The organism is Gilliamella sp. X-46, assembly GCF_057063525.1.
In genome coordinates this window covers 1-57,671 of sequence record NZ_JBXSQH010000002.1, presented here as the reverse complement: position 1 = coordinate 57,671, position 57,671 = coordinate 1, and the positions used below count along the sequence as shown (strand labels likewise).

Annotated in this window: 53 protein-coding genes, 5 tRNA genes and 1 pseudogene (1 of these 59 running past the window's edge); 33 read left to right on the top strand and 26 right to left on the bottom strand. The window is 35.7% G+C overall.

Going from position 1 to position 57,671, the window contains the following annotated elements:
• From sohB to ACYIAJ_RS02920, 3 genes are all read left to right on the top strand, one after another.
• A protein-coding gene (gene sohB, locus ACYIAJ_RS02930; RefSeq protein WP_483559530.1) for a protease SohB crosses the window boundary here: on the top strand, positions 1–26 show its 3' portion. Its footprint begins 1,084 nt before the window's first position; the window shows 26 of its 1,110 coding nt (coding positions 1,085–1,110); the start codon falls outside the window, past its left edge; it ends in the stop codon at positions 24–26.
• Positions 27–311: 285 nt separating this feature from the next.
• The gene (aspT, locus tag ACYIAJ_RS02925; protein WP_483559528.1) at positions 312–2,012 is read left to right on the top strand and encodes an aspartate-alanine antiporter; all 1,701 of its coding nucleotides are present in this window, start codon (positions 312–314) and stop codon (positions 2,010–2,012) included.
• A 29-nt stretch (positions 2,013–2,041) separates the two neighbouring features.
• Positions 2,042–3,637, top strand: coding sequence for a bifunctional aspartate transaminase/aspartate 4-decarboxylase (locus ACYIAJ_RS02920; RefSeq protein ID WP_483559526.1), 1,596 nt, complete (start codon positions 2,042–2,044; stop codon positions 3,635–3,637).
• Between the two features lie 279 nt (positions 3,638–3,916).
• On the opposite strand, the gene ACYIAJ_RS02915 is transcribed toward ACYIAJ_RS02920, so the two are convergent.
• On the bottom strand, positions 3,917–4,489 hold the full coding sequence (locus tag ACYIAJ_RS02915; RefSeq protein ID WP_483559524.1) for a hypothetical protein: 573 nt from the start codon (positions 4,487–4,489) through the stop codon (positions 3,917–3,919).
• A gap of 503 nt (positions 4,490–4,992) precedes the next feature.
• Between ACYIAJ_RS02915 and ACYIAJ_RS02910 the strand changes: the two genes are divergently transcribed.
• From ACYIAJ_RS02910 to ACYIAJ_RS02885, 6 genes are all read left to right on the top strand, one after another.
• The gene (locus ACYIAJ_RS02910; protein WP_483564315.1) at positions 4,993–6,204 is read left to right on the top strand and encodes a tyrosine-type recombinase/integrase; all 1,212 of its coding nucleotides are present in this window, start codon (positions 4,993–4,995) and stop codon (positions 6,202–6,204) included.
• Positions 6,205–6,563: 359 nt separating this feature from the next.
• Entirely contained in the window at positions 6,564–7,100 is a 537-nt protein-coding gene (locus tag ACYIAJ_RS02905; RefSeq protein WP_483564314.1) for a YagK/YfjJ domain-containing protein, read from the top strand.
• A 496-nt stretch (positions 7,101–7,596) separates the two neighbouring features.
• Positions 7,597–12,069, top strand: coding sequence for an AVAST type 2 anti-phage system protein Avs2 (gene avs2 / locus ACYIAJ_RS02900; protein WP_483564313.1), 4,473 nt, complete (start codon positions 7,597–7,599; stop codon positions 12,067–12,069).
• 368 nt (positions 12,070–12,437) lie between these two features.
• Positions 12,438–15,221, top strand: coding sequence for a hypothetical protein (locus ACYIAJ_RS02895; RefSeq protein ID WP_483564312.1), 2,784 nt, complete (start codon positions 12,438–12,440; stop codon positions 15,219–15,221).
• 164 nt (positions 15,222–15,385) lie between these two features.
• Positions 15,386–15,688, top strand: a complete 303-nt coding sequence (locus tag ACYIAJ_RS02890) for a hypothetical protein (RefSeq protein ID WP_483564311.1) — start codon at positions 15,386–15,388, stop codon at positions 15,686–15,688.
• A gap of 214 nt (positions 15,689–15,902) precedes the next feature.
• On the top strand, positions 15,903–16,160 hold the full coding sequence (locus tag ACYIAJ_RS02885; protein ID WP_483564310.1) for a transposase: 258 nt from the start codon (positions 15,903–15,905) through the stop codon (positions 16,158–16,160).
• A gap of 380 nt (positions 16,161–16,540) precedes the next feature.
• Here ACYIAJ_RS02885 and ACYIAJ_RS02880 read toward each other — a convergent pair.
• Both ACYIAJ_RS02880 and ACYIAJ_RS02875 read right to left on the bottom strand, forming a co-directional pair.
• Positions 16,541–17,531: pseudogene (locus tag ACYIAJ_RS02880) on the bottom strand (integrase core domain-containing protein).
• Between the two features lie 263 nt (positions 17,532–17,794).
• A tRNA-Ser gene (locus ACYIAJ_RS02875) sits at positions 17,795–17,882 on the bottom strand.
• A 193-nt stretch (positions 17,883–18,075) separates the two neighbouring features.
• Here ACYIAJ_RS02875 and ACYIAJ_RS02870 point away from each other — a divergent pair.
• Genes ACYIAJ_RS02870 through ACYIAJ_RS02845 form a run of 6 tightly spaced genes read left to right on the top strand, consistent with a single transcriptional unit; the run spans position 18,076 to position 21,587 of the window.
• On the top strand, positions 18,076–18,393 hold the full coding sequence (locus ACYIAJ_RS02870) for a TusE/DsrC/DsvC family sulfur relay protein (protein WP_483559522.1): 318 nt from the start codon (positions 18,076–18,078) through the stop codon (positions 18,391–18,393).
• A 21-nt stretch (positions 18,394–18,414) separates the two neighbouring features.
• Positions 18,415–18,711 (top strand): cell division protein FtsB, encoded by a 297-nt coding sequence (ftsB, locus tag ACYIAJ_RS02865; RefSeq protein WP_483564309.1) that lies wholly within the window; start codon positions 18,415–18,417, stop codon positions 18,709–18,711.
• Positions 18,711–19,421 (top strand): 2-C-methyl-D-erythritol 4-phosphate cytidylyltransferase, encoded by a 711-nt coding sequence (gene ispD, locus ACYIAJ_RS02860; protein ID WP_483559518.1) that lies wholly within the window; start codon positions 18,711–18,713, stop codon positions 19,419–19,421. Before ftsB ends, ispD begins: the two co-directional genes overlap by 1 nt.
• A gap of 4 nt (positions 19,422–19,425) precedes the next feature.
• Positions 19,426–19,911, top strand: a complete 486-nt coding sequence (ispF, locus tag ACYIAJ_RS02855; RefSeq protein WP_483559516.1) for a 2-C-methyl-D-erythritol 2,4-cyclodiphosphate synthase — start codon at positions 19,426–19,428, stop codon at positions 19,909–19,911.
• Between the two features lie 21 nt (positions 19,912–19,932).
• Positions 19,933–20,955: a tRNA pseudouridine(13) synthase TruD gene (truD, locus tag ACYIAJ_RS02850; protein WP_483559515.1), complete on the top strand. Its 1,023-nt coding sequence runs from the start codon at positions 19,933–19,935 to the stop codon at positions 20,953–20,955.
• Positions 20,956–20,960: 5 nt separating this feature from the next.
• Positions 20,961–21,587: a protein-L-isoaspartate(D-aspartate) O-methyltransferase gene (locus tag ACYIAJ_RS02845; RefSeq protein ID WP_160401827.1), complete on the top strand. Its 627-nt coding sequence runs from the start codon at positions 20,961–20,963 to the stop codon at positions 21,585–21,587.
• A gap of 91 nt (positions 21,588–21,678) precedes the next feature.
• Here ACYIAJ_RS02845 and pnuC read toward each other — a convergent pair whose 3' ends face one another.
• Entirely contained in the window at positions 21,679–22,368 is a 690-nt protein-coding gene (gene pnuC / locus ACYIAJ_RS02840) for a nicotinamide riboside transporter PnuC (RefSeq protein ID WP_483559513.1), read from the bottom strand.
• A 2-nt stretch (positions 22,369–22,370) separates the two neighbouring features.
• Positions 22,371–23,606, bottom strand: a complete 1,236-nt coding sequence (gene nadR / locus ACYIAJ_RS02835) for a multifunctional transcriptional regulator/nicotinamide-nucleotide adenylyltransferase/ribosylnicotinamide kinase NadR (protein ID WP_483559511.1) — start codon at positions 23,604–23,606, stop codon at positions 22,371–22,373.
• A 327-nt stretch (positions 23,607–23,933) separates the two neighbouring features.
• On the opposite strand from nadR, the gene ACYIAJ_RS02830 reads away from it, so the two are divergent.
• Complete coding sequence (locus tag ACYIAJ_RS02830; protein ID WP_483559509.1) at positions 23,934–24,113, top strand: hypothetical protein; 180 nt, start codon at positions 23,934–23,936, stop codon at positions 24,111–24,113.
• A 24-nt stretch (positions 24,114–24,137) separates the two neighbouring features.
• Positions 24,138–25,988, top strand: coding sequence for an exodeoxyribonuclease V subunit alpha (gene recD / locus ACYIAJ_RS02825; RefSeq protein ID WP_483559507.1), 1,851 nt, complete (start codon positions 24,138–24,140; stop codon positions 25,986–25,988).
• A 102-nt stretch (positions 25,989–26,090) separates the two neighbouring features.
• Here recD and ACYIAJ_RS02820 read toward each other — a convergent pair whose 3' ends face one another.
• From ACYIAJ_RS02820 to trxB, 13 genes are all read right to left on the bottom strand, one after another.
• Positions 26,091–26,816 (bottom strand): amino acid ABC transporter ATP-binding protein, encoded by a 726-nt coding sequence (locus ACYIAJ_RS02820; RefSeq protein WP_160401819.1) that lies wholly within the window; start codon positions 26,814–26,816, stop codon positions 26,091–26,093.
• The gene (locus ACYIAJ_RS02815; protein WP_483559505.1) at positions 26,813–27,547 is read right to left on the bottom strand and encodes an ABC transporter permease subunit; all 735 of its coding nucleotides are present in this window, start codon (positions 27,545–27,547) and stop codon (positions 26,813–26,815) included. The genes ACYIAJ_RS02820 and ACYIAJ_RS02815 overlap by 4 nt, the downstream gene beginning before the upstream one ends.
• A gap of 1 nt (position 27,548) precedes the next feature.
• The gene (locus ACYIAJ_RS02810) at positions 27,549–28,283 is read right to left on the bottom strand and encodes an amino acid ABC transporter permease (protein WP_160401817.1); all 735 of its coding nucleotides are present in this window, start codon (positions 28,281–28,283) and stop codon (positions 27,549–27,551) included.
• Between the two features lie 152 nt (positions 28,284–28,435).
• Entirely contained in the window at positions 28,436–29,344 is a 909-nt protein-coding gene (locus ACYIAJ_RS02805) for a glutamate/aspartate ABC transporter substrate-binding protein (protein ID WP_160401816.1), read from the bottom strand.
• Positions 29,345–29,569: 225 nt separating this feature from the next.
• Positions 29,570–31,111 carry an apolipoprotein N-acyltransferase gene (lnt, locus tag ACYIAJ_RS02800; RefSeq protein ID WP_483564308.1) on the bottom strand — a complete coding sequence of 514 codons (1,542 nt, stop codon included), beginning with the start codon at positions 31,109–31,111 and terminating at the stop codon, positions 29,570–29,572.
• On the bottom strand, positions 31,104–31,976 hold the full coding sequence (gene corC / locus ACYIAJ_RS02795) for a CNNM family magnesium/cobalt transport protein CorC (protein WP_091346132.1): 873 nt from the start codon (positions 31,974–31,976) through the stop codon (positions 31,104–31,106). Before corC ends, lnt begins: the two co-directional genes overlap by 8 nt.
• A gap of 117 nt (positions 31,977–32,093) precedes the next feature.
• Positions 32,094–32,561 carry an rRNA maturation RNase YbeY gene (gene ybeY / locus ACYIAJ_RS02790; protein ID WP_483564307.1) on the bottom strand — a complete coding sequence of 156 codons (468 nt, stop codon included), beginning with the start codon at positions 32,559–32,561 and terminating at the stop codon, positions 32,094–32,096.
• A 23-nt stretch (positions 32,562–32,584) separates the two neighbouring features.
• Positions 32,585–33,055: a 23S rRNA (pseudouridine(1915)-N(3))-methyltransferase RlmH gene (rlmH, locus tag ACYIAJ_RS02785; protein WP_091346129.1), complete on the bottom strand. Its 471-nt coding sequence runs from the start codon at positions 33,053–33,055 to the stop codon at positions 32,585–32,587.
• Between the two features lie 4 nt (positions 33,056–33,059).
• On the bottom strand, positions 33,060–33,377 hold the full coding sequence (gene rsfS, locus ACYIAJ_RS02780; RefSeq protein WP_483564404.1) for a ribosome silencing factor: 318 nt from the start codon (positions 33,375–33,377) through the stop codon (positions 33,060–33,062).
• A gap of 87 nt (positions 33,378–33,464) precedes the next feature.
• On the bottom strand, positions 33,465–33,863 hold the full coding sequence (locus ACYIAJ_RS02775; protein WP_483564306.1) for a hypothetical protein: 399 nt from the start codon (positions 33,861–33,863) through the stop codon (positions 33,465–33,467).
• Between the two features lie 255 nt (positions 33,864–34,118).
• Entirely contained in the window at positions 34,119–35,753 is a 1,635-nt protein-coding gene (cydC, locus tag ACYIAJ_RS02770; RefSeq protein ID WP_483564305.1) for a heme ABC transporter ATP-binding protein/permease CydC, read from the bottom strand.
• Complete coding sequence (gene cydD, locus ACYIAJ_RS02765; protein WP_483564304.1) at positions 35,747–37,462, bottom strand: heme ABC transporter permease/ATP-binding protein CydD; 1,716 nt, start codon at positions 37,460–37,462, stop codon at positions 35,747–35,749. The genes cydC and cydD overlap by 7 nt, the downstream gene beginning before the upstream one ends.
• Before the next feature lie 15 nt (positions 37,463–37,477).
• Positions 37,478–38,431, bottom strand: coding sequence for a thioredoxin-disulfide reductase (trxB, locus tag ACYIAJ_RS02760; RefSeq protein ID WP_091346121.1), 954 nt, complete (start codon positions 38,429–38,431; stop codon positions 37,478–37,480).
• 342 nt (positions 38,432–38,773) lie between these two features.
• Here trxB and ACYIAJ_RS02755 point away from each other — a divergent pair, with 342 nt between their 5' ends.
• A complete protein-coding gene (locus ACYIAJ_RS02755; RefSeq protein WP_483559493.1) occupies positions 38,774–38,959 on the top strand; it encodes a hypothetical protein in 186 nt (61 codons plus the stop codon).
• Positions 38,960–39,037: 78 nt separating this feature from the next.
• Here the strand turns inward: ACYIAJ_RS02755 and ACYIAJ_RS02750 are convergent, their stop codons facing one another.
• Together ACYIAJ_RS02750 and ACYIAJ_RS02745 are read right to left on the bottom strand one after the other, a co-directional pair.
• Positions 39,038–39,700: an NAD(P)H-dependent oxidoreductase gene (locus ACYIAJ_RS02750; protein ID WP_483559491.1), complete on the bottom strand. Its 663-nt coding sequence runs from the start codon at positions 39,698–39,700 to the stop codon at positions 39,038–39,040.
• A gap of 8 nt (positions 39,701–39,708) precedes the next feature.
• Entirely contained in the window at positions 39,709–40,959 is a 1,251-nt protein-coding gene (locus tag ACYIAJ_RS02745; protein WP_483559489.1) for an AmpG family muropeptide MFS transporter, read from the bottom strand.
• Between the two features lie 222 nt (positions 40,960–41,181).
• On the opposite strand from ACYIAJ_RS02745, the gene ACYIAJ_RS02740 reads away from it, so the two are divergent.
• On the top strand, positions 41,182–42,171 hold the full coding sequence (locus tag ACYIAJ_RS02740; RefSeq protein WP_483564403.1) for a 2-hydroxyacid dehydrogenase: 990 nt from the start codon (positions 41,182–41,184) through the stop codon (positions 42,169–42,171).
• A 57-nt stretch (positions 42,172–42,228) separates the two neighbouring features.
• Complete coding sequence (gene mltB / locus ACYIAJ_RS02735) at positions 42,229–43,302, top strand: lytic murein transglycosylase B (RefSeq protein WP_483564303.1); 1,074 nt, start codon at positions 42,229–42,231, stop codon at positions 43,300–43,302.
• Positions 43,303–43,401: 99 nt separating this feature from the next.
• Here mltB and ACYIAJ_RS02730 read toward each other — a convergent pair whose 3' ends face one another.
• Complete coding sequence (locus tag ACYIAJ_RS02730) at positions 43,402–44,283, bottom strand: sulfite exporter TauE/SafE family protein (protein WP_483564302.1); 882 nt, start codon at positions 44,281–44,283, stop codon at positions 43,402–43,404.
• Positions 44,284–44,438: 155 nt separating this feature from the next.
• On the opposite strand from ACYIAJ_RS02730, the gene ACYIAJ_RS02725 reads away from it, so the two are divergent.
• The gene (locus ACYIAJ_RS02725; RefSeq protein WP_483559485.1) at positions 44,439–45,056 is read left to right on the top strand and encodes a LysE/ArgO family amino acid transporter; all 618 of its coding nucleotides are present in this window, start codon (positions 44,439–44,441) and stop codon (positions 45,054–45,056) included.
• 158 nt (positions 45,057–45,214) lie between these two features.
• Here ACYIAJ_RS02725 and ACYIAJ_RS02720 read toward each other — a convergent pair whose 3' ends face one another.
• From ACYIAJ_RS02720 to ACYIAJ_RS02705, 4 genes are all read right to left on the bottom strand, one after another.
• Positions 45,215–45,820 carry a tetratricopeptide repeat protein gene (locus ACYIAJ_RS02720; protein WP_091346111.1) on the bottom strand — a complete coding sequence of 202 codons (606 nt, stop codon included), beginning with the start codon at positions 45,818–45,820 and terminating at the stop codon, positions 45,215–45,217.
• Between the two features lie 338 nt (positions 45,821–46,158).
• Positions 46,159–46,234 (bottom strand) — tRNA-Lys (locus ACYIAJ_RS02715).
• Between the two features lie 9 nt (positions 46,235–46,243).
• Positions 46,244–46,319: transfer RNA gene (locus tag ACYIAJ_RS02710), tRNA-Val, on the bottom strand.
• 35 nt (positions 46,320–46,354) lie between these two features.
• Positions 46,355–46,430: transfer RNA gene (locus ACYIAJ_RS02705), tRNA-Val, on the bottom strand.
• 202 nt (positions 46,431–46,632) lie between these two features.
• Here ACYIAJ_RS02705 and ACYIAJ_RS02700 point away from each other — a divergent pair.
• The 6 genes from ACYIAJ_RS02700 to tusA all read left to right on the top strand — a co-directional run bounded on the left by ACYIAJ_RS02700 (position 46,633) and on the right by tusA (position 50,916).
• Complete coding sequence (locus ACYIAJ_RS02700) at positions 46,633–47,583, top strand: PilN domain-containing protein (RefSeq protein ID WP_483559484.1); 951 nt, start codon at positions 46,633–46,635, stop codon at positions 47,581–47,583.
• Positions 47,573–48,046, top strand: a complete 474-nt coding sequence (locus ACYIAJ_RS02695) for a hypothetical protein (RefSeq protein ID WP_483559483.1) — start codon at positions 47,573–47,575, stop codon at positions 48,044–48,046. Before ACYIAJ_RS02700 ends, ACYIAJ_RS02695 begins: the two co-directional genes overlap by 11 nt.
• Positions 48,043–48,414 (top strand): hypothetical protein, encoded by a 372-nt coding sequence (locus tag ACYIAJ_RS02690; protein ID WP_483559481.1) that lies wholly within the window; start codon positions 48,043–48,045, stop codon positions 48,412–48,414. Before ACYIAJ_RS02695 ends, ACYIAJ_RS02690 begins: the two co-directional genes overlap by 4 nt.
• Positions 48,407–49,735, top strand: coding sequence for a secretin N-terminal domain-containing protein (locus ACYIAJ_RS02685; protein WP_483559479.1), 1,329 nt, complete (start codon positions 48,407–48,409; stop codon positions 49,733–49,735). Before ACYIAJ_RS02690 ends, ACYIAJ_RS02685 begins: the two co-directional genes overlap by 8 nt.
• Positions 49,736–49,855: 120 nt before the next feature.
• Positions 49,856–50,662 carry a Cof-type HAD-IIB family hydrolase gene (locus ACYIAJ_RS02680; protein ID WP_160401902.1) on the top strand — a complete coding sequence of 269 codons (807 nt, stop codon included), beginning with the start codon at positions 49,856–49,858 and terminating at the stop codon, positions 50,660–50,662.
• A 17-nt stretch (positions 50,663–50,679) separates the two neighbouring features.
• Entirely contained in the window at positions 50,680–50,916 is a 237-nt protein-coding gene (tusA, locus tag ACYIAJ_RS02675; protein WP_160401800.1) for a sulfurtransferase TusA, read from the top strand.
• A gap of 46 nt (positions 50,917–50,962) precedes the next feature.
• On the opposite strand, the gene ACYIAJ_RS02670 is transcribed toward tusA, so the two are convergent.
• A complete protein-coding gene (locus ACYIAJ_RS02670) occupies positions 50,963–51,367 on the bottom strand; it encodes a protein YgfX (protein WP_160401799.1) in 405 nt (134 codons plus the stop codon).
• Between the two features lie 256 nt (positions 51,368–51,623).
• Between ACYIAJ_RS02670 and ACYIAJ_RS02665 the strand changes: the two genes are divergently transcribed.
• The 6 genes from ACYIAJ_RS02665 to ACYIAJ_RS02640 all read left to right on the top strand — a co-directional run.
• A complete protein-coding gene (locus tag ACYIAJ_RS02665; RefSeq protein WP_483564402.1) occupies positions 51,624–54,146 on the top strand; it encodes a PBP1A family penicillin-binding protein in 2,523 nt (840 codons plus the stop codon).
• A 13-nt stretch (positions 54,147–54,159) separates the two neighbouring features.
• Positions 54,160–54,723: a 16S rRNA (guanine(966)-N(2))-methyltransferase RsmD gene (gene rsmD / locus ACYIAJ_RS02660; RefSeq protein WP_483564301.1), complete on the top strand. Its 564-nt coding sequence runs from the start codon at positions 54,160–54,162 to the stop codon at positions 54,721–54,723.
• On the top strand, positions 54,723–54,980 hold the full coding sequence (locus tag ACYIAJ_RS02655) for a DUF1145 domain-containing protein (RefSeq protein WP_091346096.1): 258 nt from the start codon (positions 54,723–54,725) through the stop codon (positions 54,978–54,980). Before rsmD ends, ACYIAJ_RS02655 begins: the two co-directional genes overlap by 1 nt.
• Positions 54,981–55,052: 72 nt before the next feature.
• Positions 55,053–55,128: transfer RNA gene (locus ACYIAJ_RS02650), tRNA-Gly, on the top strand.
• 386 nt (positions 55,129–55,514) lie between these two features.
• The gene (locus ACYIAJ_RS02645) at positions 55,515–57,203 is read left to right on the top strand and encodes a hypothetical protein (RefSeq protein WP_483564300.1); all 1,689 of its coding nucleotides are present in this window, start codon (positions 55,515–55,517) and stop codon (positions 57,201–57,203) included.
• Between the two features lie 284 nt (positions 57,204–57,487).
• The coding region (locus ACYIAJ_RS02640) for a transposase (protein ID WP_483564299.1) at positions 57,488–57,671 on the top strand (184 nt) is incomplete at its 3' end.

Genomic DNA, 57,671 nt, shown 5'->3' with positions numbered 1-57,671 from the left:
TTTTTAGACACGGAAATGGGCTGTGAACAGCCCTTTTATAATTTTTACTTTGCGCACCATTTTATCTTGATATTGTTGCGATTGGCGAATTTCAAAAATTTATTTATAAATTAATTTTTTGTGTATTTCCGTTAACGTTAATAATCATTATATATCACCTTCTAACGATGTCATTAATTGTTAAAACTGAATATCTATTAATCTAATTGCGATTTAATATAAAACTATATTCATACAAATTGGTGGATATGGCTCCATTCTATTACATATCTTTTTCTATTCAAACATCATTACGCTTGAGGACAATTACTATGTTTCAATGGCTTTCAAACTGGATTTTAGATGGGCTTAAACACTCTCCCGAAATTTTATTATTTTTATCGTTAAGTTTAGGTTATTTGATTGGTGGCATACGGATGGGGAAATTCCAACTTGGTGGAGTTGCCGGTTCGTTACTCGTTGCCGTTGCGTTAAGTGTTTTTGGTGTGACTATTGACGCTGGCGTTAAAGCAGTTCTTTTTGCTCTATTTATTTATGCTGTAGGTTATGAAAGTGGTCCTCAGTTTTTCCGCTCTCTGGGTGTTAAAACATTACGCGAAATCTTTTTAGCATTATTTATTGCGGTAGCAAGTTTTGTGACTGTTATCGTATTAGCCAAAATATTTAATTTGGATAAAGGGCTTGCCGCAGGATTGGCTGCGGGTGGATTGACACAATCAGCTATTATGGGTACAGCTTCTGATGCTTTAAGTCAACTTGGTTTAAGCGCAGAAGAGTTAAGCAAAATGCAAGCAAATGTCACCATTGGTTATGCGGTGACTTATATATTTGGTTCTCTAGGTGCCATTATTGTGTGTGTCAACATTTTGCCCAAAATCATGGGTAAAGATATTGCCGATGATGCAATTAAAGCGCAGGCTGAACAGCTTCATGGTTCACTTTTGTTGGGTGCTGATCAAAATTTAGCTTTATCAGATATTAGTGGTCGTTTATACCGTATTACAAATAAGATCAATCAAACGGTTGCACATGTTGAACAAACGGTTAATGGCATCAGTATTGAGCGTATCAAGCGTGGTAATAACATTATTGAAGCAACGCCTGAAACAGTATTAAAGTCAAAAGATATCATTCTGGTTGTTGGTCACCGTGATGCAATGATTCAGGCGCATGATCTACTTGGTACCGAAGTTAATTCAGCATCAGGTATGGATGTTGTGATGAACAAGCTAGATGTTGAAATGCGAAACAACAAGTATGTGGGACAAAATCTTACGCAAGTGCTCGCTTCAGACGAAGTCATGAAACTAAAACATGGTATCTATCTTGTAGCTATTCATCGCGACGGTCAACCTTTGCCTCTTAATAATGATATTTATTTAAAACTGGGCGATGTAATTACCATTTATGGTGCTGATGGTGATCTTCGTCGAGTTGTTGATAAAATCGGTGCCCCAATTACTAAAAGTGAAAAAACTGACTGGATATTTCATGGGTTAGGACTTGTTGTTGGGCTTATTATTGGTTTAATTGTGATTCGTGTTAGCGATATTCCTATTACATTAGGCGCAGGTGGTGGTGCACTTTTATCTGGTTTATTATTTGGTTGGTATCGCTCTCTTCATCAAACTATCGGTAATATTCCAACTGGTGCCGTGCAACTTTTAAAAGACTTTGGCTTAGCTGGTTTTGTAGCGGTTGTGGGGCTCAGTTCTGGTCTTCAAGCAATTAATACTATTAAAGAACAAGGTTTATCTCTATTTCTAATTGGTGTGGTTGTGACCTTATTACCCATGTTGCTTGCTATCTATTTTGGCAAATATGTGCTTGGTTATAAAAATGTAGCGGTATTTGCGGGTGCTTTAGCTGGATCACGTAGTGCTAATCCTGCTTTTGGTGAGGTGCTCAATAAAGCTGGTAATTCAACACCAACTAACTCTTTTGCTATTACTTATGCTTTAGCTAATGTTTTCCTAACTTTATTAGGCCCATTAGTTGTTGCTTTTGTTTAATTGATATATCAAATTAAGGATACAAATGTATGAAAAACAATACACAATACAGCCAATACGCTAATTTAAGTCCTTTTGAGTTAAAAGATAACTTAATTAAACTGGCACAAAGTCATACTGATCGCGTAATGTTAAATGCAGGAAGAGGTAATCCCAACTTTCTTGCCACTTGGCCTCGACAAGCTTTTTTTCAACTAGGTGTGTTTGCAACTCAAGAATCCGAAATGTCATTTTCATATTTAAATGAAGGTGTTGGTGGCATGCCAATCAAAGCTGGATTAACAGGACGCTTTGAGCATTTTATTTGTCAAAACTATAACACTCCGGGAGTTGCCTTTTTAGGTAAGGCTTTTTCTTATATTCGTGACCAACTTGGGTTGGACGAGAATGCCTTTTTACAAGAGATGGTAGAAGGTATTTTGGGATGCAATTACCCAGTACCTGACAGAATGTTACATTTTAGTGAAGATGTGGTTAAAGCCTATATTTTACAACAAATGGGCGCTCAATATCTGGATCGTGATAATATCGATTTATTTGCCGTTGAAGGTGGCACAGCCGCCATGGCTTATATTTTTAATTCAATGAAAGAAAATGGCTTAATCCAAAAAGGCGATAAAATTGCCATTGGTGCGCCAATATTCACGCCTTATCTTGAAATTCCCGAACTCAATGACTATCAACTAGTTGAAGTGTTAATCAATTCTGATCCTAATGCAAATTGGCAGTATCCTGAGTCAGAATTGCGTAAATTAGAAGACCCAGCAATTAAAGCCTTTTTCGTTGTTAATCCATCTAACCCGCCATCAGTTAAAATTGATGATAAAAGTCTAAAAATTATTGCAGATATCGTTCAAAAACGTCCTGAATTGATTATTTTGACCGATGATGTTTATGGTACATTTGCCGATGACTTCCAATCTTTATTTGCGATATGCCCAAAAAATACCATTTTAGTTTATTCATTTTCGAAATATTTTGGTGCGACTGGTTGGCGTTTAGGTGTTATTGCCACTGCACGCGATAATGTCATCGACAAAACGATTAAAGCGTTACCAAGTAAAACCAAACAGATCTTAAATAAACGCTATAGCTCAATTGTTACTGATCCAGAAAATCTAAAATTTATTGATCGATTAGTGGCTGATAGTCGTGCGGTTGCACTAAACCATACAGCGGGTCTTTCAACACCACAACAAGTACAAATGGTTTTATTTGCATTATGCGAAATGATGGATAGCGATCAAAGTTATAAAACCGCTTTAAAATCACTAATCCGACGCCGTGCAGCATCACTTTATCAACATTTAGGTCTTAAACATCAAACAGATGAAAATAGTGTAGATTACTATACGCTAGTGGATCTTGAACATATTTGCCGAGAATTATATGACGATAAATTTGCTAAATGGATCCTCAAAAATAAAAATCCATCTGAAATGTTATTCAGAATTGCTGATGAAGCTGGTGTTGTATTATTACCAGGCAAAGGATTTGCTGTACAGCATCCTTCTGCTCGCGCCTCGTTAGCAAACTTAAATGAATATCAATATGCTGCAATTGGCTTATCAATGCGCAAATTGGCCGAGGAATATTATGCGGAATATAAAGCAAAAAATAAATAGCTAGATAGCTATACTAATAAACCCACACAAAAACCCTAGTTAATCTAGGGTTTTTATTTACTCAATAAAACGTTACGTCACTATCTATTATAAAAATAAATGCCATATAAAAATCAGTCAGAAAAGGTATTGATTTTATTTGAGTTTTTATTTCTTCTTTTGTAAAAGAATAAAGCCGTTTACCGAATAAAATTACAGTTTCAGAGGGCAACTCGATCAACGACTTTAGAGTTATACATTGTATCCATTTACTAGCAATAACAAATTGGTTTGTTGTTTTTATGGATTAACTTTAGGACCATAATTCCAACCTAACATATGTGGTGTGTATTGTTCAACATGACTATTTTCATCATATGGGGCATCCATATCATCTTCATCATCGCTATAAACACCAACAAAGTCTTTTAAATCACCTAGTTCCGGAATTGGAACTAATTGGTCAGTTGAAACTATGTCATCATTCTTAACATAAGTAATACGCCAAACTAAGTCTTTAGCTGCTTCACTTCCATATAAATCATCAGCCAATACTTCTAACGGTTTTAATAGGGTAGTGATATCACCACATAAATCAGTTTCAGCAACACAATAATTAACAGAAAGTAATCGATATACTTTTTTGCCAACAATATATCTTGTAACAGCTTGTTTAGTTTCTTTATATTCATCAATAATAATGACAAAACGGCCATCATCAATATCTGCTGAGTAAGTTAAATATTCAATACCATCGTTTAGAACTTCATGCTGTTTTTTAAATATAGGGGTTTCTTCTGTATTTGGGGCAGCAAATGTGGTTGCTGTAAAAAGTAAAGATAATGCAGTTACTAATTTTAATAGATTATTCATTGTTGTTTATTCCTATATTTTTTTAGAGCATGCTACTATAAATTAAACAGAATATAAATTTAAGATTAATTATCAAAATAAGCTAGAATTTCTAGCTATCCCATAAAAACAACATATTAGCTGATTATTTAAAAATAAATTCAACCAAAAGTTGGTCAGGAAAGGTATTGATTTTATTGAAATTTTTTGACTTGCTGTTTTAAAATGCAGATAGAAAATTATTTAAGCTGATTTGAATGAGAATAGTATATTAGATGATGTGCTGATAAAAAGTGATTAGTTGGTTTATCAGTTTCTAAATAATGCTTGGAGAAGATGGCGGAATCGCAGTCCGCTTTTTTTATGTCTAAAGAATGTTTATTTAGTCTTATTATAAAAAATTAAAATTTTAAAAATCATATTGATAATATGAAAATATGTATGATTTTGTTTAAGAGTGTATTATTAAAAATAACGATTAATGGTATACTAAATGGCATACTATAATTAAATGGAGTTGGTTTATGGCTAAATTATCGGACGCGAAAGCTCGCAATATTAAACCTGAAGATAAGCCGTTACTTCATGGTGCAGTAACTGGTTTGTCATTACATCCATCACCAAAAAAAGGTAATGGGAAATGGGTCTTACGCTACACGAGCCCGATAACGAACAAACGTCGGAATGCAGGTTTAGGAACTTATCCTGAAATCAGTATTATTCAGGCAGGTCAACTTGGTATAAATTTTCGGGCAGAATTAGCAAAAGGAATTGATCCACTTGAAAACAAGAAAAAAGAGAAAAAGTTACTGAAACGTCCCACTTTTTCTGAATGCGCTCATAAATTGCATGAAGAATTGTTACCAAGCTGGAAAAATCAAAAACATGGTCAACAATGGATTAATACTTTACAAACTTATGCATTTCCCTTGATTGGAAATAAAATGCTCGATCAAATTGAACCTAAAGATGTGGCAGATGTTTTACGAGAAATATGGCTTAAAAAATATGAAACTGCTATGAGGCTTAAGCAGCGTATTCATGCTGTGCTATCATGGGGATGGGCTAGAGGATATTGTACACATAATCCTGTTGATGTTGTTCATCATCTTTTACCACCGCAACCAAGTAAAACCGTTAGGACTACTCACCATCCAGCTATGAATTGGCGCGAAATTCCAAAGTTCATCAATGACCATATTAGAACAAGCCCCTCTGTACAAATAGCACCTAAAATTATTGAGTTTTTAATTCTAACGGCTTGCCGTTCTGGTGAAGTTCGCGGAATGAAGTGGAGCGAAATTGATTTCAATAATGCAATTTGGACTATTCCTGCTGAACGAATGAAAGCCAAAATCTTACATCGAGTACCATTATCAGAAAGAGCCTTAGAAATACTTGAATTACAACGAGGATGTAATAAAGAATTTGTTTTTCCATCTGATGTCTCTAAAGGTATGGTTAGTGATGCGTGCATGACTGTATTTCTGAAAAGAAGGGAAGTTCAAAGTAGCACCGATGGAAAGCTGGCTACTATACACGGCTTCCGCTCAAGCTTTAGGGATTGGTGTAGCGAAAATGGCTATCCACAAGATTTAGCTGAACGTTCATTGGCTCACTCTATCAGGAATAAAGTTGAAGCGGCTTATCATCGGACTGATTTGTTAGAGCAACGCAGAACACTAATGGAAGATTGGGCTAACTTTTGTTGTGGTTCAAATAATATCGAACAATAATTATTTTTTAATGTTTATGTGCATATTATATGAATACAAACGACATAACTTTGACTATTTAATAACATCTAATAACTTTTATCTAACCTTTTTTGTATTAGCTTTCTATTGAAAAAATACGTTTTAATAGATTTAGGTTATTAATGTTATTAAATAATTAACATCAATAATAATAACTAAATTAATTAATAATTATATATTAATCAATAAAATAAATTCATTTAAAACTTTAATATTAACAAACAATTTGCAATAAACTAATACAAGGATTATTCAAGAATAAACTGTTAAAGCAGTTTATTAATCCAATCTTTTTCATATTCAAAATCATAAACTATCTATCAAATCAGGAGAATATTATGACTTCCGAAAATAGCTATGCCTATAATTTAAGAAACCAACGAAGTATTTATGGCTTTATTGATAAACTGTTTGAGCAACACGCAAAACTATTACCCGTTAGAGTCGATCTTGGTTATAAAAGCAATGAAACTGTAACTAACATAGTCGAATATCCATTAAATTATCATTTTCCTCATGATTATTTAACTAAAGAGGATATCTTGAATAATTGGGAAATATTACTTAATAAACTTAGATGGAATCATAGAAGTCTATTAAAAGAACTGGTTGGTTATATATGGAAAGTTGAATACGGTGAAGATAAAGGAATTCATTACCATCTAATGCTTTTCTTTAATGGAAATAGGGTTCAAAAAGACTACTATTACGCGGATGAATTAGGAAAACTGTGGCTTGATATTACTGGTGGATTTGGGACTTATTTCAACTGTAGTTGTAGTGCTGATAAAGATAACCGTTATGGTGATAGAAACTGCTTGCAAGTTACTCATAGGAATGATGATAGGAATAATTTATATAATGCAGCCAGTTAATTGACTAAACAGGACTGTAATGAAGACATTGCTAGAATGTTAAGTTCCGGTAGGGTGTTTGGGAGGAGTAGTGTTTAATTATATTAGTTCAGATCTTCAGCTCAGAACTATATTTTATAGGATAGTCAACTTTGTGCCAATGATAGACATTATATTTAACGCATGGGGAAGACATGATTCTTTAGTAGTATTTCATCATACAATACCACTTAAAATATGATCTTCAATTTTCTTATCCATGTACTTATAATAGATTAAAATTAATGTGTTAATAAAGAGGACTACTTAGTTATGATAATAACAATAACTTGGGCGCCCTCTAATTTTTGCAGGTATGTATACTTTTAAAAATTAAAGTGAGACAGTTTGGCTATTGTTACTATGTTAGGTTTGAAGAGAAGCTTAAAAATTTTATGAGTACATTTATAGTGAGATATAATGCTTATTAGCAGGCATGAATATTCGATGAAAATTAAAGTGTAAGGAGAGACTAAACATGGTTCTTGTATCAATTACGGTGGTTTATGTAGCAACAAAGCTTGTTGACCAGTTTATCTCTCAAGAAGCTTATGGTTGGATTAAGAAAGCATTATTCCCGAAAAAAAACTATGTTAATCGGCTCTCTCAGCTAATTGAAGAAACAACAATTGATTTTGAAATGAGATTCCCAATAGAAAATAATAAGGTTCCATTCTATCAATCTCAACCATTGTTTGAAATATTGAATGAGCACATTTTATTTAAAGAATTGCCAAATAGAGCAGAGTTATTAAAAAAGTTTGGTGAATACCCTAACGTCACACCCCCAACCCAAGAGCAACTTGAAACCTTTTATGGAATGTTGTTGCCAAAAATAAATAGCTGCAAAACGTTAAAAAAACTACATATTGACGAAACTTATAAAGAAAAGATATTTGATATCAGCAGTGAAATCATTCAAATTAGACTGTTGTTGAAATCTCTTGATGAGAAAATAACCTTTCAGTTGAGCGATGATTGGTTAAATAGGAAGAACAAAGAAGCTATCGCTGATTTAGGCGGGCGTTACACACCTAAACTAAACGTAAAACTTGAAATTTCCAAGGTATTTGAAGGCCTTGGAAGGACAAAAACTTTTACTGATATGTTTTACAAATATATCGATAATTTTCTGATCAAAGGAAACAATCTCCGAAATTGTGATGAAATATCGGAAGAATTATCTTTGATCGCTAAATCCTTAACTAATATCTCAACATTATACTTAGAAATTGATTTTTCTAGTTTGAGCCAAGTTCCAGTTGCTAAATTGTGTGAATATATTTCCAATTGTCAAAATGCTATTTCCAAGTCAGAATCTGTGCTATGGAAACTCAGTGAAAAATCAAAAACGGATGGTAAGGTAACAAGCTTTAGTGAAAAGTATTCATCTATTTTGAGAGACTTAAGGGAATTTGATTATGAGTGCAATACTTTATGTGCATTCCTCAAGTCTATAACAGTCAAGTTATCAAACAATCCATTTCTGCTTCTTGAGGGTAAAGCTGGAATTGGTAAGTCTCACTTACTTGCTGATGTAATTGAATCAAGAGTCGCAACAGGACATCCATCCCTTTTTTTGTTGGGGCAGCAACTTACAACTGATGAATCTCCTTGGGTACAGATTTTTAAAAGGTTACAACTAAACACAACATCAACAGAGTTTCTTGAAAAGCTAAATTTATATGGGCAAATAAAGAGAAAAAGATTTTTGATATTTATTGATGCAATCAATGAGGGAAATGGTAACAAGTTTTGGAAAGATTATATCAATAGCTTTATTGATGAAATAAAATGTTTTGAGTGGCTTGGCTTAATAATGTCAGTCAGAACAACGTATAAAGATATTACCATCTCAAATGAACAGGTGTCTCGTAATAATTTTGAAACTCATGAGCACTTAGGTTTTAAGAATGTAGAGATGGAAGCTGTTAACTTATTTTATGACCATTACAATATAGAAAGGCCATCATCGCCTAATTTAAACCCTGAGTTCAAAAATCCCCTATTTCTTAAATTATTTTGTGAAGGAATTAAAAAAAGTGGTCTAACTAAAGTTCCTGTAGGGTTTCATGGGATCTCTAAAATCCTAAGTTTTTTTATTGAAGGTGTAAATAAATCATTATCTTCTCCCCAAAAATATGGTTTTGATCCTAGTTTTCCATTAGTTAATGATGCTCTTAATGAGCTAATCAAGGTTAAGCTCTATAGTAGTGATAATCATATTTCTCTTAAAAAGGCTCACGCAATTGTCCAATCTGTCGTTCAAGATTATGTAATTGATAAAAATTTTCTTAGTGCATTGATAGATGAGGGCGTGCTGACTAAAGGCATCGTTCGCAATGGGGACAACACTATTGAGGAAGTTGTTTATATATCTTTTGAAAGATTTGACGATCATTTAACAGTTAAGTACTTATTAGACAGTGTTGAAAATATTGAAAATGCGTTTAAAACAGGAGGCTGTATTAGAAGTTATTTCAATGATGAATGTGACTTTTATTGTAATCAAGGCATCGTTGAGGCTCTATCAATTCAATTACCTGAAAGGTATGGCAAAGAGCTTTACGAATTATTACCTGACTTTAGAGAAAATGATAATTTAGTGGATGCTTTTATCGACAGTTTGGTTTGGAGAGATGTCTCTACAATTAATATAGAAAAAATTAAGCCTTTCATAAATGAGCAAATACTCGGATACAACAATACCTTTAATAATTTTTTGGAGATGCTAATCTCTATTTCAGGGTTAGAAGATCATCCTTTTAATGCTAATTTTTTACATGGTTGGTTATTAAAGCAGCCTTTACCTATTCGAGATGCTTCCTGGACGATAAATTTGAAGTATAAACATAATGAAAACTCTACATTCAGACAACTTATTGACTGGGCATGGAGTGAAACGGATAAAAGCTATATATCTGATGATTCAACAGAGTTAGTTGCAACTACTCTATGCTGGTTTTTAACTTCAAGTAATAGGAAGTTGAGGGATTGTTCAACTAAAGCTTTGGTCAATTTATTAGAGGAAAGAATTCCTATACTGATTAGGATAATAAATAAATTTGAGGAGGTAAACGATCCGTATGTTTGGGAAAGAGTGTTTGCAGTGGCTTTAGGTTGTACATTGAGAACAAAGAACTATGATCAGCTAAGCCAATTAGCGGAGACGGTTTATGCTAAGGTATTTCAGAATGAGGAGGTATATCCAAATATTCTATTAAGAGACTATGCCAGAGAAATTATCGAATACGTCTCATTCCTTGAATTGATGCCGGAAGGTATTGAACTATCCAAAACTAAACCTCCATATAAAACTAAATGGCCTGAAAATATACCAACTAAAGAAGAGCTAAGATTGCTATATGACAAGGAGAATTATTGGTCTCTTTGGAGCTCAATAATGGGTGGTGGCGATTTTTCTAGATATACTATTGGAACAAATTTTGATCACTCAGATTGGTCAGGTTGTAAATTTGGTGAAACTCCAATTAATCGTCAACAGATTTTTGAAGAATTTCTAAGTAAATTAACTGATGAACAAAAAGAGTTGTATGCCTCTACAGACCCTATTATTTACGATGATAACGCTGAAGAAATGTCGTTTGATGAAACTACTATTAAATTTAATAGCGCAATAGGTCGAAAGACTGAGAAAGAAATTTTGGCTAACAAGGTTTTGTTTAAGAAATCATTGTCAGCAGGCTTATTAACTACGTTTGAAAGTGATATAGAACCATATCTAGATCACAATAATAACTTACTCGAAACTGACAAATACTTTGACCTAAGAATTGCTGAACGCTTAATATTCAAACGTGTAATTGAGCTTGGTTGGGATCCAAAATTGCATGGTGACTTTGATGAACAAATAGGAACTGGACGAGGGCGTAGAGAGTCATACCAAGAGCGGATCGGAAAAAAATATCAATGGATTTCCTACTATGAATACATGGCAATGTTGTCTGATAACTTTATTCGTTTTGAAGGGTATGGAGAAGAACGTAAAGAAAGTCCTTATCAAGGGCCGTGGGAGCCATATGTAAGAAATATAGATCCAACTATATTACTCAAAAATACGGGTACAAAAGAGCTAAGTCATCAAGAAATGTGGTGGAATAATAAAGAAGTATTTGATTGGGGTTGTACTTATGAAGAATGGATTAGCAATTCTTCTACCTTAAGTAATCCATATGGTTTGATTGAAGTGAATGATAACAATGGTACTGAATGGTTAGTATTAGAAAGTTATCCATCGTGGAAAGAACCTAAAATTATCGGTAATAAAGATTGGGAGTATCCTCGAAAGGAAATCTGGGGGCAGATTAGAGGGTATTTAGTTAAATCGGAAGAATTTGACACTTTTAAAGCTTGGGCAGAAAGTCAGCATTTTACGGGCAGATGGATGCCAGAAGGAATCAATGGATATGGATTATTTAGTAGAGAGTTCTATTGGTCTGAAGCATTCCAGTTTTTCAAATCAGATTATTATGGCGGTCCAGATTGGATTTCAGTAATAGATCGAAACTCTAAAGATAAAATTGCTGATGTTAGTGTCACCTCGATCAATTACTCATGGGAAGAAGAGTTCGATAACTCAAAAACAGACACTTTGCGATATATTAAGCCTAGTTTTTTAATTTTTGATAAGATGGGACTAAAAAATAGCAAAGTAGAAGGTAGCTATGAGGATAAAGATGGAAATATAGTTTGTTTCGCTACTGAGGCTGTGAATAACTCTAGAGCCCATTTGCTGATTAAGAAAGAACCATTCTTAAGAATGCTAAATGAGAATAATTTAAATATAGTGTGGACACTTTTAGGAGAAAAAGGTGTTATTGGTGGCTCCTTAATTTCGAAAAACCATTTTGGTCGTATAGAATTCAGTGGAGCATTTTATTTGGATAACGGCAAGTTGAATGGATCTAGTAAAATATATTCAACTTTATAGTGTTTTCTACATGAATCGGTAGCGTAAATGAAAATCTGTCTGCGTTATTCATTCAGGACACTCTTCATATCTGATTGTCGTCATTGAATAAGGAGCGGACTTTTCAACCATTAATTAAATACAGAGCACCATTTTTAGCATCACTGACTTTCATTTCTAATCAAATATACTCTAAATGGCTAAGGTATCAATTCTACACTATAGCTAAAGGATCTTTTTAAAGGGAGTGTACAATTGTATAGTGATGTTATAGTTAGTTTGCTTGAAAAAATACTTCTCTGACGTTTTATTCTAAAACGTTGAGTGAGAGATAACTAAAATTGGTAAATACAAAGGTTTGTGCTGGTAGAAAATAGAACAAAACAACAATGAACGTAAAACATACCAAATTTTCATCAAAAGAATTTTTAAGACGCCGTCGTCCCGAAAAATTTTCTGATTCAACGATCCGAGAAACAGGCTCTTTAGATAGAGTTGTACTTGAACACTTCCTCGCTACGTTAAATACAAGAAATCAAGAATTACAATTCGAAGATTTTGCGAAAAAAATATGTGAGAAAATCATTTGCCCTAACCTTCTTGAGCAGACAGGTCCTGTTGCTGGGGGGGATGGTAAAACTGATACGCAAACATTCCCTGTTTCAGAACAGAGTAAACTTCTTTGGTTCGAAGGCGTGAATGAAACATCAAATAAAGAGCGTTGGGCCTTTGCAGTCAGCACACGTAAGGACTGGAAGAAAAAATGCAATGAAGATGTACTTAAAATAAAAGAAACAGAACGTGGTTATTCAAAGATATTCTGTGTTACGAATCAATCTGCAAAATCTAATATCCGCTCAGAGGTTGAAGATACACTAAAAACACAAACAGGGATTGATGTTCGTGTACTAGATATCAATTGGTTACTCGATCAGATCTACAAAAATCATTTTGAACAATTGGCTATTGAAACATTATCAATCCCAACACAGTATAGACGAGAGGTTATTTTCGGGGAAAATGATTATAAGAAACAAAAGAGATATGACGAAATAGCTGAGTACATCAGAGATAACGTAAACCCAGCTGAAGTTTCATATGAACAAGTGGATATTTTTCTAGAAATTGCAGAACTGAGCGCTGAGCTTGAAAAATCATTAAGTGACACACAAGGTTTATTCGACAGAGCTACAAAGATGGCAAGAAAATTTGGGACAAACCAACAATTGCTAGATGCGTATTATCAGTACGCATGGAAGTCTCATTTTTGGATGGAGAATTTTAATTTATTTGAAGAAAACCTTCAATTAGCTTTTAACTGTGTTGCATCATCAACTAACGCTTCAAAATGGGAAAAAATTTTAAACTTAGTCACTGTTCATAGAAGTTATATTAAACTTAACAATGCAACCCCCACAATTGATATTGAGAGTATCGAGCGTAATATGCTTTCCCAATTAGATGAAATAGCGAAGGATGAATCACGGCCAAGTAATTCTCTTACAGCTCAAACTAACAAAACGCTTTATAAGATAACAACCATTTCAAATGTGAAAGATGCCGCTCCTATGTTTGAAGAGTTACATAATATCATTAAAAACAGTGAAAATTTAATAGGCTACCCTTTTGAAAAAAACTTTCACCTTTTAAATGAGTTGGATGATATCTTTTTCGATGTTGATGCATATGAGAAATTATTAGACTATATGACAGAACAATCTACTCTGAGAGATGGTGATATAAAAGGAGCGCTATTAAATTTACGAAGGGGTATGAAGAGAATCCAAAATGGTCACTACTACCAAGCAATAAAGCATCTAGGAAAATCTCTTATTCCACTATATAAAGAAGAATCACGTGATAAATTAATCCTAGCATTAAAAGCCATAGCTTATGCTTACGAATCCATTGGATTACTATGGAGTTCACGATCTTGCTTGCTACTATCAGCGTCTTTAATTACTGATAATTATTGGAAATATGATGAGATATCATTAAAGCAGGTTGAGATTTATTATCAATTATGCCTTGTAGAAATTAAGCTAGGAAAGCTTGCGCATGCCATTTTATGGTATGAGTTATTTTTGATCGTCAATCAAAATATCTATAATAGCTATTTTGGTGAAAAAGAAAATCAGCAAATTGATCTTTATATAAGCAAACTTATTTTAAACGCTGATCTGAAGGAAATAAAACATCAAAGTAATATACCAGACGAACTCAATAGATTAGGTCTATTTGTATCATCTGGATGCCTTAAATACTCGTTAGGTCATATTGAAGATTTTGAACATGAATATGAAACTATAGCTGATCAAGACCATGATGATTTTTTACAGAAGGTTCGCGACTTTGATACTGGATTCAACAGTGAATACATCATTGGATATCAACAAAAACGGGGGCTATATAAATCTTTCATTCTTGGATGCACAATAGAAATTAGCTTTCCAAATCGTTCTCCATTTACAGAGTTCTCCGCTAATGTCTTAGCGCTTTTAGAAGGTGCATTTGCAACTTGTGCTGTTGATAACATGTATCTTAAAGAAGCATTTTTAATTATTGAAATAATTGCAGATGATGACGATAACTTATCCTTATCACACGAAATAAATAGTGATGACGGAAAACTAAATCTTACAATAAACTGCTCTGGTTTTGATATAAGCCTCTTTAGTATCGATGACCAAAAAAAAGTAACAAAAGAATTTGAGAAGATGGTATTTGATCTTCTCCCCGAGCTGTTTGTTATCAAAAATACAAAGCACATCGAAAAAATGATCTTTGAAGATGCCTCATTAGACAGAGCAATTAGCTTTGGTTCTTGTTTTAAAGCCATCGAAAATATTCTTGGGAATGATATTGACCAACAAATTAAAAAAATTTATTCCACTAATGACGAAAAGAAAAGCTATCCTCTTCTAAGAAATAAATCATGGGATAATGACTTTCCTAAAGTATTAAAGACTGATGTTGTTAGTTCCCCAATCGCTGGTAAAGGAAAAATACCGGAAGAAATACTTATTACCGAGGATATAACACATAAAGATTATGCCATACAAAGTCTAATAAAACCTCGTCTATGGGATAAAACACGTTGGCAAGGGTGGGCTTTGTTCAATTCAAATCATGTTACCCAGGATTATATCTATTATTTAAAGATACTCGTGTAGGTGAAGATATATTTAAAGACCTTATATCGTCTGTAGGCTTATCAGATAGTAAATCTAGATTACGTGTTTGTATCGTCAAAGGAATCTCAGTTAAAAATCCAGCTCATTATAGAGTACTAATATCTGAGAATATGAATAGCATCCCAATGACTAAAAGAGTAACAATGATCAGTCGTATTAACACAATGACTCCCGATAACAATGTCAATCTAGATAGATTTCTTGCTGCTTATCATTCTTACGGAAAATTCTATCTCGGGTGTGATGCAATGTTAAACGGTATTACTAATGATACCCCACGAAAAGATAGTTTAGGGATAGAAATGAGTAGGTTAGATATTCGGTGGGCGTGGGAAATTGGCTTAAATGATGTTGATAGTATTGGTGTCAACTTAGAAGATGATGATCCCTATATTCCTGATGATGTAGCAGATGTCCCATTATTGGCGTTGATAAACACCAAATAGTACTGTGATCTGATAAATACCGCTTTTTTAAGGGGCAAGTTTAAAATTAGTGACATGATTTTAGATTATTATGTGTGATCTATAGAGATCGTTTCAATCTAGTGATCTCTAAATCGCATTTATAATTAGCATCTTGAATCTGTAACTATCCCCTAAAATAGTACAGCAAAAAAAGTAAAAAATTCTCTATGATAAAAGTAACGGGGATTTAATTATGAAAAAAATGACTGAACACCAAATCGTCGCTATTTTAAAAGAAGCTGAAGCAGGTATTCCCATTAAAGGACTGTGCCGTAAATATGGCATGGGTAATTCAACTTTCTATAAATGGCGAGATAAATACGGTGGTATGGAAACTTCGGATATCAAACGCTTCAAGGAGCTGGAAGCTGAAAACCGTAAGCTTAAACAGATGTTTGCCGAACTGAACTTAAAATCCCAGCTTCAGGAAGAAATCATAAAAAAGCTTTAGTGCCCACAAAGGCACGTAAAACGTGGGCACAGCAACTACAATAAAATCATTCAGTTACTATTGCTATGAGTTATGCCATTGTTGGCTTAAGCCGTTGTGCTTACTATTATCAACCTAAGTTATTGGATGATTCAGTGATTATTTAGGTGTTGAATGCTATCACAGACCAGCATTTACGCTGGGGCTTTCCCCAATGTTTTAATCGCAATTGCTTTACAACTTTGTTGTTGTTTTGATAAATATGAACCGTATATTAGTAAACATGAAAATATATTCATTTATTTATTTGGTCAAATCTGTTTCGCTTTTGATTATATAGAACAAAAACTGATAATTTTAATGTAAATACCCCAAACTTAGTACAAGATTCAAGTAGAAAATCATGCTGCTTGTTTTAGTGTTTTATACTCAATCGGCGTCATATTATTTAGTGCTTCATGAGGTCTTTCGGTGTTATAACTGATTAGCCATTCTTCGGTTATTCTCCTTGCTTGTGCTAAGTTGTTAAAAAGATATAAATCGAGGACTTCAGTACGATAGGTACGATTAAATCGTTCAATATAGCCATTTTGATAAGGACTACCGGGCTGGATATAATCAATGGCTATATCATGTGATTTAGCCCAGTTTATCTAAGTAACGGGTAATTCTTTCTGCTGGTAAGCTTAATGCAATATCAATACCTAACACCTCACGATTAAAGTCATTGATGACATTGAATGTCCTAAATCGCCATTGATTACGGCTACTATCGCTCATAAAATCCATTGACCAACATTCACCTTGTTTATTAGGAACCAATAGCTTTTCTGGTGTTCGTGGGGGGGTTAGCCCTAATATTAAGTTTCAACTCACAATACACCCGATACACCCGTTTATGGTTCCATTTATAGCAGAGCTTTCTGATACTATTAAAACATTTAGGAAAGCCCCAGCGTAAATGCCGGTCTGTGATAGCATTCAACACCTAAATAATCACTGAATCATCCAATAACTTAGGTTGATAATAGTAAGCACAACGGCTTAAGCCAACAATGGCATAACTCATAGCAATAGTAACTGAATGATTTTGTTGTAGTTGCTGTGCCCACGTTTTACGTGCCTTTGTGGGCACTAAAGCTTTTTTATGATTTCTTCCTGAAGCTGGGATTTTAAGCTCAGTTCGGTAAACATCTGCTTAAGCTTGCGGTTTTCAGCTTCCAGCTCCTTGAAGCGTTTGATATCCAAAGTTTCCATACCACCGTATTTATCTCGCCATTTATAGAAAGTTGAATTACCCATGCCATATTTACGGCACAGTCCTTTAATGGGAATACCTGCTTCAGCTTCTTTTAAAATAGCGACGATTTGATGTTCAGTCATTTTTTTCATAATTAAATCCCCTTTACTTTTATCATAGAGAATTTTCTACTTTTTTGCTGTACTATTTAGGGGGTGGTTACAGTATTTGATGAAAAATACAAAATAGTTCGAATATTTTTCGGTGAACGTTCTAAGTGTGGGTTGGTATGGATTAGTTTGGACGAGTATGGAATTAATAAAAAATAGAAAGCAAAAAAATCTACTAAAATCTTTAATAGTAAAGGTTAAAATGGATTTCTTTGGACAACTGTGGAATCTGCCACAAAAATAAATGGCGGAAGCGCAGAGATTCGAACTCTGGGAGGGTCGCCCCTCGCCGGTTTTCAAGACCGGTGCTTTCAACCGCTCAGCCACACTTCCGCAATGGCTGTGAATATTAAAGGAGACTTGCTTATTTGTAAATAGCTATTTTAAGATTTTTTATCGTTTGCTTTAAATTTCACCAAAATTTGTGGAATTTAGGTTATTGAGGGTGAATTCGCCATCAAAATTAGTGTTGGATCTTGATTAATTGAGTATAATACAACAAAAATTAAATCACGTACTTTAAAAAATGTTAGAACAGATAGAAACCGATGATAAAGGTTATTTAAGACATTGGCAGGACTGGACTGTTGAGTTGGTTCCTGAGTTGGCCGTCAAAGAGGGTATTGATTTGACGGATGCACATTGGGAAGTGATTTTATTTGTTCGCGATTTTTACTTAGAATATAAAACCTCGCCAGCTATACGTGCGTTAGTCAAAGCGATGGAAAAGAAATTTGGTGTAGAAAAAGGCAATAGTCGTTATTTGTATAAGTTATTTCCCGATGGTCCTGCTAAACAAGCGACTAAACTTGCAGGTTTACCAAAACCCGTTAAATGTATATAGATAAAGGATAATATTCAATTCATGATAAGATGGAAGCTCCCTTTATTACTATTGGTCGTGCTTGGTTATTTGCAGTATTCTTTATGGTATGGCAAAAATAATGTGTACGATTATCAAGATAATGTCGAAATGTTAATCAGTTTGCGTGCTGACAATGAAAAGTTAAAGGCTCGTAATGAACAAATGTTTGCTGAAATTAACGATTTACAACGTGGTTCTGAAGCTATTGAAGAGCGTGCGCGTAGTCATTTGGGTATGGTTAAACCTAATGAATATTTTTATCGTATTATAATTGATTCAGACTTGAAAAAACGATAATGCATAATGTGAACCCCAATAATATCATCGCTATTGTGCCAGCAGCCGGAATTGGTAGTCGTATGAATAGCCAAGTTCCTAAACAGTATTTAAAAATCGATTCAAAGACGATTTTAGAACATACGTTAAATAAATTGTTAAGTCATGAGCAAATAAACAAAGTTATTGTTGTTATTAGTCCTGAAGATGACATATTTAATACCCTTTCGATCGCTTTACACGATAAGATTAACGTCACTTTAGGTGGCAAAACGCGAGCCGATTCGGTGTTAGCAGGGTTGCAATTGTTAAATGATGATCAATGGGCTTTAGTTCATGATGCAGCAAGACCTTGCGTTGATCATGATGATATTACTCGGTTAATCACAACGGTAATAAATAAAAAACAAGGTGGCCTATTAGCTACCCGTGTTAGTGATACAATAAAACGAGCGTATCAAGATAATGATACCGTTGTTGATTATTCTGAAGATCGTACTTATTTATGGGGGGCAGCAACGCCTCAACTGTTTAATGCAGGCGAATTAAAATCATGTTTGCAACAAGCGTTAGATCATCGTGTTGCCATCACGGATGAGGCTTCCGCCATTGAGTATTGTGGTGGGCATCCTTTATTGATCGAGTGCCGTCGAGATAACATAAAAATAACGCGCCCTGAAGATTTAGCATTGGCAACTTTTTATTTAACTAAGAAAACTCCAAATAGGTAAAAGTATGAGAATAGGTCATGGATTTGATGTGCATAAATTTGGTGGCGAAGGTCCTATTATCCTTGCTGGTGTAAAAATTCCTTATCAATATGGCCTTATTGCTCATTCTGATGGTGATGTTGTATTGCATGCAATAATTGATGCCTTGATTGGTGCATTAGCATTAGGGGATATTGGTAAGCTATTTCCTGACACGGATCCGAAATATAAAGGCATTGATAGTCGAATATTATTGAAAGAGGTATATACCCTTGTTCAAGCGAAAGGCTATGAATTAGTGAATTTGGATACCACTATCATTGCACAAGAACCAAAAATGCGACCGCATGTTGATCAAATGCGAGTGAATATTGCTGAAGATTTAAATGTTCATTTTGATCAAATTAGTGTCAAAGCGACAACGACTGAGCAGTTGGGCTTTACTGGGCGTAAAGAAGGTATTGCTTGTCAAGCGGTCGTGTTATTAAGCAAAAAGTTTAAAATAGATTAAATTTAAAAATAGGCAATACAGGTGTTAGCACAACTTAATTATTTATATGGAAAACCAACCACTACAGGGCAATATAAACAACAATACGAAGATTTTGTAGTCAAAGAAGATCTTGGTTTTGAACTGACTGGCGACGGTGAACATGTTTTAGTTTTTTTGCAAAAACGTGATTGTAATACAATTTTTGTAGCTGAGCAGTTGGCTAAGTATGTGGGTATTTCAGCAAAGCTAGTAAGTTATGCCGGACTGAAAGATCGCCAAGCTGTTACTGAGCAGTGGTTTAGTTTACATATGCCAGGTCAGCAAACGCCTGACTTTTCAGCATTTGATTTGGCTGGGTGTAACATATTAACAGTCACTCGGCATAATAAAAAATTAAAAGTTGGTGCTTTAAAGGGTAACTATTTTAAAATTATTTTAAAAGATTTAAGTGATCAATCTGAGATTGAATCTAAATTAACGTTAATCAAACAACATGGTGTGCCTAATTATTTTGGTGAGCAGCGTTTTGGTCGTGATGAGAATAATATTACTCAAGCCATAAAATGGGCCAGTGGTGAAATTTCGGTTAAAGATCGCAAAAAGCGTAGCTTTTATCTTTCAGCCGCACGAAGTGCGATTTTCAATGATATTGTCAGCCAACGAATTGCACAAAATTTGCATCAAACAGTGTTGGATGGTGATATATTACAATTAGCACAACGTGGTAGCTGGTTTGTTGCTCAACCTGATGAATTAACGGTATTACAGCAGCGTCTAGAAAATGCTGAGCTTAATATTACAGCTCCGCTGTTAGGAGATTCACCGCTTGGTACATCATATAAAGCGTTAGAATTTGAGCAAAAGTGTTTAGAAAATTGGTCTGAATTTAATGATCTATTTAAAAAAGAACGAGTTGAGACGGTAAGAAGATCATTATTGTTGCGAGCTGAGCAGCTTAATTGGCAATGGTTGGATAGTAGTACGCTTGAGCTTAATTTCTATTTGTCATCAGGTTGTTATGCGACAAGTGTGATTCGTGAATTAATAATAGGAAATGAATAGTCCAAATGCAAAGTTTAAAAATGCAGTCCTTAATTAAATTCCTGCGTCAACACGGAATAAAAGACGATCGTGTTTTAGATGCCATTGCTTCTATTCCCCGGGAGCATTTTGTTGATGAAGCACTTTCGCATCAAGCTTATGATAATCGACCGCTACCAATTGGTAGTGGCCAAACCATTTCTCAACCTTATATTGTTGCAAAGATGACCGAATTGTTGAAATTATCGCCTAATTCCAAAGTCCTCGAAATTGGCACAGGATCGGGGTATCAAACAGCTGTTTTGGCTAAGTTAGTTGATCATGTTTGTTCTGTAGAACGAATTAAAAGCCTACAGTGGAATACTAAACGCCGTTTAAAGCAGTTAGATATTCACAACATTTCAACACGTCATGGGGATGGTTGGTTAGGCTGGCCGGAGCGCGGACCATTTGATGGCATCATCGTGACTGCAGCAGCATCAGAAGTGCCGCTATGCTTGTTAGAACAATTGGCAGATAAAGGTCGATTAGTGATTCCTGTTGGCGAAAACAAACAAATTCTACAGTTAATTGAGCGTGATGGAGATAACTTCGTAACCAAAAATATGGGCGAGGTGATATTTGTGCCTTTGGTTAAAGGCGATATAGAATAGTTCGTACTTATCTAAAATAAAAAATAGAAAATAAAATACTTATTTTCTATTTTTTATACTGAAACATAATTTTTTGACAAATCTAGTATATCTATTCTTTCTGTTCAGAACGTTTCCATTCACAAATTCCATAAATGGCATTAAATAGGTAAATTAAGTACTGTGTTGCGATAATAATGTTGTCGGTATAAATATTTAACCCAATTACTAATACATTTAATATTACCCATAAATACCAGTTAAAAGAGTATCTCATCATTAATAATAACTGAGCAACTAAACCTAATCCAAAGATGAAACAATTAGTAATGAGTTGGTAGCTTGTATTGAATGAACCAATTTTATCGGTTAGATAAATATTGAGAAAGGCTGCAACAATCAGGAAGATGAGTGTATATAAAAATGCAGTTTCATTGAGTGAACGAACCTTAACATTTTTATCATTATCAAGGTTCTGTTTCCATGTAAATAAGCCATAGATATGCGAACAAAAGTAGTACAAAGGCGGTAATCCAGCACCAATATTGCCAACAAGGATATTCGCGCAACATTCTGCAACTGCGGCAAACATACCCAATACATTACCCATGTTTTTACGTTTAGCTAATAGAATGACGCATAATAGACCACAAAAAGCACCTATGTAGGAAGTTGTATAGCGTAAATTGAATTTAGTAAATGGATCAGTGTGTAAAAATGCCAATGTGACACATAATATACAAAAAAACGGATAGAATTTATTGCGTCCAATTAAAATAGTAATGTCGCTTAATTTATTCATAATTAATACTCTTTATCGTCAATAAGTTGGTTAACTAGTTCAATACAGCGCAAATAGCGCTCTTCGTAATCGGGTGAGTCAATTTGAATATAGTTGATATTATTTTTTTCTAAAATTGCGATTAGCAATTTTTGAAAATCTTTACGTTGTTTGGGACTGCCTAAATGGCGTAAACCATCGGCAACCCAAGGGGTATTGTTACCAAGCAAAATGACTAGATCGAAACGGTAGTTATTAATCATCGCTTGTAAAAAAGGGTGCTCTCTACCTTCATATTTTTTACAAAAAGCTTGTGTCGTGACAAAATCAGTATCAATAAAAGAGACTTTATTGGCATGTTTTATTGCAAAATCGATATATTGTGCATGACCTAAGGCAATTTTATCATAATCGGCATATTGCAAAGCTCGTTCATCTCCTCCAAGGTGTGAAAATACATAATCCCGACCATATTCCCAAGCACTGGTAGTATTAAATACATTAGCAAGCTTGTTAACTAAGGTTGATTTGCCACTTGATTCGCCGCCTAAAATAGCTACTGTTCGGACAAAAAACGGTCTGACTTCTGTTGGAATATATTGCCAATTTTTGAGTGGCGCTTGACGGATTTGTGTGCCACTGACTTGCATAAATTGTCGTTTTGGATCGATGAGCACGGTATTTAAATCAAATAGATCTTTATACATTGCAACATCTTGTGGTTCACTTGAGTAAACGCAATCAGGTTTTATTCCCTTTTCTTGAAACAGTTTTTTAACGCGTTCGCTCCACTCATGCCAACCATTTGGATAAGTTGGGATTCCATCTTCTTCTAATAATTCAATGTGGATATTTTTTTGATATTTAAATGTTTGCAGTAGCCAGCGAATCCTATCATTGATAGTGGGTTGACGAGACATGGCACTTTGTTCAAAGAGTGCCATGTCGCGGATTGTGTCGGAACACAGTACGACATATAGTTCATCAACTTGGCTAATTGCACGCTGAATAAGATAAATATGTCCTGTATGTAAAGGATAAAACTTTCCAAAGATAACACCGATTTTTTTGTCTTTGATGGGAGCTTCAATTTGTAAATATTGATGAAGAGATTGTAACTTTTGCGCGCTTGGGTTTTTGATTTTGTCATTGATAAGTTGACTTAGGTAACCTTTAGTCATTTTGCAAGCATCGGCTACGGTTTGTAATGACAAATTTTTTCGTTTGATTGTCTTCTTTAAATAACTGAAGCTATTCATGAAGCCCCCCTTATTTTTTGTTTTTTATTTTTAACAAAATATATATTATTTTACATTATTGTTCAATATATTAAACAAAAATATTTTGCTTTTAATCTAGTTATAATTTAATTTTATTCAAATGGTTAATGGAAAATCCTTAGTTTGAAAGGAACGGTATGAAAATTCAAAAGATAGTTTTTAATTGTGTTTGCAGATAATAATGTAATACTTAATAAGGTCATGATATTACCTCGTTATTTAGTAATAATATTTCACCAAAATATGCTTATACAATTGACGTAAAATGCCAAATAACTGCTTATTGTTGTTTATGATTAGTTACTAATGATTTTAAATAAACCTGTTTCACTTGATGATGCTAAATATGATGGCGCAAAATATAATAAAGAAACGGGTGAATTAACATGGCAATTTAAGCTCAATCTTAGTGAAAATAAAAATCTTACTTTAAGTTTCAAATTGGCTTATCTAAAAGACAAAGTTGACGATATAATTGGCTTATAAATAAATCAATAATAGAAATAGAGTATGTTAAACGAGTGGTTAAACCAATTTAAACAAGATAGCCAAGTTAGTTTGCTTGATATCCACTTAGCAGCGTTTTTAACCAATAGAGCGATGTTAAATAATGATATTATTGTTAAACGTTTTAGTTTTTTGGTTTTATCACTAAGTAGAGAGGTCAGAGCAGGGCATGTTTGTCTTGATCTGATACTCTTAAATTCCACAACGATTGAACCATCGCTCTGGTTAGCTTTAGGCTCGCCAAGTGAGCAAGATTGGAAGATCACGCTTGAACAAGCACGCCATAGTCAGGTTGTGAGTGATGGAACAAACTTCTCTCCCCTTGTCTTTATTGACAATAAACTCTATTTTCAAAGAATGTGGCTGGACGAAAAGAATGTAGCTCAATATTTCAATCATACCACCTTTAATGATCAACCAAGTTATTATCCTGATTTAAACGCTATATTAAATCAGCTTTTTACTCATCAAGAATCTCAGATTGATTGGCAAAAAGTCGCTGTTGCTGCGGCATTAACGCGCAAAGTCGCAATTATTTCAGGTGGACCGGGTACGGGTAAAACAACTACCGTTGCTAAGATCTTAGCAGGAATTTTGTTAACGAATCCTAATGCTCGAATTATGACGGCAGCCCCGACAGGAAAAGCTGCATCAAGGTTAACCGAATCACTAAGCCGAACAATAGAACAACTCGCTTTTATATCACTAAACCTAAAAGCAGAAGCGATCACCTTACACCGTTTACTAGGTGCAAAAGCAGACAACAGTTCATTTACGCATAACAAAAATAATCCATTACATATTGATGTGTTAGTTATTGATGAAGCATCAATGGTTGATCTAAATATGATGGCAAGAGTAATAGAAGCGTTACCAACATCTGCCCGTTTAATCTTATTAGGTGATAAAGATCAGCTTTCATCTGTTGAAGCTGGGGCAGTATTTGGTGATCTTTGTACTTTTATTACTCATGGTTATAGTCAACCGCGCGCAAAAGAGCTAAGCCAATTAACGGGTTATGTTGTGCCTGCTTGCGAACAAACAGCTACAATTACTGACAGTATTTGCTTATTACAAAAGAGTTACCGTTTTAACGAGTCATCGGGTATCGGCTTGTTGGCTAATGCAGTGAAAGAAGGGAGATCTAGTGCGGTTAAACAGTTATTAACAGATGAGTCACTAAACGATATCCAATATCATCTACTATCATCTCAACAAGCTTATTATGGTGTATTACAAGACAGCATTCACCATTATAAACATTACTTACATGTTATTAAGCAACAAGGTACTAGCAACATTGCCGCAGTCTTAGCTAAATTTGCTGAATATCGCTTGCTTTGTGCTGTTAGAGAAGGGCATTTTGGTATAGAAGGTTTAAACAAACAAATTGAATTATTATTAGCGAAAAACCAATTGATTCATGTAAGAAACAAAGAAACGTGGTATGTAGGGCGGCCTATTATGATTTTGCGTAATAGCACTTCATTAGGGCTTTATAATGGTGATATTGGCATTACATTAATGGCCGAACACGATAGTTCAAAATTACGTGTATATTTCCCTTTTGCTGATGGTTCGATTAAAGGATTTTCACCGTTTCGATTACCTGAGCATGAAACGGCTTACGCCATGACTATCCATAAATCACAAGGTTCAGAGTTTGATCATGTGAATATTATCCTGCCAACTGATTATTCTCCGTTACTAAATCGTTCATTGCTTTATACTGCCATTACTCGTGCTAAAAAAACGGTTTCCATTTATGCCACTGAACCAATTTTATTACAAGCTATTAAATCACAAACTCAGAGGCATAGTGGTTTAGTCAGTTTATTGCAAAATAATGGCTAAGTTCATTCCGTTAAGCGTATTAAAACTGATTATTTTATAAGATGGTGTGATAAGTCGAGGAACAAATAATAAAACAGGGCGATGAGCCCTGCAATAATGAAATTAATGGATAATCTTCGCTAAGAAGTCTTTAGCGCGATCGGATTGTGGATTTGTGAAGAATTGCTCTTTTGACGTATCTTCAATAATTTCTCCTGCATCCATAAAGATAACACGATTTGCCACTTTTCGCGCAAAACCCATTTCATGGGTAACAACCATCATTGTCATACCTTCATAAGCTAGCTCAACCATTACGTCTAATACTTCATTCACCATTTCAGGATCAAGTGCTGAGGTTGGTTCGTCAAACAACATTACAATCGGATCCATACATAATGCGCGCGCAATAGCAACACGTTGTTGTTGACCGCCAGAAAGCTGTGCCGGGTATTTATTTGCATGAGCAAGTAACCCAACACGCTCTAAAAGGCTAAGCGCTTTTTCGCGAGCTTCATCATCTGTTCGGCCTAACACTTTAATTTGTGCAAGGGTGAGATTTTTTAAAATAGTTAAATGTGGGAATAATTCAAAATGTTGAAATACCATACCCACTTTAGAGCGTAACTTTGCTAAGTTAGTCGCTTTACTTGTAACTTCAGTTCCATCAATAATAATTTTGCCTTTTTGTACAGGCTCTAAACAATTTACTGTTTTTATCAAAGTTGATTTACCTGAACCTGAAGGACCACAAACCACCACAACTTCGCCTTTACCGACTCGAGTTGTACAGTTTTTTAATACTTGAAATTGTCCATACCATTTTGATACATTTTCTAAGGAGATCATCGATTTATCCCTTTCTTAAAATAATTAACTAAACGTGAAGCAGTAAAACAAATTACAAAATAACTTGCTGCTGCAAAAATAATCATTGAATATTCATCAGTACCACCTCGTGCTTTACCAATTTGCGTTACGCTTGCGCCAAATAGATCAATCAAGCCCATAACATATACTAAAGAGGTATCCTGAAATAAAATAATACCTTGTGTCAATAACAATGGCACCATAGATCTAAAAGCTTGCGGTAAAATAATTAAACGCATTGCTTGGCTTTTGGTCATACCCAATGCATAAGCTGCATGATATTGACCTTTAGCAACAGCATTAATACCCGCACGAATAATTTCAGAATAATATGCGGCTTCGAAAAGAGCAAAAGCTATTATCGCCGATGCAATGTTCACGTTAGCATTACGAGGCAAATTAAAGATATGTATAATGACCTGAGGTAGTGCTAAATAGAACCATAATAATACTAATAATAGTGGAATAGAGCGAAATAAATTAACATAGTTTTTAGCAAAAAAGTTAAGTAATTTATTATTTGATAAACGCATTAAAGCTAGTGCTGTACCCCATACAATACCAAAAACAACAGCTGTGAAAGTGATTTGCACTGTTAACCATAAACCATCAATTAGTACAGGATAAATATTTTCATCTGATACCAATGGAGGTATATTTACAATCCAATTATATAATTGTGTATTTGTAATCCAATCAATTAAATACATATTACCCTCCATGACTCATGTTAGGTAAGCGAGTGTATTTTTCAACAATTCGCATCACAGTAATTACCACATAGTTAATCAACATAAAGGCAATAGTAACACCCAACAAAATTTCAACAATGCTATTGGTAGACTCATTGATACGATCAATTTGACCAATCAAATCAATTAACCCAATTGTTGAAGCAACTGATGAGTTTTTAATAATGTTGGTCATTTCTGATGTTAATGGTGGAATAATACGTCGATAAGCGTTTGGTAATAAAACATACATATAAGCTTGTCGATTAGTTAAACCAAGAGCAATAGCGGCATAGCGCTGACTCTTGGGTAACGTTTGAATGCCAGTTCTAACTTGTTCAGCAATACGAGCTGAAGTAAACAACCCTAGCGCTATTGCGGCAGTGATAAATGCACTTACATTAGGTGATAAGTCAGATATAAACCAAATTTTTAAACGACCACTTAATATTACTGGCAGTATCATATACCACAAGAACATTTGCACTAGTAATGGAATATTACGAAATAGTTGAATATAACCTGCTGCAAAATTATTTAAAAACTTATTGTCTAAAGTTCTACATATTCCCACAAGAGATCCTAGCACAAAAGCGATGATCCACGCAGTAACTGCTAATGAAACAGTCACAAGAACTCCATCTAATAGCCAATTTAAGTAAATACCATCACCGTAAGGGGTGGGTTGAAAAAATAACATCCAATTAAAACTCATTATGGAGTCTAAAAAACTCCACGATAAAGCTGTAATAGGTTCAAAAGATAATGTCCAATTAAAACTCATAATATATTTAATTCGCTAAATTAGATTATGTACTAAATGCGAAAGCATTTAGTACATTGGATTAGAAAGAATAAGAGAAAGTATTAATCTAATGCTTTATCATTAGGATTGGCAAATAGCTCAACCATTTTTGGTGAAATTTCAAGACTCATATTTGCGCCTTTTGGCGGAACAGGTTGAGTAAACCATTTGTTATAGGATTCTAAAGCCTTTCCTGATTTTTGCGCATCAGCAATTGTCTTGTCCATCAATTGTTTAAATTGAGTATCGTCTTTTCTCAACATACAACCATAAGCTTCATAAGAAAGCGGTTCACCAACAATTTTCCATTCAGCAGGATTAATTGCACGAGAACGTTCGCCTGCAAGTAGCGCGTCATCCATTAAAAATGCTGCAGCTCGACCTGTTTCTAACGCTTTAAATGCATCACCATGATCTTTTGGTGTAATAATACGAATACCTAAGTTATTTTTATTATTGATTTGATTTAAACGGATTTCAGAAGTTGTACCTGCTGTCGTTACTACATTTTTACCTTTTAGATCTTCGATACTATTGATATTGCTATCCGCTTTAACTAGGAAGCGCGTACCAACAATAAAAATACTGTCTGAAAAAGCAACTGTTTTTTGGCGTTCAAGATTATTAGTTGTTGAACCACATTCGAAATCATAGGTATAGTTGTTAAGTAGTTGAATACGAGTCTTAGAAGTAACTGGTAAATATTTTACCTTAAGATCAGGTAAGTTTAATTCTTTTTTAACCGCATCAACGATTAAATTAGTATAATCTTGTGAATAACCAATAACTTCTTGTTTTTCACCATAATAGGAAAATGGAATCGAAGATTCTCGATGACCAACAACAATAACACCTGTATCTTTAATTTTGGCTAATGTACCGCTTAGTTCTTCTGCTACAGCCGAACCAGCCATTAACCCTAACATTGCAAATGATAGTACTAATTTGGTTAATTTTGTCTTTTTGTTCATACTCATCTCCTACTGTGTAATCTGTATCATATTAAATATATTTAATATTTTTACAAAGGGCATATATTATAACTTATTTTTTTGTATAAAAGTACTTTTACTGTTTATTTATCTATATCGGAGCTATATGAAATCAGCAATCAGCGTGTTTTTGCTAATAATTGATTCCATTAAAAGTTCTTAAGCCCAATTATATTTAAGCAATAATTATGCCAGTATCATAAATTATGAACGTCTTTTTATCAAAAGTGAGATAAACATCAATGCCATAATGATAAAATAAGGAACATTTCCCCATCTTGCATAAGGCGTTAGCCCAGTTGTGGGGGAAACAGACGCCGATAAAACACCTGTTTCAAATTGAGGCAATTGTTTAATAATATTTCCATGCTGATCAATAATTGCGGTAATGCCTGTATTGGTACTACGAATTAACGGCCGACCAAACTCAAGCGCTCTCGCTTGCGCCATCTGTAAATGTTGCTTAGGACCAATGCTATTACCAAACCATGCATCATTTGACACCGTCAATAAAAAATCGCTATCAGGAGTAAATTTTTGTCGCATTAAATCTGACAAAATAATTTCATAACAAATAGCAGGCGTAAATTTAAAGCCTTTTATTTCGAGTTGTGGTTGTTTTGCTTCGCCAGATTTCATTGATGACATAGGAACGTTAAGTAATTCCGCAATTGGTTCAAGTACTGATTCTAGTGGCGTAAATTCACCAAAAGGTACTAAATGGTGTTTTTGATAACGATTCGTTGTAGGGTATTGATAGGGTTCCTTTTCGCCCAATACCAATAGTGTATTATAGATATCACCATTGGATTGATAACCGTTTTCACCAAAACGATAATCAATAATACCGACAGCGATTTCAGCATTATGGGATCTGGCTTCGTTGTCAAGATATTGTAAAAATGATTGCTGATTAATTTCGTAATCGGTGATGCTAGCTTCTGACCATATAATGATTTTATTTTCTTCTAGGCTATCTTGAGTGAGTTTAGCATAGGTTTGTAACGTATTATTCAGTTGCTCTCTTGTCCAACGAACTGACTGCGAAATATTGCCTTGAATTAAAGCAAAATTAGCTGAACGCGTATTATCTACCGTTGTCCAATCGATATGGTTGAATGAAATTGGTGCAAAAAAGATCGCAAGCAGTGCAAAAAATGCACCAAAAGTGTGCCTTTTGGGCACTTTTGTGCTAGTGGCCTTTATACCATAAATCAATAAACCACATAACAGCACTAAAAGCAGATTAACACCATCGATCCCAATTACAGGAAAATAAGCATGTAAAGGGCTATCTATTTGGCTATATCCCAATTGCAACCAAGCAAACCCTGTTAAAATATAGCCACGTAAAAATTCGGTGATTTGCCAAAAAATTGGCGCCACAAGTACAAGCTGTTTAAATGAAAATTGCGGAGCAAACCGATTGGCCATTCTTAATAAGAAAGCAAATAGCATAGGGTAGAGCGACAAATAGAGAATTAAAAGCCCCAAAATAATCACAGCTACAAAAGGCGGTAATTCCCCATACTGCTTAATACTGATATAGACCCAGTGAATCCCAGCCGAAAAGTAGCCAACCCCCCAACTTAATCCAAGCAACATGGCCTGTTTTTTTGATTTATCGGCAATAAGCCATAACAGCCCAGTAAACGACACAAAGGCTAAAGGCCAAATATGAAAAGGGGCATAGCTAAATACCGCTATACCACCAAAAAATAGGCTCAATAATATGTGTTTAAACATTGTCAGGTAACTCTAAATTAGGCACTGTTGCCCCTTCTGGAATTGTTACATGAAGTTGAATAATGCGCCGACGATCGGCAATGGTAACTTTAAATTGATAACCATCAATGGTGATGCTTTCGCCACGTAAAGGTAACCGCCCAAAATGTTGCATGACTAGTCCACCGATAGTATCCATTTCATCATCACTAAAATGAGTGGCAAAAATGTCATTGAAATCCTCGACTGGTGTCAGTGCTCGAACGGTATAAACCGAAGGAGACAAGCGACGGATATCGCGATCTTCAACCTCGTCATATTCATCTTCAATATCGCCTACTATCAGCTCTAAAATATCTTCGATAGTTACAAGTCCCGACACACCACCAAATTCATCAATAGCCATCGCCATATGATAACGCTGCATGCGAAACTCTTTTAACATATGATCGACGCGTTTACTTTCAGGCACAACAACAGTAGGTCTAAGGATTTTTTTAAGATCAAAATTATCCACACCTTGGCGAATAAAAATCAACAGATCTTTTGCTAACAAAATCCCTTCAATGTGGTCTCTATCTTCACTAATAACTGGATAACGGGAATGTCCATGTTCAGAAATAATATCTAAACACTGATCAAGAGAGTAATTATCTTTAATGGTAACAATTTGAGAGCGGGGGATCATAATATCACGAATGCGTTGCTCGGCAATATCCATGACGCCTTCAATCATATCAAGCGTATCTGGATCGATAAGCTCGTTTTCTTCGGCTTCGCGGATCACTTCGATCAGTTCTTCTTTATCTTTTGGCTCTGAATTAAATAATTGACTTAACCATAATGCAAACCCTTTTTTAGGTCTCCGGTGATTATCATCACTCATTTGTACTCTTCCTTTCTTGCTTTATTATTAATGTAATATTTCTTACTTAGTGTACTAAATTTGTCTACTAAATGATCTTACAAAATAGCATAAAATCAAACGGTTTATCATACACTTTTATTCATCAATGGGTTGATAAGGATCTTCAAACCCCAGTTGCTGCATAATATCGATTTCGATATTTTCCATTTCTTCGGCTTCGTCGTCAAGAATATGATCATAACCCAGTAAATGCAAACAGCCATGTACAATCATATGCGCCCAGTGCGAAGTTAATGATTTATGTTGCTGCTTGGCTTCGGCTTCGACAACTTGTTTACAAATGATAAGATCGCCCAATAAAGGAACATCAATCTCAATGGGTGATTCAAATGGAAAAGATAACACATTGGTTGGTTTATCTTTATGACGATAAGTATTATTTAATTGTTGACTTTCTTGCTCATCAACAATACGGATAGTCAGTTCAGCATTATCCACAAATTGCAGCAAAATAACCTCTAACCATTGCAAAATTTGCGCTTCGGCTGGCAAATTTTGGTTATCTTCTGTAGCAATTTGTAAATCTAAAATAATTGCGCTCATTTTATTTTGTTTACCTTACTTTATTATTCACGGTGATAAGGATGATTTGTGGTTAAACTCCACGCACGGTAAAGGCTTTCAGCCACAATGACACGCACTAAAGGATGGGGAAGAGTAAGTGGCGATAGTGACCAACTCTGCTCAGCCGCCGCTTTGCAAGCAGGTGATAAACCTTCTGGTCCACCAATTAACAAACTCACATCGCGTCCGTCGACTTTCCAGCGTTCTAATTGTTCAGCTAAATTATGGGTTGTGTAAGGTTTACCGGGAATATCAAGTGTCACAATACGATTACTTTTACCGCAGGCATTTAACATCAATTCGCCTTCTTTATCTAAAATTCGCACAATATCGGCATTTTTAGTACGCTTACCAGCGGGTATTTCAACAAGCTCTAACGGCATATCCTTAGGAAAGCGCGCACGATAATCATCAAAAGCTGTGGTGACCCAACTTGGCATCTTCGTACCAACAGCAATCAGCTGAATCTTCACGCCATTAACTCCAAAGCTTCTCTAGTTCGTAAAGCTGACGGCTCTCTTCTTGCATGATATGCACAATCACTGAATCCATATCAACCACAACCCAATCGGCATCGGTCTTACCCTCGCTACCTAACACTAAATGACCCTGTTTTTTGGCTTCGTCAAGCAAGTGATTAGCAATAGACGAAACATGACGGTTTGAAGTGCACGTACAAATAATCATATAATCAGTAATACTCGACTTACCACGGACATCAAGGGTAACAATATCTTTGCCTTTTAAATCATCAATCTTATCAATAATAAAATCTTGTAACGACTGCTGCAAAATAAACTCTCTATGATTAAAAAATAAAGCGCTAGTATATCACGAATTTATAAAATAGCGGTGATGATAACTTACACATATTTTTATTGATTATTGGGATTGTTTTTTCTTTTCTTTTTTTGTTAATCTATCTTCACGCATTTTTTTTATCTGTTCTTTTCTGTTTTTTTTTATTTGGTCTCTTTTCAATTTTTTTTGATTATTGATCGCTAAACGTTCCTCTTTTTTTATTTTATCTTTTACTGTATCTTTTATTGCTTTTTGGGTTGTATTTTCTGCTTTTGGCTTTTTTTCTCTATATATGCTAAGTGCAGCTAGCACCTCTGTTAACGACGATATAACCACAAAGAATAAAAGTCCTAAAAATAAACCTAATAAAGATGGATATATTGGATTGTAATTGTGACTAATACGCGGATAGATTCTAACTGTTGCTGCCTCTGTAAAATTGGTATTAAATAAAAAAAGTAAGAAAAATATCGCTTTCATAATACATGCAATCTAACTGAATAATTTTCAGTTATTTCATTTTATAAAGATAGATAAATGTTAAAGGAAATTTGAACAAGAAAAAAGACCTTATTTTAAGGTGAAAATTTTTTAGAAAAGTGATAAACCAGCAAAACCACAAATTCTTCAAACAACCCAATCAATCCCAACCAAAAAGTTGTCAGGAAAGGCATTGATTTTATTGAAGTTTTTATTTGGTGTTTTTTGTTTAAAAACCACCACCAAATCCACCTTTTACCCCATTGAAACGACTCGATCAAACAACGGATTATCCGTCAAACGATGCGTAACCATCAACAGAGTTTTACCTCTACAAGTTTGTTTAATTAATTGAATAATTTGTTGTTCGGTTTGCTGGTCAAGGCTTTCTGTTGGTTCGTCCATTAAAATTAATGGTGAATTGTGGAGCAATGCTCTTGCTATGCCAATACGGCGGATTTCGCCTCCTGATAGTGAGCGCCCGCCTTGCCCAAGCGGTAACTCTAGCCCGTGCTCAGTACTGAGTAGTTTGTCGAGCTCGACTTGATGTAATACTGTTGTGAGTTGCTCGTCGGTTGCTTGTTCATTACCAATTAATAAATTTTGCCGTAGGCTATCACTAAAAATAGTAATCACTTGCGGGACAACGGCGATCGCTTGGCGAAGTGTAGGTTCATCAAGTTGATTGATTGGCGTGTCGTTAATAAAAATCTTTCCTGAATTGGGGTCCCAACAGCGGTTGATCAAACTTAATAAAGTCGATTTACCGCAACCTGTTTGGCCAATTAGGCCAATGTGTTCGCCAGCTTTGACTGTTAGGGAAAAATCGGTCAATACTGCAAAAGGTTGATTTGGATAGCTAAAATTGATGTTATTTAACTGTAAGTTAGCCGATTTTAAGTCAATAATTTGTCCTTGTGCTTTAAATTGTACATCAGGCTTTTGATTAAAAATAGCGGTAGTGCGAGTAGCCGATGTAAGTACTTGCCCTAAAAAGATAAATGCACCGGGTATAGGCATGAGTATTTCAGCACTGGCAAGGCTGACAAAGACAAATAACGCGACTAAAGGCGATAGCGTGTATTGTGTGATTAGCCATAGCACTAATAATGTTAAAAAACCTGCAATTAGCAAGACAAGCGCACTTGATAGTGCCATTAATGTCGATTGGCGTTGTTGATTGTAAAGCCAATTTGATTCGAGTTCATCCAGTTTTGCGCGATAGCGTGATTGTGCATTAAATAGGGTGAGTTCGGCTTGTCCTTGTAGGTAGTTGATTAATTGTAATCGATATTCGTTTTGTTGTTGTGCCAGTGTTGTTCCTAGTTGTTTGCCAGCTTGATAAAAGATGACCGGTACTACAAGTAAGGTAGAAGTTAGAATAATGCTGATGATTAATGCAATCGGTAAGTTGATACTTGCTAACCCAATAAATAACACGCCAATAGTTACAAGTGCAGTGACAATAGGCGAAAACAGCTTTAGATATAAGTGATCAAGCGCATCAATATCGACAATAAAGCGATTAAGCAAGTCGGCTTTTTGGTATTGGGCCAGTTGGTTGGTGCTAAGTGGTAGTATTTTTTTAAACGCTAGGGTTCTTAAATAAGCAAGTAGTTTAAAGGTGGTATTGTGATCAACCAAGCGCTCCATGTAACGCGCAGCGGTTCGTGTTATTGCCGCTGCGCGCACGCCTGCTGCAGGTAACATATAGTTAAATGTATATAACCCTGCTGCACCAGCCACAGCAGTAGACGCTAAAAACCACCCTGATAATGATAGTAAAAATACACTGGCAAATAGGGTTAAGATGGATAGCGATAATCCCAACATAATCTGCCAAAAATAGTGTTTATAGAGTGCAATATATGGGCGTAATGTGGTTAGCATGAACTCTCCTTGTTATGGCAGTATAGTTCCCCTTTTGATAGTTGCCATATTTGGTCAAAATGTTGCATATCGTCATTTTGATGGGTGATGGTGATGCTATTGGTTGCAATATTTTGTTGATCTAAGTTTTGTATGGTTTGTTTGTCTAAACTTGCTGTTGGTTCATCAAGGATGAGTAATTGGCAAGGTTTTAACATGGCACGAGCTAATGCGATTCGCTGGGCTTGTCCTACTGATAATCTGACGGCATCTTCACCAACAGGGGTATCTAAACCCGCGGGTAATTTGGCGATAACTTCGGTCAATTGTGCTTGACGTATGACGGTTTGAAGTTCTTGCTGTGTGGCATTTTGTTTGCCAAGTAAAATGTTGTCGCGCACTGAGCCATTAATTAAGTACGGGTTTTGTCCGATCCAACTAATTTGTTGTTGCCATGTTTTGATATCTATCTGGTTGAATTCGATACCGTTAATTTTGAGCGAGCCTTGGTAAGGTAAAAAACCCAGTAACACTTGCATTAACGAGCTTTTTCCCTCGCCACTTGTGCCAATAAGTGCCAATTTAAAAGGGGCATGTAATGAAAATGACAACGGCCCGACAATAGGTTTTCCTTCGTTTGATATGACAATTAAGTTGTTGGCTTCAATTGTTTGTATCGCTTGATTAAATGGGGTATTGGCTGGTGTTATGTCGGTGTGTTGTTGTGGTGATTTTTGGGTTAAGAACGTTTCGATATTATCGGCTGCGGCAATGGCTTCAGCTTTGGCGTGGTAATAAGTGCCCAGATCGCGTAAGGGTTGAAAATACTCAGGAGCTAAGATGAGCGCAAAAAGACCAGCAAATAAGGTGACTGTGCCATTGTATGAGCCAAAGTTAAATTCACCTAAATACGAAAAGCCAAAATAAACCGCCACAATAGCGATCGAAATAGAAGTAAAAAACTCCAATACCGCTGAAGACAAAAACGCGACTTTTAGAACTTGCATGGTTTTAATTCGAAAATCCTCAGACGCGCGGGCGATTTCGTTGGTCTGTTTTTCGCCTTGGTTGAATAGTCGAATGGTATTAAGACCCTTTAAACGATCCAAAAAGTGGCCGCTTAAATAGGATAGGGCTTTAAAATGACGGCGGTTAATATCCGCAGCGCCCATCCCGACTAAGATCATAAAGATAGGAATGAGTGGCGCAGTGCAAAGCAAAATAGCTGCAGCAGCCCAGTTAAATGGGAAGATCGCAATACAAATTAATACTGGTGCCATACTTGCTAGTCGCATTTGTGGCAAGTAGCGGGCAAAAAAGTCATGTAATTTGTCGACTTGTTCTATCAACAAGGTGCTCCATGCACCAGTGGTGCTTTGATTTAAATAGGATGGACCATGTAATTCAAGTTGGTTAATTAATTGGCACCGAATTTGCTGGCGGACTTTTTTGCCTATGGCAAAGTTGATCTTTTCGCGTAGATAGATTAAACCAGCTCGAGCGAGTAGTACCGCAATTAATGCGCCAAAAAAAGGAAAAATATCCACAAAATGTTGTTGTTCAACAATGATTCTTTGTAAAATTATTGCAAGCAATCCTGCTTGGATAATGATTAATACCGTTAAAATAAAGCCAGTTAAAACTGAAGCTCGCAAATTAGCTTTATGCTTTTTTGCATGCTGTTTTAACCAGCCAAGTAGATAGATCTGGCGTTTTTTATCTAGTGACATAAAGATTTTTACTACTTATTTTAAGTTATCCAAATAGTGTTCAGCATCTAAAGCCGCCATACAGCCTGTACCGGCTGACGTGATTGCTTGACGATAGACATGATCCATTACATCACCAGCAGCAAAAATTCCCTCGACACTGGTTTGAGTGGCGTTGCCTTGCGTGCCTGATTGTACTTTGATATAACCACCATTTAGTTCAAGTTGACCTTCAAAGATAGTGGTATTTGGTTTGTGACCAATTGCGATAAATACGCCTAAAACAGATAATTGTTCGGTCATATTGGGATCTTGTGTACTGCGAATCCTAACGCCAGTCACGCCCATATTATCGCCTAATACTTCGTCGATAACGCGATGCGTATGTAAGATAACTTTGCCTTCCTTAATTTTTTGATCCAAACGGTCCATTAATATTTTTTCAGCTCTAAAGCTATCTCGACGGTGAATTAAATGAACTTCGCTAGCTATATTGGCTAAATACAACGTTTCTTCAACCGCGGTATTGCCACCACCCACTACGGCAACTTTTTGGTTGCGATAGAAAAAACCATCACAGGTTGCACAAGCAGATACGCCTTTGCTTTTGAATGCTTCTTCTGACGGTAAACCTAGGTATTGTGCTGATGCACCAGTTGCAATAATAAGGGCATCACAACTATATTCCGTCTCACTACCAAAAAGTTTATAAGGCTTAGAACTAAAATCAACACGATCGATCTGATCTAAAATAATTTCAGTATTGAATCTTTCGGCATGTTCTTTCATTTTGACCATTAATTCTGGTCCCGTTAAATCGGGTGCACCAGCTGGCCAGTTTTCAAGATCCGTGGTTGTTGTTAGTTGTCCACCTTGTTGCATTCCAGTAATTAACACGGGCGAAAGGTTAGCGCGTGCAGCATAAACCGCTGCAGTATAACCTGCAGGACCAGAACCGAGTATCAATAAACGTGCATGTTTGGTTTTCATTTTAAATCCTTATTTATTTTCAACTTTGCCTATTTTAGACAAAACTGGCGCAATTTATGGCAGTAAGTCTAACATTATCAATCTTTGTCGTGCAAAAAAATTGGTTATTGTAGCAATAGGTAATGACAATAGGCTTTTTTAACGTTAAATAATCGGATTATCTTTTCCTTTTCAGTTCTTTTAAAATTAATTGTGATTTTTAAAACGATATTGTTTTTTGTTTTTGCTTTATTGCATTTAAAATACGCCCCTTTGTTATTCTGAAATTCCTTTTTCTATTATTTGATAATGTAGTTTTGATTATCGATTTATTTGACATCCTAACAAAACGGGGGAGATGCTATGAATAATCCTTCAAAAGAAAGTGTAGAAGCAGTACTTACAAAAATTAATTGGGCGCAAGAGATTTTAAATTCGGTACAACAAAATGTCAGCGATCCTCAGATTGGTAATATTTTATCTGGAATTGCTTTTATTATAGACTCAGCCTCAGCCGATGCCGAAGCACTCTATCAATCAATTGAATAATAACTTTGCCTGTTTTTTTATTTATATCTACCTTCATTCGCCGTGTAGCGATTGAAGGTAGCAGGTTATTAAATCTGTTTAGTGATTATCAGTAAGATACGTCGTTAAATCAGCAAGTGGCCAACGAACATGCGCTGCTGGTTCATTGATTCGATAACCAAAAGCTAAACAAAGCCCTACACCAAATGACTCTTTACCAATTTGTGGAATATGTTTTTCTAGCATTTTTATCACTTTATCGTGGTCGAATCCACCAATAGCACATGAATCAATACCGCGAAATGCCGCAGCAGTCATCATATTGGCACAAGCGATGTAATTTTGCATTTCTGACCAGTGATTGATTGTTAAGCCATCAGCAAGCCCTTGTTCGCAAAAATTAATAAATGCTTGGCAGGCAATATCAATAGACGTTTGATTATTTGGATCGGGTAAAGTGCGCGCAATTGCTCGTCGTAAATAATCGCTCTGTAATGTAAAATTATTCGCTTTTCGATAAAGCACAATCACAAAATGTGAACAACTGGTGACTTGTTCTTGATTGTAGCAAACATTACGTAATTCTGCTTTTATTTTGCTGCTATCAACAACCACAAAATGCCATGGTTCCATGCCAAATGATGAAGGAGATTGTCGACCTGCTTCTAAAATGTATTGAATATCATCATTTGTAATTTTTTTTGTGTCATCAAATTTTTTACATGCATGTCTAAAGTCGAATGCTTGGGTTAACTTATCCATATTTTCTCCTAAGATTTGATATTCCATGGGGCAACTTTAAATAATAATAGCATACCTGGAATGGCAAGAATAAAACATAAACCAAAAAAGTTTGTCCATCCTAAATGTGAAGTTAAAACACCGGACATTGAATTTATTAGTGTTCTTGGTATAGCTGAAAAACTAGTTAATAGCGCAAATTGTGTTGCGGTAAATAATGGGCTAGTTTTTTTCGCTATAAAAGTGACTAATGCTGCTGCGCCCATTCCGACACCAATAGATTCAAAGCTAATTACAGTCGCCAATATGATAAGTTGAGTGTAATTAATCGTTAAAAAAGGTCCTTCATAAGATAAAAAAGCAAAACCTAAAATAGAAAACATTTGCACAAAACCTGATATCCATAATGAACGGTTGATGCCATATTTTGAAATAATAAAACCACCCAAAAGAGCTCCAAATAAACTTGGCCAGACCATCGCATTTTTAGCTACAGTTCCTATATGTTTCATTTCAAAATTCATATCTAAATAAAAAGGTGTTGCCAAAGATGTAGCAAGGCTATCACCAAGCTTATAAAATGAAATAAAAGCAATAATAAATAAAGTGTTACGAAATGATTGTCGATGAACGAATTCATTTATTGATTGTTTGAAAATAGATTTATCTGGATGAATTACACTGATATGTGACGGCTCTTTTAAGCTTATTGTAATGAGTAGCATTGGCACAATAAATGCGGCAGTGAATGCGAATACTTCCATCCATGATAGATAATCAGCAAGAAAAAGCGATAATCCTCCAGGAATGAATCCTGATATTCGATAAATATTAATGTGTATACTATTTCCGCTGCCAAGTTCGTTATCGCTCAAAATTTCTCTTCTATAAGCATCAATTGCGATATCTTGAGTTGCAGAAATAAAAGCAGTTAATAAGCTTAAAATAACAACTATTTCGATGTTATTTTTGGGAGTTAAAAAACCATACATAGGCATGATAATTAAGAGCCCGATCTGAGTAAAAAACAACCAACCTTTACGATATCCTAGTGAGAAAGGTGATAACTTATCTAATAATGGTGACCAGAGAAATTTACATAAGTAAGGAATTTGAGTTAATGCAAATGCGCCAATTGTTTTTATGTCTACACCGCCAATTTTTAGCCAAGCGGGAATTAATTGGACGATAAAGAAAAAAGGAAGTCCAGAGCAAAAACCTGTATAGATGCACAACAACATTTTTCTATTAAAAAAAGCATGAGCTAATACTTTATTCATTATTTAACTTTATTGGTTAGTTTTTTTACAAAGTGCTATCATAGCACACAACATTAAAAAATAATGCTACAAGCCAAGATAAACCATTACCTAAAATCATTTTTTCAAGATACCAAAAGTGATACTGAATCTATATATTTTAGTATAAAGATTAATGCCAACAACTAGTTAAAAAAATTAACTATTTACCATGAAAAGGGGTCAAGTAATATGAAAAGTTCGATTAAAGTTGCTGTTTTTAGCAGTAAACATTATGACAAAGAACATTTAGACATCGCGAATAAAAGATTTGGTTTTGATATCGAATATTATGAGCATAAATTAAGTCATAAAACAGTTGTTACTGCCCAAGGTTATAATGCGGTTTGTGCATTTGTTAATGATGAAGTAGATAAAAAAGTGCTACAAAAATTAGCAGGCTATGGCATTAAAATTTTAGCACTTCGCTGTGCAGGGTTTGATAATGTTGATTTAGCCGAAGCCGAAAAATTAGGCATTACTGTTGTTCGTGTCCCAGCTTATTCGCCTGAAGCTGTTGCAGAACATGCGGTGGCTTTGATGATGACCCTAAATAGAAGAACTCATAAAGCCTATCAACGCACCCGTGATGCTAACTTTTCGTTAGATGGTTTGACAGGATTTAACATGCACAATCGTACTGCTGGCGTGATTGGTACAGGAAAAATTGGTCAAGCAGTCATCCGTATTTTAAAAGGTTTTGGTATGCATATTCTTGCTTATGATCCTTATCCTAATGATATTGCGGTTGAATTAGGCGCGCAATATGTTGAGTTAGATGAACTATATGCAAAATCCGACGTGATTACGCTACATTGCCCAATGACACCTGAGAATTATCATTTACTGAATAAAGAGTCTTTCAAAAAAATGAAAGATGGTGTGATGATTATCAACACTAGCCGAGGGGCATTACTTGATGCAACAGCGGCTATTGATTCATTAAAACAATCCAAAATAGGCGCTTTGGGAATGGATGTTTACGAAAATGAACGAGATCTCTTTTTTGAAGACAAATCGAATGATGTTATTTTAGATGATGTGTTCCGTCGTTTATCTTCTTGCCATAATGTTATTTTTACTGGTCATCAAGCATTTTTAACGCAGGAAGCATTGTTGAATATTTCGGATACGACATTAAATAACATTAAACAAATATCAGAAGGTAAACCGTGTCCTAATATTGTTAAATAATAATAAATATCTTATGATGTTGTCGATTTTTTAATTACTTAAGATATGGGTTTTTTTATGCAGCGCATTGCCATTTTTATTAGCATAATTTTATTGCTTGCAGCTTGTAGTAGTGAGAGATCTTCAACATCTCCAATGAAAGAACATCGTGGACATACCAATGTTAAAGGTGGTGTTTATCTTGAAAAAGATCACAATCCATCCCAAACCACTAGTGCGCCATTAGCTATCGATAAAGAAAAGTTTATCGATAGAATGGTCAGTAAACATGGTTTTAATCGGCAACAGTTGCGCAATGTACTTGCACAAACCAATAAATTAGATTGGGTTATTAATTTAATGGATAAACAAGCACCAAAAGCCGGCTCATCGACAGTGCCGAATGGTGCTTGGATTCGATATAAAAATAAATTTATTACGCCGAGTAATCTTCCTCGAGGTGTTGATTTTTGGAACCAATACCAAAAAGAATTGCAGCGCGCTTATAATGAATACGGCGTGCCTCCCGAAATTATTGTCGGTATTATTGGTGTCGAAACAGGTTGGGGTAGGGTAATGGGTAAAACAAAAATTATTGATGCCCTATCAACACTGGCTTTTGACTATCCAAGACGTGCGCAATATTTTTCTGAAGAATTAGAAGATTTTTTAGTTATGTGTCGTGATGAAGGCGTTGATCCCTTTGATTTAAGTGGATCGTTTGCTGGTGCAATGGGATATGGTCAATTTATGCCGTCTGCATTTAGACGTTATGCTGTTGATTTTAACCATGATGGTCATATTGATTTATGGGATCCAGTTGATGCTATCGGTAGTGTAGCGAACTACTTTAAGTCGCACGGCTGGCAACGAGGCAAAAAAGTAGCGGTTATGGCAAATGGTCAAGCGCCGTCACTAGATACAGGCTTTAGCACAAAATACTCAATTGAAACACTAGCAAAAGCTGGATTAAAACCACAAAGCTCTTTAGATGGGCAGACACAGGTCAGTTTGTTGCGCCTTGATATGGGCGACAGCTACCAATTTTGGTATGGATTACCAAACTTTTATACTATTACCCGTTACAACCATAGCACGCATTATGCCATGGCTGTTTGGCAATTAGGGCTTGCGGTTAAAGATGCAAGATAGTTGTTTGTATTAATCTGTTAGTACTGCCTATTGGTTTTATGTTCTAGCCGGTTTTAGATAAGGTCGCAGTTGCGACCTTTTTTGTGTCTATTTATCATATTAAGAAATGATTAGCTTTATAGCCAGCAATAATAAAAAGATACCAAAAAACCTGATTAGCTTTTTAATTGATAATTTTTGCGCAATTTGCACTCCCACTTTAGCCATGGGGATACTCGTTAGCATAATAACTAATGCAGCAGGTAAATAAATAAAACCTAAACAATATTGTGGTAATTGTGGATTATTCCAACCTGCGATTATATAGCCAATGGCTCCACTAATTGCAACAGGCACAGTAAAAGCTGCCGATGTGCCAATGGCTTTACGCATATCAATGCCACATCTTTGCAAAAATGGCACGACTAATACACCACCACCCACACCGACAAGGGCGGCAAAAATACCAATTAACGTGCCGGCAAAGATAAAAATTTGATTGTTAAAGGGAACCGTTTGACTAACTGGATTTTTGTTTTTTTTGTCTATTTGTAAAATAAATTTAAAACTTACATAAATAAGAAAGATAATAAATACCCATTTTAACCAACTGCCTGGGATATAGGGAGTCATATAAGAACCACCTAACGTGCCAATCATACAGCCTAAAACCATTTTTTTTAGAATTGGCCACTGAATATTATGGTTTTTGTTGTGAATATAGCTAGATGACAAACTAGTGCCAATGATGGTGGCTAATGATGTTGCAATGGCAATATGGTTAACCCAAGGATCGCCAAGGTTAAAGTAATTTAAGGTAAAAATTAAAGACGGTACAATTAATGCTCCACCGCCAACACCAAACATACCGGCTAATAATCCAGCAGCTGCACCTATTGAAAGAAAAATAATACATTCAAGAATCATATGAGAAAAATCAGTTTGATTGTTATTTAAACGATTATACTGAGTAAGCGTCTGAGAAGCTATCTGTGACAACAATTATATTCACTATTTATGTCCAAAAAATTTTAGAAATATACGCATTTTAATATAAAAGCTTAAATGATAAAGAGATGACCACCCAATTAATATCGCCTATACTATTTTGAAATCAGGTAAATATGATTAGTTTTTTAGGTGTCAGGTGTCTTAATATGTTAGAAGATGTAATGCAAGGCGCATTAATTTCGGCAAGTTTAATTATTGCTATTGGTGCTCAAAATTTATTTGTTCTTAAGCAAGGACTATTAAAAAATCACATCTTTTTTGTAGCGGTAATCTGTTTTATTTGTGACTTTGCCTTGATGTCAGTAGGTATTTTGGGGGTGGGTTCGTTTATTAGTACTAATCTATTAATAACTCGCATTCTTGCCATTTTAGGGGCGTTTTTTTTGATCTGGTATGGATTTTCAGCTTTTAAAAGTGCCATTCAAGGCAATAGTTACATGCAAATTGAACCTCAAGATCCGCAAAATAACCGTTTACTCAAAGTGGTACTGGCAACCTTGGCTGTTACCTTGCTTAATCCTCATGTTTATTTAGATACCGTTGTTATTGTGGGTGGTATTGCTGGCACATTAACAAGTGAACAAAAATTGGCATTTTTGATTGGCGCGGTTTGTGTTTCGTTTATTTGGTTTTTTGGAATAGGTTATGGTGCAAGACTATTAACGCCACTGTTTAAACAGAAAAAGATGTGGGTCATATTGGACTTCTTGGTAGGTTGCGTGATGTTTTATATTGCTTATCGATTAGTTTTGTTTATTTTTTAGTTAATTAAAGAGCCAATTGATTTTAGTTGAAGATGATTCGTATATAAGACGTCATCAAGCTGTTATTGGCTAGTTGGTATTTAATTTCTCCAAACTATGAGAACAATATATCCATTTGTTATGATTTAAGATCTTTGATGTGTTGGATTATTTTATTCTTAATAACAACCACAATCATTATTACTAGCTTGTTTTTTCTTAGCTTGTTGTTTGGCTACAATAGCATTGACTTTTTTGGTTACAATAACTAAATTCTCTTTGGCGTCAGAATAGTTCTGTTCAGCTGCTTTAGTAAACCATTGTTTAGCTTTAAAGTAGTTCTGTTTTACTCCTGTGCCTTTGTAATAGATCGTTGCTAAGGTATATTGAGCAACCGCATCACCTTTTTTCGCTGCTTTAGTATCCCATTCAATTCCTTTTGAATAGCTTTGCTTTGTCCCTTGTCCATTATAGTACAATAAAGCTAAGCTATGTTGAGCAGCAACATTGCCTTGATTGGCTGCTTTTTCAAACCACTGCTTTGCTTGTGTATAATCGGGTTTAGCTTCTTGTTGTTCAAATCCATTTTCGACGGCTTTAAAATGGCGTCTTTTAGTATATGAGCCGTCAGCATACATAAGACCTAAATGATATTGTGCTTCAGCATCATTTTGTTTGGTTGCTTTTTGATATTCCTCATTAAAATCAAATAAAGGTTGTTGCTCAGCATAAGTAGCAGTGCTAAAACACAAAACTAGTAATAATTTAGCAAGAAACTTCAGCATAAAGATTCCTTTAAAAAAATAAATAACTTACTTATTTTATCGTATTTATTTTTTTAGTATAGATTATTTAAATTTGTTCAGGACAAATTTGTCGAACGCTGGCGTTCTCATCGCTTTTTTTGTTTTTAATTAGATTGATTTGATTGACTTAGGATTTATGTAGTTAAATGGTGGGTCGTGAGCGATTATTCGGCACGTCGTGTGCCTCACCCCTTCGGGGCCAACACTGCGTGTTGTTCAAATTTGTTCCAGACAAATTTGTCGAACGCTAGCGTTCTCATCGCTTTTCTTGTTTTTAATTAGATTGATTTGATTTACTTAGAATTTGTGTAATTAAATGGTGGGTCGTGAGCGATTCGAACGCTCGACCAACGGATTAAAAGTCCGCTGCTCTACCGACTGAGCTAACGACCCATCTAGAGATGGTGGGTGATACCGGGTTCGAACCAGTGACCCCCTCCTTGTAAGGGAGGTGCTCTCCCAACTGAGCTAATCACCCCAAGTGTTTTATTACTAAAACGTCACGGTAAAGATTGGTGGGTGATACCGGGTTCGAACCAGTGACCCCCTCCTTGTAAGGGAGGTGCTCTCCCAACTGAGCTAATCACCCTTACCGTGTGGGTGTGCATTATAAGGCACGGCTTATTTCAGTCAACCTTTTTTTTTAAATTTCTCTAAAATCGACTTCGTTCGGTTTAATTTTAAACATTTTTTGGGTGATAGTTCGCAAAAATCACTTTTGTTTATTTTTATTTAGTCAAGTGGCATTATGATTAAGTGATTAGGTTATCAAAATAAAAAGTTAATCAATCATGGTTTTTAATAAAAAACGCGTTATTATTTATGTTGAACCTACCATTTTACGCTATAAGGCAGTAGGCATCACTAAGCAAAACACTGCATTGACCATTAATGATGACCTAATTGCATTTAATTATCAAAATGCCGCAGATATTGAATTTTTCATTGGTGAGTTACAAAAAAAATTTACTAGGCGCACACAATACGAACTTAATTTAGATATCAACTTAATTCAAACGCAACAACTAGCCTTACCCGATGTAAAGCTAAAATTAAGTGAATTGATTTTATATGTTGAAGCTAACATTTATAAATTATTTCAATTGCCTGCTAAAAAGGTACTTTTTGACTTTGTTTATCCAACTAAACAAAACAAACATGTTACCGTGATGATCGTTGAACGCGATTATATTGAAAGTTGGATTAATCTTTTTAAAAAGCATGAACTATTATTAACATTTGCCGGTTATCGATTCGATAATTCCAAAATTAATTTTTTACCATGGCGTCAAGAAAAGCAAACAAAGCACCAGCGACAATTAACCTACGTGGTTGCTAGTTTAATTGGCATAATTAGTTGTTTGCTCTGTTATCTTTGGATTCAAGCCCGAAATGAGCTACAACATTACGACCAAAAATTGTTAGAACAGCAAGAGGTAGTGCAAAAGCTCACTGCTGAATTATCTCATTATTTACCTAACCCATCATTAAGCCACAAACAGATTCAAGATGTTTTATTGTTACTTTCGGCGCAGTTACCGTCTGTCATTTGGATAGACTCTTTTTATTATGAACAACAAAAAATCAGGATCGACGGACAAAGCTTTAGTTATGTTGAATTGACTAAGTTTAATCAAAATCTGTTAACGCTAAAAAATATCAGTAACAGCCAAATAAATAGCGTCTCATCTAATAAAACCAGCTTAGTTTTTGAAATGGAAATGCGTTTAAATGAACAGTGATTTTTTTTATCGCCCTATTTGGCAACAATATTTGGTGTCTGTTTTATGCTGTTTAGCGGTTTCTGTGATGATTTATCTATTTTTTATTCACGATATTGAGCAACAAGCAAAATTAAAAAGCAACACATATCAGCAAAAAATCACTGAAACGGAGTTACTACAAGCAAAAGTGAAGCGTTATCAGACAAGTAAAAATAGTTTATATAGTTTAATATCAGAACAAGATCTTGCACAAATGATCGAACAACATCACCTCGTGTTGAGTTCCTTTAAGCGCTATCAAACAGCCCAAACCGTTAATTGGGATATTGAGTTAAATGGTCAATTTTTTGATTTTATGAATTTGATTGCGTCATTGATGGATGATTTTTATTTTCTTGATTTTCAAAATTTAAAAATCAGCAAACAAGATCAACAGTTACAGATCATGTTTACGTTATTGTTCAAAAAGGATAACGAATGATACGTTATATATATCAATACATCGGTTTATGCTTTTTTATCTGTTTTGACCTTAAGGCTAATGTTCCTTTAGAACGAGATCCGTTTCAACCCTATTATTCGGTTTCATGCAGTGAACAAACCGAACAATTGCTTGAGCAGATCCAAATTTGGCATTTTAGGGGGATGATGAAACAGATTGATCAACCTTATCAGCAAATTTGGTTATCATCTGATAATCAGTGGCTAGCGATAACCGATGACACAGTGCCAAACATTTTGTTTCCTTGGCATATGCAATCTTTACTTAACGACAAAATTATTTGGCAAGCCGATTTACCTAATTATTGCCATCAGACTGTATCATGGACAATGCCTCTCAATGAATAACAACAATATCCAAAAACAACGGCTAAACCACTATATTAGCCGATTTACTCAAGCCAAAATCAATTTGGCAAACGCAATTATTTCTATTTTTTTTATGATTGGTATAAATGCTAGTCATGCCAATATTGATCAATCATTAAATGTAGAACAGCAAAACAATATCTCAATGACATTTTACCAAACGGATATTGCCATTATCCTACAGGCATTAGCCGACAGTCAGCAAATGAATTTAGTCATGTCAGAAGATGTAGCAATCAAGCAGACCATTAAACTTAACAATGTTAATTGGCATAAAGCGTTAAAAATTGTATTAAACTCAGCAAATTTACAAGCTGAAATTGATGATAATATTCTGTTCGTATCCAAAGCGCCCGATCCAGATATTTTAATGCAAAAACAACAATTAGCGCAAAAAGAACAAGAACTCAACCAACCGCTTAATTCGTTATCAATAGCTATTAATCATGCTGATCCAACTACCTTAATCGAAACAATTCAACAGCAAGGGCTATTATCAGAAAGGGGAAAGGTCACACACGATAAACGGACTAACTCGCTCATTGTCACCGATCTAACCAAACAATTTAACCAGATCGAAAAATTAATCAAAGCACTGGATAAACCCATGCCTCAAGTCCATATATCAGCGCATATTGTCACCATGAGTGATGAAAGTATGTCAGCGCTCGGTATTAAATGGGGGTACACCGGCAAGTCATCACAATTATTCGATAAGTTCGATGTTGGCCTTGGTGTGGCACATCCTACTACCTCGGTGGGGTTTAATTTAGCAAAACTATCGGGCAGTTTGCTTAATTTAGAACTATCAGCACTTGAATCTGAAAATCAACTTGAAATCATCGCTAGTCCTAATTTACTTACCGCTAATCAAAACATGGCTTCAATAAAACAAGGTACCGAAATTCCTTACGAGGTATCTAGTGGTAGCAATGGGGCGACATCAATTGAATTTAAGCCCGCGGTATTGGGGCTAGAAGTGACGCCCAAAATAGTGTCTGATGATCGTATGATTTTAGATTTATATATTACACAAAATACGGCAGGGCGCTCAATAAAACGTAGCGATGGTGGTGAAGCGTTAGCGATTGATACCCAAGAAATCAAAACACAAGTGCAAATAAAAAATGGCGAAACTGTCGTCTTAGGGGGGATCTTTCAACAAGTTAATACTAACAATAACCGCAAAGTTCCTGGTGCTGGTGATATGCCTGTTATTGGCAATTTGTTTAAACACAACAGCAAAAAACAACAAAAACGCGAGTTAGTTATTTTTATTACGCCACAATTGGTTGAGTAAATGTTAACGGAGTTGTATCATACTTTAACTTGTTTTAGCCTTTGCTTTGATATGTAATTATTGTTCAAAGTATATTATTTTTAGCCATTATTATTACAATTTATTATAAAAGTAGAGAATATTATGCATGTTGTTGCTTCCGATTTAGATGGGACTTTATTAACTCCTGAACATAGCTTATCACCTTATACCAAACAAGTTCTTCAAGCATTACGCAAAAAAGACATTCATTTTGTTTTTGCAACAGGAAGGCACCATATTGATGTCGCCCAAATGCGCGAAAATATGGAAATTGATGCTTTTATGATAACTTCAAATGGGGCAAGAGTGCATGATAGCCAAGGTAATTTAGTCTTTAGCCAAAGTATTATTCCATCGCTTGCTAGTGAAATTGCCCAAATGAGTATGGATGACCCATTAATTTATACACATGTATATCGTGGTGATGATTGGTTAATTAATAAAGAAGATACATTTTCATTAGAATTTTTTCGAGATACACAGTTCACTTATCAATTATTTAATCCACTTGATTTTTCAACCGATGATATTGCTAAAATTTATTTTACGACGACCGATGATGCACTTTACCCACACCTTGTTCAGTTAAAAAATCGATTAGAGGCAAAATTTGGCAATAAAATTAGTGTTGCTTTTTCAACATTAAACTGCCTTGAAGTCATGGCCGAAAACGTCTCTAAAGGTAGTGCATTAAAAAAAGTGGTTGAAAAATTGGGTTACAGTTTAAAAGACAGCATTGCTTTTGGTGACGGCATGAATGACTACGAAATGTTAAAAGCCGCCGGTAAAGGATGTATAATGGAAAACGGTAGCTCTGAATTAAAGGCATTATTGCCAGAATTAGAGGTTATCGGCTCAAATGCACAAGATGCCGTGCCTCATTACCTAAGTAAACTATTTTTATAATTATCAAATAGACTAAAATGAATATAACTATCGACAAAGAACTCAATACGCTTGGATTGCGTTGTCCTGAACCGATTATGTTAATAAGAAAAGCCATTCGAGAACTTGCCATAGGGCAAGTTCTTCATGTTATTGCTGATGACTTTGCCACAACTCGTGATGTACCTAGCTTTTGTCGCCATATGGATCACGAATTACTCTCATCGCAAATGGAATCTGAACCATACCAATACTGGATTAAAAAATCGCATTAGTGAAAAGGCTTTTTCAGACAAATTTTTAATAAAATATGGGGTTGCATCAATTTAATTCAATTTGTTTTAGATAATAACGTAATGTTCGCCAGTCATGAGGCTGAAAGTTATCAATCATTAACCAAAGTGTACCATGTTTACCATCGTGTCGAGATTTTAGATTTAAAATAACAACATAACGGAATATCAATGGTTTATGCATCAAATACCAGCGCTGTTTGTGCCAATATAGTTGATTGATATAGTGAAATAACGCAAATTCGCCTTTAATTGTTTGCAAATAGTATAGACAGCGCCACCATTCTATTATCAATAATGGAATGATAATAAAGGTATAACAATTTAAAGTCGTATCAGCAAACAAAACGCAACAAAGTATTATTAGCACTGAATAAAAAAGCGTTGCAATGCATAATTGTTGCTTTGATATGCTAAGTTGTGTGCTCCACATAATGCTTGCTCTACTAAGTTAAAATAGAATTATTTCATGATCCTGATAAAAATTGCTTAAAATAAAACAAAAGATGGGAGATAATGCCCACAATTTTGTGTGATTTAATCAATGAGAGATCAAACATTCGCATTTTTTGAAATGCCAAAATGAAGATCCTTACCTAAAGGTTGATGAATATTGGCGCAGAAAATTCTGATGCCACTATTTTGCCTTAAAATGAATATAGGAAAGATTTGTGATATTTGTTAGAGTTTTGAAATTGCTTCTAAAATTATTCATCGGTTTATTTCTTTGTGCTTTAGTTATTGGCATTGCTGGTTATGCTTATTATTCAAAGGAACTTCCCGACGTTGCAACATTAAAAGATATTCGCTTACAAACACCAATGCAAGTGCTAAGCAAAGACGGTGAATTAATTGCTATTTTTGGTGAACGACGCAGAACACCATTAAAATATAACGAAATCCCTCCAATGGTGGTTAACGCAGTTATTGCAACAGAAGATGCCCGTTTTTACGAACATTTTGGTATTGACCCGATTGGTATTGTTCGAGCGATGTATATTGGTTTGAAGCATAAAGGATTTTCTCAAGGCGGTAGTACCATTACTCAACAAGTCGCGAAAAACTTCTTCCTAACGCCTGAAAAGAGCATCGCACGTAAAGCCAAAGAAATCATCCTTGCTATCCGCATGGAAAAAGAGCTATCAAAAGAAGAAATCATGGCTTTATACCTTAACATGATCAACTTTGGCTCAAGAGCATATGGCGTTGCTGCAGCATCTTACACATTTTTTGGCAAAACCCCAGATCAATTAACCATTGACGAAGCAGCCTTATTAGCAGGTTTACCTAATGCACCATCGGCATATAATCCAATTGCTCACCCAGATCGTGCACTAACTAGACGTAATTGGGTTTTAGGACGTATGTTAGATCAATCCTATATTACCCAAGCACAATATAATGAAGCCATTAAAAAACCGCTTAGCGCAAGTTATCACTCGCCACAAATCGAATTTTCAGCGCCTTATGTTGCCGAAATGGCGCGTCAATTTATGTATGATAAATTTGGCGAAAATGCTTACACCGACGGCTACAAAGTCTACACGACTATCTCAAAAACTGACCAAATAGCGGCGACAGAAGCGGTTCAAAAAAATATTATCGATTATGACATCAGACATGGCTACCGTGGTCCTGAAAAAGTCCTATGGCAACCGAATGAAACGGCATGGGATCCTGAAAAGATCCAACAAACACTTAACAAATATATATGCTATAGCGGCATGTGCCCAGCGGTGATCATGGCCGTATCAGATAAAGAAGCCACCGCTGTATTAACCGATAAAAGTAATATTACTATTAGCTACCAAGATATGAAATGGGCACGTCCATTTATTAGTGACTCACGACAAGGCGCATTCCCGAAAAAAGTGTCGGATACTCTCAAAGTAGGGCAGCTTATTTGGGTTAAAAAATCGGACGACAACTGGGGACTCGCACAAATTCCAGCGGTTAATGCTGCACTTGTATCACTTGATTCCGACAATGGTGCAATCAAAGCCATTGTTGGGGGGTACGATTTTAACTTAAGCAAATTTAATCGCGCTACACAAGCCTTAAGGCAATTAGGCTCGAACATAAAGCCATTTATTTATACCGCCACTTTAGAGCAAGGTTTGACAATGGCGACACTACTCAATGACGCACCTATTGTCCGCTCAACGGGTAGTGAAACATGGCGCCCCAAAAATTCACCGCCAACTTATGCGGGGCCATTACGGTTAAGAATCGGCCTTGGAATGTCTAAAAATGTAATGATGGTCAGGGCATTGCGCGCTATAGGGATCGATTATGCAGCAGAGTATTTAGAGCGTTTTGGCTTCCCTAAAGAAAACATCTCGCATAACGAGTCATTAGCGTTAGGTTCGGCATCGTTTACACCACTACAAGTTGCAAGAGCTTATTCTGTTATCACTAATGGCGGTTACCTAATTACGCCATATTTGATTGAAAAGATAGAATACAACAATGGTGCAGGCACCATATATCAACATCAACCTGTGATTGCTTGTCACGACTGTCATGACGATATCGGCACAGCGGGTACTAAATCTGTGGCATTAGACAGTGTCGAAAATGAATCAAACGAATCAGATAGCGAAGAGCCAGAACAAGCTAACCTTAAAGCTGACGACAATTTAGTATTACCTGACATCAATCCAGACGAAAAAAATACAGATACCACACCAAAATATGCCCCACACACAGTCGATAGTGGCATTGCGTATATCATGAAAGATGGACTTCGATCTATCGTATTTGGAGGCTCAGATTGGCAAGGAACTGCATGGCGCGTAAAAGCACTAGGCCGAAAAGACGTTGGCGGTAAAACAGGTACCACTAACTCGTCTAAAGACGTTTGGTTTTCTGGATTTGGTGGTAATATTGTTACCACTGTTTGGATGGGGTTTGATGACCACCGACGTGATTTAGGCCGAACATTCCGAGCCGAAGCCGGTGCCGTAACGGCAAACCCAGTATGGGTCGATTATATGAAAGTTGCCCTAAAAGATGTTCCCGTAAAAGAAGATGTCAAACCTGAAAATGTTATTTCGGTCACGATTGATCAAAAAACAGGATTATTACCAAACTCAGGTTCAAAAACCATGTCAGAATATTTTATAAAGGGCACTGAGCCAACGGGTTATGCAACACAAGAAGTAGGCACCAAAGTCATCGACTCTGAAGGCAATACATCAGAACTATTCTGATAAAGGATTTAACATGAATGGTTCAATCAGAATTATTGGCGGAAAGTGGCGTGGAAGAAAATTATCGGTGCTTGACAAACAAGGACTACGTCCAACCACAGACCGCATCAAAGAAACCTTATATAACTGGTTAATGCCAGTTATCCAAGGCAGTCATTGCTTGGATTGTTTTTCTGGTAGCGGATCTCTCGGCTTTGAAGCCGCATCAAGGGGCGCTACAAGTGTCACCTTGCTGGAAAAAGACAAACAAGTTGCCCAGCTACTCAACAAAAACAAACAGTTAATTGCGAGCGATGCTATCGACATTTATCACACCGACACCCTCGCGTGGCTTAACAAACCTGCATCCAAACAGTTTGATATTGTATTTATCGATCCGCCGTTTCACCACTCCTTAGTCGCAAAAACGGTTAGCCTACTTGAACACAACAACTGGCTCAAACCATCGGCTTATATCTATATTGAAGCAGAAATCGAGCACGACCTAACAACCTATATTCCAAATAACTGGCACTTACATCGCGAAAAAACCGCCGGCCAAGTTCACAGCTACCTTTTTATACGGGAAGATAATTAATGTTCATCTTTATTGGCAAAACCTTATATTCGTTAATGTGGTTATTTTTATTATTTAACCTAATTTGCCCTTATCCAAAACCAGCCAATATTGTTGCCAATATAGGCTTAATTGCCTTTGTGGTTACCCACGGCTTACAAGCATGGTTCCTAAGCTCAACCATGACCAAGCAAGAAAAGCAACAAGACAAATTCAAAGTACTACGTCTGTTCCTATTTGGCGTTTTTGAATCACTTAGTTGGAAAGATAAAAAATAATGGCAAAAAGTGGTTGCTAGATACAAATTTTTTTGTATAATGCTCACCACTTCTTTCGAAGCACCTCAATAAGCGGGAATAGCTCAGTTGGTAGAGCACGACCTTGCCAAGGTCGGGGTCGCGAGTTCGAACCTCGTTTCCCGCTCCAAATCTTAATAACGCATTTATTCCTCATATTACAAAAACTAAATAAAGCCTAAACAAGACTTTTTCTATTTATTCGCCAAATAAAAAATAAAAACTTTAATAAAATCAATACCTTTTCTGACCGATTTTTGAGGGGGGATTAAGTCGATTTTAACCGAAAACAATCACCAAAACCATTCCCCAAAACACGCCAACAAAAGCTCAACCTTATCAACTTAACAAAACTTTACAAATATTTAACAAAAAAGCTAGCGCATTATTACTCAAGCGGTTATAATTTAAGCGCTTTAAAAGCAAGGGAAAGCTCGTCAGTCGAGCAGTCAGTTATAAAAAGTGTAAATAAAACAAAAAATTACTTGACAGGATAATCGAAATGCGTTACCATTTATGGCATCTGGCATCTGGCATCTGGCCTGCCAAACCTACGCCCAAAATCTTTTTCAATATCACCGTAGTCTAAAACAGACACAGTTCTTATTTTCATCAGCGAGGTCATTTCGCGTAGCGAAATGGACGCCGTCATCGAGGTCTTTACTGGCGATGTTCTCGGCGGGCTCTTCGGCAACTTCTTCGGCAAAATTATCGTCGATATCCAAGTGGTTATTAAGACCGCCATTAGTATTCAAGCCGCCATTATGGTTTAGAGCTTCATTGTTATTTAAATCGGCATTATTCTTTGCGCCATTGTTGTTATTGTCATATACACAGGGTTCTGTGGCATTAACGGCACATACATCAAGAGCAATTGAAGGTACTCCGCCGTATTTAACGTTCGACGGTGGTCGAACAAAGGCAATATCAACAGATAGTTTATTGTCTATTAAGTTGCAGGATGGTCAAGTCATCACGCCGTCTACTAATACATCAAGTTCAAGAAATCCAATAAGTTTGCCGTATGTTGGGAGTAATTTAAGTCATATAGATATGATAGTCCCGTCATCGGTTAGTTCAGTGAGTATAAGTGATTTAATCACTCGATATAATTATTGGCGTGATGATGATGGGGATGGACAGGGTGCTAATAGTGTTACCGCATCGGGGAGTATATCGGTATCGTTTAGGGATAAGGATGGCAATACTGTTAATCGTAACGGTGCATTGGATATATGTAATGCTCCTTATAGGGTAACTTTAAGTAGTACAGGGGGATATTTACAAACACGGTACGGGGTTCCTAATAGGACAAGTTTCAGTGGAGCTACGGTAAATTATTATATTAATCCGTATGGTGGTCATCGTGTTTGTCACGTAAGGCCGAATTTGTTGTATGGTGGCACAACTGATTATTATGATGATCCTCTCCATGCAGGCCCAGCTAACATATGGAGTCCTACTGAGGGCTTTTTAGTTCAGTCTACAAATCCATCATCTTATGACCGAAACTTTCCGACAACGGGTGCTGCTGACTTGTATTTTGATTTGCTCGTAAGTGGAGAGGTAACATGGTCTCAACCTATTACTCGTGGTAACATAAGGGCTGTTATGATTAGTGCTGTACCTAGTGAAGGATGGATTTTTCCTGATAAGAGAGGAAAAGGTGTTATACGACTTAAGTTTATCGGTCCTAGGGCTAGTAGTTCTCAGATAAGTTCAAGTAGTCCTAGTCGAATTACCGTCCCCTCTTTGCCACAGACCTTTGAGTTAGTCGGTAGGGATAGTCATGGTAATGAGGTGAAGTATGGATTTGTATTAAAGAAGTGGTTCGTCCATCGGGGTAATAAAAGCGCTAGTCGGTCTGAGCAAATATCTTGGTGTCGAAGTTTGGGTTATCGTTTGGCACAGGCAAGTGATTTAACTAACGCGATGTGTGGTGTAGATAATAATTATTTCCCATGTCGAGATAGCATAAATGGCGCCGCGCCATCCTCAGGTTTTAATGGTTACCGGCGTCACATAGGTGCTGGTTTTTTCACGGAGTGGGGCCGCATGTACGACTACGCTGATGTGGGCTTCTTCTACGGCTCCTTCTTGACAAGCGACGTATCAGGTGGAAATGTCTTCAAAATCTTTCCCAGCGGCAGTGCCTACCTCTCCCCTGGCAGCAGCTACGAATATGGCATTTGTGTCACACCTTAGTTTTTAGCATTTAGTCCTTAATCCTTGGGCCGCGGGGGTGGTTATGGTGCCTGAGAGGACAATCTAACAAAGAATAACGCCCCCGCGTCAGTTGGGGCGTTTTCCCTTAGGGTTGCGCTGTGGCGGTTTAAGTTTGTGGTCTATTTATAGTACGGCAAGGTTTCGGACGTTTTGACCTTTGGTGAACAAAATAGCCACAGTGACCACGTCCGAGTTAGGGAATTAAAGCGATGAACTGCCCCCCAAAAGTTGGATTGTTTAAATCTACTTTTGGGAATAAAATTATGGCAAAAAAATATACATTCGATTTTAAAAAACAAGTTATTGAACATTATTTCAATAGTAATGATGGTTATGGTTTAACCGCCCGACGCTTCCAAATGCCTGCTAATACAGTTGAATGTTGGGTAAATTTATATAGAAGAAAAGGCATTGAAGGACTAAAACCCGTCACAAAACCAAGGTGTT

What these genes read in the sequence shown, in the direction of transcription:
- ACYIAJ_RS02685 (WP_483559479.1), top strand. Translation starts at nt 48,407, where the DNA reads ATGAATAACAACAATATCCAAAAACAACGGCTAAACCACTATATTAGC.
- avs2 (WP_483564313.1), top strand. Translation starts at nt 7,597, where the DNA reads ATGGTTCTTGTATCAATTACGGTGGTTTATGTAGCAACAAAGCTTGTT.
- ACYIAJ_RS02725 (WP_483559485.1), top strand. Translation starts at nt 44,439, where the DNA reads ATGTTAGAAGATGTAATGCAAGGCGCATTAATTTCGGCAAGTTTAATT.
- rsmD (WP_483564301.1), top strand. Translation starts at nt 54,160, where the DNA reads ATGAATGGTTCAATCAGAATTATTGGCGGAAAGTGGCGTGGAAGAAAA.
- ACYIAJ_RS02645 (WP_483564300.1), top strand. Translation starts at nt 55,515, where the DNA reads ATGGCATCTGGCATCTGGCATCTGGCCTGCCAAACCTACGCCCAAAAT.
- ACYIAJ_RS02895 (WP_483564312.1), top strand. Translation starts at nt 12,438, where the DNA reads ATGAACGTAAAACATACCAAATTTTCATCAAAAGAATTTTTAAGACGC.
- cydD (WP_483564304.1), bottom strand. Translation starts at nt 37,462, where the DNA reads ATGTCACTAGATAAAAAACGCCAGATCTATCTACTTGGCTGGTTAAAA.
- ybeY (WP_483564307.1), bottom strand. Translation starts at nt 32,561, where the DNA reads ATGAGCGCAATTATTTTAGATTTACAAATTGCTACAGAAGATAACCAA.
- lnt (WP_483564308.1), bottom strand. Translation starts at nt 31,111, where the DNA reads ATGTTTAAACACATATTATTGAGCCTATTTTTTGGTGGTATAGCGGTA.
- cydC (WP_483564305.1), bottom strand. Translation starts at nt 35,753, where the DNA reads ATGCTAACCACATTACGCCCATATATTGCACTCTATAAACACTATTTT.
- ftsB (WP_483564309.1), top strand. Translation starts at nt 18,415, where the DNA reads ATGATAAGATGGAAGCTCCCTTTATTACTATTGGTCGTGCTTGGTTAT.
- corC (WP_091346132.1), bottom strand. Translation starts at nt 31,976, where the DNA reads ATGAGTGATGATAATCACCGGAGACCTAAAAAAGGGTTTGCATTATGG.
- aspT (WP_483559528.1), top strand. Translation starts at nt 312, where the DNA reads ATGTTTCAATGGCTTTCAAACTGGATTTTAGATGGGCTTAAACACTCT.
- pnuC (WP_483559513.1), bottom strand. Translation starts at nt 22,368, where the DNA reads ATGAATAAATTAAGCGACATTACTATTTTAATTGGACGCAATAAATTC.
- ispD (WP_483559518.1), top strand. Translation starts at nt 18,711, where the DNA reads ATGCATAATGTGAACCCCAATAATATCATCGCTATTGTGCCAGCAGCC.
- ACYIAJ_RS02720 (WP_091346111.1), bottom strand. Translation starts at nt 45,820, where the DNA reads ATGCTGAAGTTTCTTGCTAAATTATTACTAGTTTTGTGTTTTAGCACT.
- ACYIAJ_RS02690 (WP_483559481.1), top strand. Translation starts at nt 48,043, where the DNA reads ATGATACGTTATATATATCAATACATCGGTTTATGCTTTTTTATCTGT.
- ACYIAJ_RS02670 (WP_160401799.1), bottom strand. Translation starts at nt 51,367, where the DNA reads ATGTGGAGCACACAACTTAGCATATCAAAGCAACAATTATGCATTGCA.
- ACYIAJ_RS02915 (WP_483559524.1), bottom strand. Translation starts at nt 4,489, where the DNA reads ATGAATAATCTATTAAAATTAGTAACTGCATTATCTTTACTTTTTACA.
- ACYIAJ_RS02890 (WP_483564311.1), top strand. Translation starts at nt 15,386, where the DNA reads ATGATCAGTCGTATTAACACAATGACTCCCGATAACAATGTCAATCTA.
- ACYIAJ_RS02905 (WP_483564314.1), top strand. Translation starts at nt 6,564, where the DNA reads ATGACTTCCGAAAATAGCTATGCCTATAATTTAAGAAACCAACGAAGT.
- ACYIAJ_RS02830 (WP_483559509.1), top strand. Translation starts at nt 23,934, where the DNA reads ATGATTTTAAATAAACCTGTTTCACTTGATGATGCTAAATATGATGGC.
- ACYIAJ_RS02845 (WP_160401827.1), top strand. Translation starts at nt 20,961, where the DNA reads ATGCAAAGTTTAAAAATGCAGTCCTTAATTAAATTCCTGCGTCAACAC.
- ACYIAJ_RS02745 (WP_483559489.1), bottom strand. Translation starts at nt 40,959, where the DNA reads ATGAATAAAGTATTAGCTCATGCTTTTTTTAATAGAAAAATGTTGTTG.
- trxB (WP_091346121.1), bottom strand. Translation starts at nt 38,431, where the DNA reads ATGAAAACCAAACATGCACGTTTATTGATACTCGGTTCTGGTCCTGCA.
- ACYIAJ_RS02695 (WP_483559483.1), top strand. Translation starts at nt 47,573, where the DNA reads ATGAACAGTGATTTTTTTTATCGCCCTATTTGGCAACAATATTTGGTG.
- ACYIAJ_RS02775 (WP_483564306.1), bottom strand. Translation starts at nt 33,863, where the DNA reads ATGAAAGCGATATTTTTCTTACTTTTTTTATTTAATACCAATTTTACA.
- ACYIAJ_RS02815 (WP_483559505.1), bottom strand. Translation starts at nt 27,547, where the DNA reads ATGTATTTAATTGATTGGATTACAAATACACAATTATATAATTGGATT.
- ACYIAJ_RS02750 (WP_483559491.1), bottom strand. Translation starts at nt 39,700, where the DNA reads ATGGATAAGTTAACCCAAGCATTCGACTTTAGACATGCATGTAAAAAA.
- ACYIAJ_RS02920 (WP_483559526.1), top strand. Translation starts at nt 2,042, where the DNA reads ATGAAAAACAATACACAATACAGCCAATACGCTAATTTAAGTCCTTTT.
- ACYIAJ_RS02810 (WP_160401817.1), bottom strand. Translation starts at nt 28,283, where the DNA reads ATGAGTTTTAATTGGATGTTATTTTTTCAACCCACCCCTTACGGTGAT.
- ACYIAJ_RS02820 (WP_160401819.1), bottom strand. Translation starts at nt 26,816, where the DNA reads ATGATCTCCTTAGAAAATGTATCAAAATGGTATGGACAATTTCAAGTA.
- ACYIAJ_RS02700 (WP_483559484.1), top strand. Translation starts at nt 46,633, where the DNA reads ATGGTTTTTAATAAAAAACGCGTTATTATTTATGTTGAACCTACCATT.
- ACYIAJ_RS02805 (WP_160401816.1), bottom strand. Translation starts at nt 29,344, where the DNA reads ATGAACAAAAAGACAAAATTAACCAAATTAGTACTATCATTTGCAATG.
- recD (WP_483559507.1), top strand. Translation starts at nt 24,138, where the DNA reads ATGTTAAACGAGTGGTTAAACCAATTTAAACAAGATAGCCAAGTTAGT.
- ACYIAJ_RS02755 (WP_483559493.1), top strand. Translation starts at nt 38,774, where the DNA reads ATGAATAATCCTTCAAAAGAAAGTGTAGAAGCAGTACTTACAAAAATT.
- tusA (WP_160401800.1), top strand. Translation starts at nt 50,680, where the DNA reads ATGAATATAACTATCGACAAAGAACTCAATACGCTTGGATTGCGTTGT.
- ACYIAJ_RS02870 (WP_483559522.1), top strand. Translation starts at nt 18,076, where the DNA reads ATGTTAGAACAGATAGAAACCGATGATAAAGGTTATTTAAGACATTGG.
- ACYIAJ_RS02910 (WP_483564315.1), top strand. Translation starts at nt 4,993, where the DNA reads ATGGCTAAATTATCGGACGCGAAAGCTCGCAATATTAAACCTGAAGAT.
- ACYIAJ_RS02885 (WP_483564310.1), top strand. Translation starts at nt 15,903, where the DNA reads ATGAAAAAAATGACTGAACACCAAATCGTCGCTATTTTAAAAGAAGCT.
- nadR (WP_483559511.1), bottom strand. Translation starts at nt 23,606, where the DNA reads ATGAATAGCTTCAGTTATTTAAAGAAGACAATCAAACGAAAAAATTTG.
- ispF (WP_483559516.1), top strand. Translation starts at nt 19,426, where the DNA reads ATGAGAATAGGTCATGGATTTGATGTGCATAAATTTGGTGGCGAAGGT.
- mltB (WP_483564303.1), top strand. Translation starts at nt 42,229, where the DNA reads ATGCAGCGCATTGCCATTTTTATTAGCATAATTTTATTGCTTGCAGCT.
- ACYIAJ_RS02655 (WP_091346096.1), top strand. Translation starts at nt 54,723, where the DNA reads ATGTTCATCTTTATTGGCAAAACCTTATATTCGTTAATGTGGTTATTT.